General features: G+C 64.5%; 48 protein-coding genes, 2 tRNA genes, 3 rRNA genes and 2 pseudogenes (2 of these 55 running past the window's edge). 38 read left to right on the top strand and 17 right to left on the bottom strand.

Features of this window, described 5'->3' with window-relative positions; translation table 11 throughout:
• On the bottom strand, window positions 1–291 hold the 5' portion of the coding sequence (gene msuE, locus FPJ27_RS04360) for an FMN reductase (RefSeq protein ID WP_072440639.1). It extends 270 nt beyond the left edge of the window; 291 of the gene's 561 nt are visible here — the first part of the coding sequence; it begins with the start codon at window positions 289–291; its stop codon lies off the left edge, out of view.
• A 229-nt stretch (window positions 292–520) separates the two neighbouring features.
• Between msuE and FPJ27_RS04355 the strand changes: the two genes are divergently transcribed.
• The 3 genes from FPJ27_RS04355 (at window position 521) to FPJ27_RS04345 (ending at window position 3,981) form a co-directional block, all read left to right on the top strand.
• Complete coding sequence (locus FPJ27_RS04355) at window positions 521–889, top strand: hypothetical protein (protein WP_204420949.1); 369 nt, start codon at window positions 521–523, stop codon at window positions 887–889.
• Window positions 886–2,043 (top strand): sigma 54-interacting transcriptional regulator, encoded by a 1,158-nt coding sequence (locus FPJ27_RS04350; protein ID WP_204420948.1) that lies wholly within the window; start codon window positions 886–888, stop codon window positions 2,041–2,043. Before FPJ27_RS04355 ends, FPJ27_RS04350 begins: the two co-directional genes overlap by 4 nt.
• 237 nt (window positions 2,044–2,280) lie before the next feature.
• Window positions 2,281–3,981 (top strand): dihydroxyacetone kinase family protein, encoded by a 1,701-nt coding sequence (locus tag FPJ27_RS04345; protein ID WP_204420947.1) that lies wholly within the window; start codon window positions 2,281–2,283, stop codon window positions 3,979–3,981.
• Between the two features lie 87 nt (window positions 3,982–4,068).
• Here FPJ27_RS04345 and FPJ27_RS04340 read toward each other — a convergent pair whose 3' ends face one another.
• A complete protein-coding gene (locus FPJ27_RS04340; RefSeq protein WP_204420946.1) occupies window positions 4,069–4,929 on the bottom strand; it encodes a MaoC family dehydratase N-terminal domain-containing protein in 861 nt (286 codons plus the stop codon).
• Window positions 4,930–5,230: 301 nt separating this feature from the next.
• Here FPJ27_RS04340 and FPJ27_RS04335 point away from each other — a divergent pair, with 301 nt between their 5' ends.
• The 8 genes from FPJ27_RS04335 (at window position 5,231) to FPJ27_RS04300 (ending at window position 12,291) form a co-directional block, all read left to right on the top strand.
• Window positions 5,231–5,710, top strand: a complete 480-nt coding sequence (locus FPJ27_RS04335; RefSeq protein ID WP_072440365.1) for a MarR family transcriptional regulator — start codon at window positions 5,231–5,233, stop codon at window positions 5,708–5,710.
• Complete coding sequence (locus FPJ27_RS04330) at window positions 5,707–7,830, top strand: FUSC family protein (protein ID WP_204420945.1); 2,124 nt, start codon at window positions 5,707–5,709, stop codon at window positions 7,828–7,830. Before FPJ27_RS04335 ends, FPJ27_RS04330 begins: the two co-directional genes overlap by 4 nt.
• 34 nt (window positions 7,831–7,864) lie before the next feature.
• Window positions 7,865–8,077, top strand: a complete 213-nt coding sequence (locus tag FPJ27_RS04325; protein WP_204420944.1) for a DUF1656 domain-containing protein — start codon at window positions 7,865–7,867, stop codon at window positions 8,075–8,077.
• A gap of 1 nt (window position 8,078) precedes the next feature.
• A complete protein-coding gene (locus FPJ27_RS04320; RefSeq protein ID WP_204420943.1) occupies window positions 8,079–9,056 on the top strand; it encodes an HlyD family secretion protein in 978 nt (325 codons plus the stop codon).
• Window positions 9,053–10,561 carry an efflux transporter outer membrane subunit gene (locus FPJ27_RS04315; RefSeq protein WP_204420942.1) on the top strand — a complete coding sequence of 503 codons (1,509 nt, stop codon included), beginning with the start codon at window positions 9,053–9,055 and terminating at the stop codon, window positions 10,559–10,561. Before FPJ27_RS04320 ends, FPJ27_RS04315 begins: the two co-directional genes overlap by 4 nt.
• A 189-nt stretch (window positions 10,562–10,750) precedes the next feature.
• Window positions 10,751–11,176 (top strand): TOBE domain-containing protein, encoded by a 426-nt coding sequence (locus FPJ27_RS04310; protein WP_204420941.1) that lies wholly within the window; start codon window positions 10,751–10,753, stop codon window positions 11,174–11,176.
• Window positions 11,177–11,263: 87 nt separating this feature from the next.
• Entirely contained in the window at window positions 11,264–11,866 is a 603-nt protein-coding gene (locus tag FPJ27_RS04305) for a nitrogen fixation protein NifQ (RefSeq protein ID WP_204420940.1), read from the top strand.
• 59 nt (window positions 11,867–11,925) lie between these two features.
• Window positions 11,926–12,291: a bleomycin resistance protein gene (locus FPJ27_RS04300; protein ID WP_204420939.1), complete on the top strand. Its 366-nt coding sequence runs from the start codon at window positions 11,926–11,928 to the stop codon at window positions 12,289–12,291.
• Between the two features lie 132 nt (window positions 12,292–12,423).
• Here FPJ27_RS04300 and FPJ27_RS04295 read toward each other — a convergent pair whose 3' ends face one another.
• Both FPJ27_RS04295 and FPJ27_RS04290 read right to left on the bottom strand, forming a co-directional pair.
• Window positions 12,424–13,485 carry a DMT family transporter gene (locus tag FPJ27_RS04295; protein WP_204420938.1) on the bottom strand — a complete coding sequence of 354 codons (1,062 nt, stop codon included), beginning with the start codon at window positions 13,483–13,485 and terminating at the stop codon, window positions 12,424–12,426.
• A gap of 500 nt (window positions 13,486–13,985) precedes the next feature.
• Window positions 13,986–14,648 (bottom strand): ProQ/FinO family protein, encoded by a 663-nt coding sequence (locus FPJ27_RS04290; RefSeq protein WP_072440354.1) that lies wholly within the window; start codon window positions 14,646–14,648, stop codon window positions 13,986–13,988.
• 758 nt (window positions 14,649–15,406) lie between these two features.
• On the opposite strand from FPJ27_RS04290, the gene FPJ27_RS04285 reads away from it, so the two are divergent.
• Window positions 15,407–15,991 carry a DUF2889 domain-containing protein gene (locus tag FPJ27_RS04285; RefSeq protein ID WP_204420937.1) on the top strand — a complete coding sequence of 195 codons (585 nt, stop codon included), beginning with the start codon at window positions 15,407–15,409 and terminating at the stop codon, window positions 15,989–15,991.
• A gap of 99 nt (window positions 15,992–16,090) precedes the next feature.
• Here FPJ27_RS04285 and FPJ27_RS04280 read toward each other — a convergent pair whose 3' ends face one another.
• Both FPJ27_RS04280 and FPJ27_RS04275 read right to left on the bottom strand, forming a co-directional pair.
• The gene (locus FPJ27_RS04280) at window positions 16,091–16,582 is read right to left on the bottom strand and encodes an NAD(P)H-dependent oxidoreductase (RefSeq protein WP_072440351.1); all 492 of its coding nucleotides are present in this window, start codon (window positions 16,580–16,582) and stop codon (window positions 16,091–16,093) included.
• Between the two features lie 198 nt (window positions 16,583–16,780).
• Window positions 16,781–17,434, bottom strand: coding sequence for a TetR/AcrR family transcriptional regulator (locus FPJ27_RS04275; RefSeq protein WP_072440350.1), 654 nt, complete (start codon window positions 17,432–17,434; stop codon window positions 16,781–16,783).
• An 82-nt stretch (window positions 17,435–17,516) separates the two neighbouring features.
• On the opposite strand from FPJ27_RS04275, the gene FPJ27_RS04270 reads away from it, so the two are divergent.
• On the top strand, window positions 17,517–18,644 hold the full coding sequence (locus tag FPJ27_RS04270) for an MBL fold metallo-hydrolase (protein ID WP_204420936.1): 1,128 nt from the start codon (window positions 17,517–17,519) through the stop codon (window positions 18,642–18,644).
• A 461-nt stretch (window positions 18,645–19,105) separates the two neighbouring features.
• On the opposite strand, the gene FPJ27_RS04265 is transcribed toward FPJ27_RS04270, so the two are convergent.
• Complete coding sequence (locus FPJ27_RS04265) at window positions 19,106–19,321, bottom strand: hypothetical protein (protein ID WP_204420935.1); 216 nt, start codon at window positions 19,319–19,321, stop codon at window positions 19,106–19,108.
• Window positions 19,322–20,663: 1,342 nt separating this feature from the next.
• Between FPJ27_RS04265 and FPJ27_RS04260 the strand changes: the two genes are divergently transcribed.
• Window positions 20,664–21,359, top strand: coding sequence for a ParA family protein (locus tag FPJ27_RS04260; RefSeq protein WP_006759638.1), 696 nt, complete (start codon window positions 20,664–20,666; stop codon window positions 21,357–21,359).
• Complete coding sequence (locus FPJ27_RS04255; protein ID WP_204420934.1) at window positions 21,352–22,377, top strand: ParB/RepB/Spo0J family partition protein; 1,026 nt, start codon at window positions 21,352–21,354, stop codon at window positions 22,375–22,377. Before FPJ27_RS04260 ends, FPJ27_RS04255 begins: the two co-directional genes overlap by 8 nt.
• A gap of 93 nt (window positions 22,378–22,470) precedes the next feature.
• On the opposite strand, the gene FPJ27_RS04250 is transcribed toward FPJ27_RS04255, so the two are convergent.
• A complete protein-coding gene (locus FPJ27_RS04250) occupies window positions 22,471–23,787 on the bottom strand; it encodes a replication initiation protein (RefSeq protein WP_072440344.1) in 1,317 nt (438 codons plus the stop codon).
• A 1,486-nt stretch (window positions 23,788–25,273) separates the two neighbouring features.
• Here FPJ27_RS04250 and FPJ27_RS04245 point away from each other — a divergent pair.
• Both FPJ27_RS04245 and FPJ27_RS04240 read left to right on the top strand, forming a co-directional pair.
• Complete coding sequence (locus FPJ27_RS04245) at window positions 25,274–25,594, top strand: hypothetical protein (protein WP_204420933.1); 321 nt, start codon at window positions 25,274–25,276, stop codon at window positions 25,592–25,594.
• Between the two features lie 757 nt (window positions 25,595–26,351).
• Window positions 26,352–26,663, top strand: coding sequence for a DUF4148 domain-containing protein (locus FPJ27_RS04240; RefSeq protein WP_204420932.1), 312 nt, complete (start codon window positions 26,352–26,354; stop codon window positions 26,661–26,663).
• Window positions 26,664–26,842: 179 nt separating this feature from the next.
• On the opposite strand, the gene gcvA is transcribed toward FPJ27_RS04240, so the two are convergent.
• Window positions 26,843–27,748, bottom strand: a complete 906-nt coding sequence (gene gcvA / locus FPJ27_RS04235; protein WP_072440341.1) for a transcriptional regulator GcvA — start codon at window positions 27,746–27,748, stop codon at window positions 26,843–26,845.
• Window positions 27,749–27,888: 140 nt separating this feature from the next.
• Here gcvA and FPJ27_RS04230 point away from each other — a divergent pair, with 140 nt between their 5' ends.
• Both FPJ27_RS04230 and FPJ27_RS04225 read left to right on the top strand, forming a co-directional pair.
• Window positions 27,889–29,187 carry an adenylosuccinate synthase gene (locus tag FPJ27_RS04230; protein WP_204420931.1) on the top strand — a complete coding sequence of 433 codons (1,299 nt, stop codon included), beginning with the start codon at window positions 27,889–27,891 and terminating at the stop codon, window positions 29,185–29,187.
• 299 nt (window positions 29,188–29,486) lie between these two features.
• Complete coding sequence (locus tag FPJ27_RS04225; protein WP_072440337.1) at window positions 29,487–30,428, top strand: LysR family transcriptional regulator; 942 nt, start codon at window positions 29,487–29,489, stop codon at window positions 30,426–30,428.
• A 414-nt stretch (window positions 30,429–30,842) separates the two neighbouring features.
• On the opposite strand, the gene FPJ27_RS04220 is transcribed toward FPJ27_RS04225, so the two are convergent.
• From FPJ27_RS04220 to FPJ27_RS04210, 3 genes and pseudogenes are all read right to left on the bottom strand, one after another.
• Window positions 30,843–31,556, bottom strand: a complete 714-nt coding sequence (locus FPJ27_RS04220; protein ID WP_204420930.1) for a dienelactone hydrolase family protein — start codon at window positions 31,554–31,556, stop codon at window positions 30,843–30,845.
• A gap of 320 nt (window positions 31,557–31,876) precedes the next feature.
• Window positions 31,877–32,188, bottom strand: coding sequence for a DUF4148 domain-containing protein (locus tag FPJ27_RS04215; protein WP_204420929.1), 312 nt, complete (start codon window positions 32,186–32,188; stop codon window positions 31,877–31,879).
• Window positions 32,189–32,509: 321 nt separating this feature from the next.
• A pseudogene (locus tag FPJ27_RS04210) lies at window positions 32,510–32,671 on the bottom strand (helix-turn-helix domain-containing protein); the annotation flags it as partial.
• Between FPJ27_RS04210 and FPJ27_RS04205 the strand changes: the two are divergent.
• The 3 genes and pseudogenes from FPJ27_RS04205 to FPJ27_RS04195 all read left to right on the top strand — a co-directional run.
• Window positions 32,670–32,762: pseudogene (locus tag FPJ27_RS04205) on the top strand (catalase); the annotation flags it as partial. The pseudogenes FPJ27_RS04210 and FPJ27_RS04205 overlap by 2 nt on opposite strands.
• Window positions 32,763–33,086: 324 nt before the next feature.
• Entirely contained in the window at window positions 33,087–33,542 is a 456-nt protein-coding gene (locus FPJ27_RS04200) for an antitoxin Xre/MbcA/ParS toxin-binding domain-containing protein (RefSeq protein ID WP_031403156.1), read from the top strand.
• Window positions 33,539–34,018, top strand: a complete 480-nt coding sequence (locus tag FPJ27_RS04195; RefSeq protein ID WP_175963970.1) for an RES family NAD+ phosphorylase — start codon at window positions 33,539–33,541, stop codon at window positions 34,016–34,018. The genes FPJ27_RS04200 and FPJ27_RS04195 overlap by 4 nt, the downstream gene beginning before the upstream one ends.
• A 32-nt stretch (window positions 34,019–34,050) precedes the next feature.
• On the opposite strand, the gene FPJ27_RS04190 is transcribed toward FPJ27_RS04195, so the two are convergent.
• Complete coding sequence (locus FPJ27_RS04190) at window positions 34,051–34,989, bottom strand: integrase (protein WP_072440329.1); 939 nt, start codon at window positions 34,987–34,989, stop codon at window positions 34,051–34,053.
• 449 nt (window positions 34,990–35,438) lie between these two features.
• On the opposite strand from FPJ27_RS04190, the gene FPJ27_RS04185 reads away from it, so the two are divergent.
• The 10 genes from FPJ27_RS04185 to FPJ27_RS04145 all read left to right on the top strand — a co-directional run bounded on the left by FPJ27_RS04185 (window position 35,439) and on the right by FPJ27_RS04145 (window position 46,565).
• Window positions 35,439–37,424 carry a gamma-glutamyltransferase family protein gene (locus FPJ27_RS04185; protein ID WP_072440325.1) on the top strand — a complete coding sequence of 662 codons (1,986 nt, stop codon included), beginning with the start codon at window positions 35,439–35,441 and terminating at the stop codon, window positions 37,422–37,424.
• A gap of 207 nt (window positions 37,425–37,631) precedes the next feature.
• Window positions 37,632–37,871, top strand: a complete 240-nt coding sequence (locus tag FPJ27_RS04180) for a hypothetical protein (RefSeq protein WP_239483145.1) — start codon at window positions 37,632–37,634, stop codon at window positions 37,869–37,871.
• A gap of 312 nt (window positions 37,872–38,183) precedes the next feature.
• On the top strand, window positions 38,184–38,726 hold the full coding sequence (locus tag FPJ27_RS04175) for a hypothetical protein (protein ID WP_034182565.1): 543 nt from the start codon (window positions 38,184–38,186) through the stop codon (window positions 38,724–38,726).
• Window positions 38,727–39,103: 377 nt separating this feature from the next.
• Window positions 39,104–39,883 carry a hypothetical protein gene (locus FPJ27_RS04170; protein WP_204420928.1) on the top strand — a complete coding sequence of 260 codons (780 nt, stop codon included), beginning with the start codon at window positions 39,104–39,106 and terminating at the stop codon, window positions 39,881–39,883.
• A gap of 161 nt (window positions 39,884–40,044) precedes the next feature.
• Window positions 40,045–40,248, top strand: coding sequence for a hypothetical protein (locus FPJ27_RS04165; RefSeq protein ID WP_204420927.1), 204 nt, complete (start codon window positions 40,045–40,047; stop codon window positions 40,246–40,248).
• Between the two features lie 79 nt (window positions 40,249–40,327).
• On the top strand, window positions 40,328–40,444 hold the full coding sequence (locus tag FPJ27_RS36895) for a CbrC family protein (RefSeq protein ID WP_343300093.1): 117 nt from the start codon (window positions 40,328–40,330) through the stop codon (window positions 40,442–40,444).
• Window positions 40,445–40,498: 54 nt separating this feature from the next.
• Entirely contained in the window at window positions 40,499–41,749 is a 1,251-nt protein-coding gene (locus FPJ27_RS04160) for a DNA repair exonuclease (RefSeq protein ID WP_072440320.1), read from the top strand.
• Between the two features lie 3 nt (window positions 41,750–41,752).
• On the top strand, window positions 41,753–45,223 hold the full coding sequence (locus tag FPJ27_RS04155; RefSeq protein WP_204420926.1) for a YhaN family protein: 3,471 nt from the start codon (window positions 41,753–41,755) through the stop codon (window positions 45,221–45,223).
• 121 nt (window positions 45,224–45,344) lie between these two features.
• The gene (locus FPJ27_RS04150; protein ID WP_034182569.1) at window positions 45,345–45,869 is read left to right on the top strand and encodes an HD domain-containing protein; all 525 of its coding nucleotides are present in this window, start codon (window positions 45,345–45,347) and stop codon (window positions 45,867–45,869) included.
• Window positions 45,870–45,878: 9 nt separating this feature from the next.
• Window positions 45,879–46,565, top strand: a complete 687-nt coding sequence (locus FPJ27_RS04145) for a DUF429 domain-containing protein (RefSeq protein WP_204420925.1) — start codon at window positions 45,879–45,881, stop codon at window positions 46,563–46,565.
• A gap of 188 nt (window positions 46,566–46,753) precedes the next feature.
• On the opposite strand, the gene FPJ27_RS04140 is transcribed toward FPJ27_RS04145, so the two are convergent.
• On the bottom strand, window positions 46,754–47,224 hold the full coding sequence (locus tag FPJ27_RS04140; protein WP_083534151.1) for an ATPase: 471 nt from the start codon (window positions 47,222–47,224) through the stop codon (window positions 46,754–46,756).
• A 746-nt stretch (window positions 47,225–47,970) separates the two neighbouring features.
• Between FPJ27_RS04140 and FPJ27_RS04135 the strand changes: the two genes are divergently transcribed.
• The 5 genes from FPJ27_RS04135 to rrf all read left to right on the top strand — a co-directional run bounded on the left by FPJ27_RS04135 (window position 47,971) and on the right by rrf (window position 53,172).
• Window positions 47,971–49,503 (top strand): 16S ribosomal RNA (locus tag FPJ27_RS04135).
• A gap of 63 nt (window positions 49,504–49,566) precedes the next feature.
• Window positions 49,567–49,643: transfer RNA gene (locus FPJ27_RS04130), tRNA-Ile, on the top strand.
• A 41-nt stretch (window positions 49,644–49,684) separates the two neighbouring features.
• Window positions 49,685–49,760 (top strand) — tRNA-Ala (locus tag FPJ27_RS04125).
• A gap of 303 nt (window positions 49,761–50,063) precedes the next feature.
• Window positions 50,064–52,945 (top strand): 23S ribosomal RNA (locus tag FPJ27_RS04120).
• A gap of 114 nt (window positions 52,946–53,059) precedes the next feature.
• A 5S ribosomal RNA gene (rrf, locus tag FPJ27_RS04115) occupies window positions 53,060–53,172 on the top strand.
• The 16S, 23S and 5S rRNA genes sit together here with 2 tRNA genes alongside, the layout of an rRNA operon.
• A gap of 210 nt (window positions 53,173–53,382) precedes the next feature.
• On the opposite strand, the gene FPJ27_RS04110 is transcribed toward rrf, so the two are convergent.
• The 3 genes from FPJ27_RS04110 to FPJ27_RS04100 form a co-directional block, all read right to left on the bottom strand.
• Window positions 53,383–53,754, bottom strand: coding sequence for a nuclear transport factor 2 family protein (locus tag FPJ27_RS04110; RefSeq protein ID WP_204421263.1), 372 nt, complete (start codon window positions 53,752–53,754; stop codon window positions 53,383–53,385).
• Between the two features lie 102 nt (window positions 53,755–53,856).
• Complete coding sequence (locus tag FPJ27_RS04105) at window positions 53,857–54,456, bottom strand: hypothetical protein (RefSeq protein WP_204420924.1); 600 nt, start codon at window positions 54,454–54,456, stop codon at window positions 53,857–53,859.
• Between the two features lie 372 nt (window positions 54,457–54,828).
• Window positions 54,829–55,833: an AraC family transcriptional regulator gene (locus FPJ27_RS04100; RefSeq protein ID WP_204420923.1), complete on the bottom strand. Its 1,005-nt coding sequence runs from the start codon at window positions 55,831–55,833 to the stop codon at window positions 54,829–54,831.
• 144 nt (window positions 55,834–55,977) lie between these two features.
• Between FPJ27_RS04100 and FPJ27_RS04095 the strand changes: the two genes are divergently transcribed.
• Window positions 55,978–57,228: the 5' portion of an acyl-CoA synthetase gene (locus FPJ27_RS04095; RefSeq protein WP_204420922.1), read on the top strand. It continues 417 nt past the right edge of the window; 1,251 of the gene's 1,668 nt are visible here — the first part of the coding sequence; the start codon lies at window positions 55,978–55,980; the stop codon falls past the right edge of the window.

Raw genomic sequence — 57,228 nt, 5'->3', positions numbered from 1 at the left:
GTCGAACAGGTGCTTGAAGAGGCCCGTGTATGACGCGCGATACACGGGGCTCGCGACGACGAGCGCATCGGCCGTCTCGATCGCGCGAATCCGCGCTTCGAGGTCAGCGGGCACCTGCGCGCGCGTCAGTGCACCGGCCAGCCGGCCGCCGATCTCGCCGAGTTCGATCAGCCGCGTATCGATCGGCAGCGCGACGCCGAGCGCCGCGACGATCGCGTCGGTCAGCGCCAGCGTGCGCGACGGCCGTTGCAGGCCGCCCGATATCGCGACCACGTTGATGGCATTGCTCATCGGTTGCATTCCCATTGTCGAGTCGGGCGCCAACGCACCCGTCACGTCATGGGTCCGCAAGGAGCGTGCCAATGCGGAGATCGCCATGAAAAGCGATCGTCTGCATGACGAAATGCGTCGCGATCGACGGCCCGTCGCGGCATATTCGCCGATCGCCGCATGTCGATAAGCGTGCCAGCCGGCGCATCACAACCATATTCCGCAGCGAGGTGAATCACGGAAAACAGCTGTGCTGATTCGCTGCTTCCTGATCAGCAGCACGGTGTATGTCGTGGGCGTCTTTCCATTTCGGCTTGGAATCCGCAACGCACGCGGCACCCGTTCGCAGCGATCGCGCGCCGCCGCAACGCGGCACATCGCTGCAGCAGTGTCGAAACCGATGCTTTATCAACGTCCGCGCGCCACAATTCGCTTCACCGAACGACATCGCATTGCGCAACTGCGTCCAGCGCAGCAATCCGGCATTGGTTATCAGAAATCGATGTTTCCCGCGTGGCGCAAAACGTTGAACACTCTGCTGAATACGCAGCACCCGGGCAGCAATGTCCATCGTGGCCTGACCGATCCGTGCAGCGACCCGATGCCTACACAGCCATGACATCCCATTCCGTATCGCCTCGCGCGGCCGACCTGCGCGTCGTCACGCCGTCCCGCGACGAACCGGGCGCGTCTGACGCCCGGCAAACAGCCGAACGCCTCGCGCCCGTCCTCACGCTGCCCGACCGGCCTGCGCTCGCGACGTCGATCCGCACCCGCGCGCAGGTGTTCGTCGATCCGCGTTCGGTCGCGCTGCTCGAACGGATTCGCCTCGTCGCACCGAGCGACGCGAACGTGCTGATCGTCGGCGAGACGGGCACCGGCAAGGAACTGATCGCGCGCCACGTGCACAGCCTCAGCCGCCGCAACAACGGGCCGTTCATCGCCGTGAACTGCGGCGCGTTCTCCGAAACGCTGGTCGAGAGCGAACTGTTCGGCCACGAGAAAGGAGCGTTTACGGGCGCATTCAGCGCGAAACCGGGCTGGTTCGAAGCCGCGAACGGCGGCACGCTGTTTCTCGACGAGATCGGCGACCTGCCGCTGTCGATGCAGGTCAAGCTGCTGCGCGTGCTGCAGGAGCGCGAGGTCGTGCGGCTCGGTTCGCGCACGAGCACGCCGATCGACGTGCGCGTGGTCGCCGCGACCAACGTCGACCTGCAGCAGGCGGTCGCGACCGGGCATTTTCGCGGCGACCTGTTTTACCGGCTCAACGTCGTGCAGCTCGCGGTGCCGACGCTGCGCGAGCGGCCGGGCGACATCCTGCCGCTCGCGCGCCACTTCTTCGACGACTACCGCAGCCGCCTCGGCTACGGGCCGCGCAGCATCGATCCGCGCGCCGAGCGCAGGCTCGAGGCGCACGGCTGGCCCGGCAATATCCGCGAACTGGAGAACGTGATCCATCATGCGCTGCTCGTAAGCCGCCACGATTCGCTGCAGGACACCGACCTGCACATTGCATCGCCGCGCATGCCGGCGGCCGCCGCGCGCGCGCCGGATTTGTCCGCCGCCGCGCAGGACGCGCTCGAACGCGCGCTGCGCGACCTGTTCGACGACGGGCACGGCAACCTGTTCGAACGCATCGAGGACACCGTGATGCGCGTCGCGTTCGAGTTCAGCCACCGCAACCAGATCCAGGCGGCGCGGCTGCTCGGCATCAGCCGCAACGTGCTGCGCGCGCGGCTGATTCGCGCGAAGGAGATCGCGGCGGCGAAGTAGCGGCGTCCCCTGGGCGGACCATCGCTCGCCCCGGCACGGCACGATCGCGCCCGCGATCCGTGCAGCGACGTCCCGACCTGATGTATCGTGGCGCGAAGCGCGCGCCCGTCGCCGCATCCGGGCGGCGATGCCGACCCTGCCTGCGACAGGGCACCCGCACGAACATCCGCTGCACGAAAGCCGTCCGGCGCCCACGCGGCCCGACCGAGCCCCGTTCACCCGTCAGGAACCGTCGCCATGAAGAAGCTTGTGAACCGCCCGTCCGATGTCGTGCGAGAAATGCTGGAAGGCATCGCGCGGCAGTCGCCGCATCTCGCGATCCTCGGCGACGAGCTCGTGCTCGTCCGCCGGCCGCTGCCCGAGCCGGCGCAACGGCCCGTCGCGATCCTCTCCGGCGGCGGCAGCGGCCACGAGCCCGCGCATGGCGGCTACGTCGGCGAAGGGATGCTGAGCGCGGCCGTGTGCGGCGAAGTGTTCACGTCGCCGTCCACCGACGCCGTGCTCGCCGCGATCCGCGCGAGCACCGGCCCGAACGGCGCGCTGCTGATCGTGAAGAACTACACGGGCGACCGGCTCAATTTCGGGCTCGCCGCCGAACTCGCGCGGGCGGAAGGCATTCCGGTCGAGACCGTCATCGTCGCCGACGACGTGTCGCTGCGCAGCCGTATCGAGCGCGGCCAGCGGCGCGGGATCGCCGGCACCGTGCTGATCCACAAGCTCGCCGGCGCGGCCGCCGCGCGCGGGCTGCCGCTCGCCCGCGTCGCGGGAATCGCGCGCGACGCGGCGGCCGAGCTCGGCACGATGGGCGTCGCGCTCGACGGCTGCACGATCCCGGGCGCCGACAAGTCGGGCTTCAGCCTCGCCGATCACGAAATCGAGCTCGGCCTCGGCATCCACGGCGAGAAAGGCGTCGAACGCCGCGCGCCGCTGCCGGCCGACGCGCTGGTCGACACGCTGCTGTCGAGCATCGTCGCCGATCTCGTGCTCGACGGCGGCGAGCGCGTCGCGCTGTTCGTCAACGGTCTCGGCGCGACGCCGGACATGGAACTCGCGATCGTGCTGCGCGCCGCGTACGACAACCTGAGCCGGCGCGGCATCGTCGTCGCGCGCGCGTGGGCCGGCACCTTCCTGTCGGCGCTGAACATGCCCGGCTGCTCGATCTCGGTGCTGCGGCTGAACGAAGAACGCGCGGCGCTGCTCGACGCGCCGACGCAGGCGCGTGCATGGCCGGGCGGCGGTGCCGTGAATGCGCACATCCGCGTGGCTGCGGCCGACTCGCACGACGCGCCGCTGCCGCCGCTCGACGCGGCCGGCAGCGCATGGGCCGCGCGCCTGCAGCCGGCGCTGCACGCGGTCGCGCAGACCCTGATCGATCACGAGCAGACGCTGACCGACCTCGATGCGGCGGCCGGCGACGGCGATCTCGGCGCGAGCATGCTGCGTGCCGCACAGGCGATTCTCGAATTGCCCGAAGCCGTGTACGGCACGCCGGCCGGTGCGCTCGCGGCGCTTGGCGCCGCGTTGCGCCGTGCCATTGCAGGCAGTTCGGGACCGTTCTATGCGACCGCGCTGCTGCGCGCGTCGCGCCGGCTGGCCGATATCGCGGAGCCGTCGGCACGCGACTGGGCCGCGGCGTTCCGCGGTGCGGTGGATTCGATCAGCGAACTCGGCGGCGCGCACGCCGGCGACCGGACGATGCTCGATGCGCTGGTGCCGGCCGCCGATGCATTCGACCGAGCGCTCGACGGCGATCGCGATCCCGCGAGCGCCTGGGCAGCGGCCGTCGAGGCCGCCGAACACGGCGCGCAGGAAACGGCGCGCATGACGCCGCGCGCGGGGCGTGCGAGCTATCTCGGCGAGCGCGCGATCGGCACGCCGGATGGGGGGGCCGTTGCGGTGTCGTACTGGGTGCGCGCGTTGCAGCCGCACGTGCGGTAAGCGCAAACGCGCCCGGGCGCGCCGGGCGCTATCTCGTCCGCCCGGGCAACAGCGTCGCCGATGAATGGAGGGAACCCAGAGCGTGCGCTATGCAACGGTCGCCGTAGCCTGCATCGTCAGCCAGCCATCCTGATCCTTCGCCCACAGCTCGATCGTCCCGCCGTCATCCGACGGCTTGCCGCACAGCGTGAACGGCTGCCCGTCGAAGGCCGGGCGCACCGCGCGGAACGCAAAGCTCGCGAGCGTCGCGTCGGGCCGTTCGCGATGCACGAGATCGACGAGCAGCGTCGCGATCAGCGGGCCGTGCACGACGAGCCCCGGATAACCTTCCTCCTGCGTCACATAGCTGCGGTCGTAGTGGATGCGGTGACCGTTGAAGGTCAGTGCCGAATAGCGGAACAGCATCACGGCGTCGGCGGCGACGATGCGCGACCACGTTTCGCCCTCGGGCGCCGCGATCGGCTTCGGCGCGCTCGCGCCCGGCTGCGGCGCGTCGCGATAGACGATGTCGTGCTCTTCCTCGACGCACAGCTCGCCGTCGCACTCGATCCGGTGCTGCACCGTCACGAACACGAGCCGGCCGCTGCGGCCCGTCTTGTCCTCGATGTTCGCGATCGTCGATTCGCGCGTCGCGCTGCGCCCCGCGCGCAGCGGCGCGTGAAACGTCAGGCGGCCGCCGGCCCACATGCGGCGCGGCAGCGGCACGGGCGGCAGGAAGCCGCCCCGCTTCGGGTGGCCGTCGGGGCCGACTTCGGCCATCGGCGCGACCGGCAGGAAGTAGAGCCAGTGCCACAGCGGCGGTACGACATCGCCGGGCGACGGGCGGTCGAGCGTGGCGGCCAGCGCGTTCAGCGGGAATGCGGTGATGTCGTCGTCGAGCGTTTCGGTCTTGCCGAGCCACGCGTCGATCGACGCCGCGTCGGCGGGCTGGGAAGATGAGGTCGACACGTGTGAAGTCTCCGATGCGGTTGCAATGGTCCTAATATGCACGCCGCGCGCCGTTTCGCGAACCCTCGCTCCGCATTTTCCTGACGCGCAGCCCTGCCCGACGGATCTCGTCCGACTATTCGATATAGTCGCCGCACCTGCCGCACGCGCCTCCCGGACACCGACCTTACAGCTTGACCATCGCCGGCACGCTGCCTAAATTGCTTCAAACGGGCCGGCCGGGGCCACGCGCGACATGACACGCGGGTGACAACAAACCGATAGTTTGCTATCGAATGTTTTTGCCCCTATCATCTCGCCCATGACCAATCTGCACGACCTCCGCCTCGCCGTCAGCAGCCTGCTCGTGCTGTCCGCGCGCAAGTGGCGCCGTACCAGCGACGGCGTGCTGAACGCATACAACGTATCCGAAGCCTGCGCGACGCCGCTGTTGATCGCCGGCCGCCTCGGCGAAGGCGTACGGCAGGGCACGCTCGCCGAACACGTCGGCATCGAAGGGCCGTCGCTCGTGCGCCTGCTCGACCAGCTGTGCGCGGCCGGCCTCGCGCGCCGTGACGAGGATCCGCACGACCGGCGCGCGAAAACGATCTCGCTGACGGCCGCCGGCCGCGCGGTCACCGCGAAGATGGAGAAAGACCTGCGCGTGCTGCGCGCACAGGTGCTCAAGGGCGTCACGCGCGCCGACCTCGAAACGACGCTGCGCGTGCTGAACGCCTTCAACGCGTCCGACGCGACGCAGCCCGCGCCGCACCCGCCCCACGCCGCCGATTCCGCGTCATGACCTATCCGAGCCTTCGCGACTGGCTGTTCTCGGGCAAGACGTTCGCCGCGTCGATGCTGGCGCTGTACCTCGGCCTGTATTTCCAGCTGCCGCGCCCGTACTGGGCGATGGCGAGCGTCTACATCGTGTCGAACCCGTTCGTCGGCGCGACGCGCTCGAAGGCGCTGTATCGCGCGCTCGGCACCGCGCTCGGCGCGGCCGCCGCGATCTTCTTCGTGCCGCCGTTCGTCGAAACGCCGATCCTGTTCAGCATCATCGTCGCGACGTGGTGCGGCACGCTGCTCTACCTCGCGATCTCCGACCGCACCGCGCGCAGCTACGTGTTCATGCTCGCCGGTTATACGATGCCGCTGATCGCGCTGCCGACCGTGACCGATCCGTCCACGGTATTCGACGTCGCGATCGCGCGCACCGAGGAAATCGTGCTCGGCATCGTGTGCGCGAGCGTGGTCGGCAGTGCCGTGTTCCCGAACCGGCTCGCGCCGACGCTGATCGAGCGCACCGACGCATGGTTCAAGGACGCCGCGTTCTACGGTCGCGAGACGCTGTCCGGGCATATCGCCGGCAAGGCGCTGTCCGCGTGCCGGCAGCGCCTCGCGACGACGATCACCGGCCTCGAATTCCTGCTGAGCCAGTTGGGTTACGACCATGCGCATCCGAGCATCCTCGCGCGCGCGCAGGCGCTCGCGGGCCGGATGCAGTTGTTCCTGCCGCTGATGTCGTCGCTCGCCGATCCGCTGATCGCGCTGATGCGCGACCTGCACGTGCGCCCGCCCGCGCTCGACGCGCTGCTGGCCGACGCCGCGAAGTGGTTCGACGCACCGCTGCCGGCCGTGAAATCCGGCGCCGACGGCGACATGGCGCATGATCCGGTCGCGGACAACCTGCGCGAGCGCATCGCCGCGCTGCAGCCCGCCGACAGTGCGCTGACGAGCTGGGACGGTGCGCTGCTATCGAATGCGCTGTGGCGGCTGCGCCAGGTCATCGACATCTGGCAGGACTGCCGCTCGCTGCGCGCGCTGATCGCGAACGAGTCAGGCGTCTGGCAGCCGCGCTACCGGCACTGGCGGCTCGGCGGCACCGAACGCTTCTTCGATCGCGGGATGATGCTGTTCTCCACGCTGACCGTCGTGCTCGCGATCGTGTTCGCGTGCTGGATGTGGATCTCGTCCGGCTGGCACGACGGCGCGGCCGCCGTCACGCTCGTGGCCGTGTCGTGCAGCTTCTTCGCCGCGCTCGACGAGCCCGCGCCGCTGGTGTTCAAGTTCTTCCTGTCGACGGCCGCGAGCGTCGTGTTCGCGGGCCTGTACCTGTTCGTCGTGCTGCCGCACGTGCACGACTTCGCGATGCTCGTGCTGATGTTCGCGGGCCCGTTCATCCTGATCGGCACGCTGCTGCCGCGCCCGCAGTTCAACATGGTGACGATGCTCGTCGCGGTGAATACGGCCACCTTCATCAGCATCCAGAGCGCATACGAAGCCGATTTCTTCGTGTTCCTGAACAGCAATCTCGCCGGCGTTGCCGGGCTGTTGTTCGCGTACCTGTGGACACGCGCGACGCGGCCGTTCGGCGCGGAACTCGCGGTGCGGCGCCTGCTGCGCTCGGGCTGGGAGGACGTCGTGCGCTCCGCATCGACACAGCCGCTCGACGACCAGCGCAACCACGCATCGCGGATGCTCGATCGCGTCACGCAACTGCTGCCGCGTCTCGGCGCATCCGACGACCACCGCCACCCGTCGATCGAAAGCTTCCGCGACCTGCGCATCGCGCTGAACGCGCTCGACCTGCGCCGCTCGCGCCGCCGGCTGTCGGGCGACGTGCCCGACGCGATCGATCGCGTGCTCGCTGGCGTCACCGACCACTACGCGCGCTGCGCGGCCGCGAACGCGCGCCAGCCCGCGCCGCCGGCGCTGCTCGCGTCGATCGACGACGCACTGCACCGCGTGGCCGGCCGCAACCTGCCGGGCACCGCACCGGCCGACGGCGGCACGGCGCCGGCCACGCCCGCCACGCACCGCCGGCTGCGCGACACGCTGCACGCGCTCGTCGGCCTGCGCCTGTCGCTGTATCCGGCCGCGGCCGCACAAGCGCCGCAGGCACCGGGCGGAGCACGCGCATGATCCGGCTTTCCAACCTGTCCTTCCGAGCGCGACCATGATCGGCGAAATCGACATCTTCGGCGTATTCGTGCCGGCTCCGCTCGTGCCGATGCTGATCGCCTACCTGATCAACATCGTCGTGCGCGCGGTGCTCGAGCGCGTCGGCTTCTACCGCCTCGTCTGGCACCGTTCGATCTTCGACCTCGGCATCTACGTGTTCGTGTTTGCCGCCGTCGTGATCGTTTCCCACCATCTCGCGGCTACCTAACGTGAAAAAATCCTGGCTCTCGGCAGGGCAAATCCTGCTCACCCTGATCGTCGTCGTCGTGGCCGGCCTCGTGCTGTGGCGGATCATCAACTACTACATGTTCTCGCCGTGGACGCGCGACGGGCACGTGCGCGCCGACGTGATCCAGGTCGCGCCGGACGTGTCGGGCCTCATCACGTCGGTGCAGGTCGCCGACAACCAGGAGGTCAGGCGCGGCCAGGTGCTGTTCGTGATCGACCAGGCCCGCTACACGCTCGCGGAACGGCTCGCCGAAGCGACGCTCGCGCAGCGCCGCGCGACGCTTGCCCAGGCGAAGCGCGAATACGCGCGCAACCTGCAGCTCGGCAACCTCGTCGCAAGCGAGCAGGTCGAGGAAAGCCGCACGCGCGTCGAACAGGGCGAGGCCGCCGTCGCCGATGCGCAGGTGTCGCTCGACACCGCAAAACTGAACCTGCAGCGCACGACGATCGTGAGCCCGGTCGACGGCTACCTGAACGACCGCGCGCCGCGCGTCGGCGAATACGTGCCGGCCGGCCGCGCGGTGCTGTCGGTCGTCGACCGCAATTCGTTCCGCGTCGACGGCTACTTCGAGGAAACCAAGCTGCGCGGCATTCATATCGGCCAGCCGGTCGACATCGTCGTGATGGGCGAGCCGCATGCGCTGCGCGGCCACGTGCAGAGCATCGTCGCCGCGATCGAGGACCGCGACCGCACGCAGGGTGCGAACCTGCTGCCGAACGTGAACCCGGCATTCAGCTGGGTGCGGCTGGCGCAGCGCGTGCCGGTGCGCGTCGTGCTCGACGAGGTGCCCGACGACTTCCGGATGATCGCGGGCCGCACCGCGACGGTTTCGATGCGCGAAGCCGACACGCGCCGCCGCGACAACGCGAAGCCGGCTGCCGCCAGCGCGACGTCGGCAGTCGCGCCGGTATCGACGGCTTCCGGTGCGGCCGCAAGCACGGCGGGAGCATCGCGATGAAACGGCACGGTCTGCGCCTCGCGGCGGCACTCGCGCCGCTCGCGCTCGCACTCGGCGCGTGCAAGTCCGTCGGCCCCGATTACAAGCTGCCGCAGCAGGCCTATGTGAATGCACCGCTCGCGAACCATGCGCTCGACGACGCGAACGGCACGCTCGTGTCGCGCGACGCCGTGCCCGGCAACTGGTGGCAGCTATACGACGATCCCGTGCTCGACGAGCTCGTGCGCAGCGCGCTGAAGTCGAACACCGACCTGCGCGTCGCCGCGGCCAACCTCGCGCGCTCGCGCGCGGCGCTGGAAGTCGCGAACGAACAGGGCGGGTTCTCGGGCGGCGCGGAGGCGGGCGTGCAACGCGCGCAGGAATCGGCTGAACAGTACCTGCTCGAAAACAAGCTGCCGGTCGTCAACGAAGGTGCGGTCGGCATCAACGTGTCGTACGAGATCGACCTGTTCGGCAAGCTGCGGCGCGGCGTCGAAGCCGCGCGCGCGGACAGCGAAGCCGTCAGGGCGGCCGGCGACCTGGCGCGCATCACGGTCGTCGCCGACGTCGTGCGGGCGTACGTCGAATCGTGCTCGGCCGGCGACGAACTGGCGATCGCGAAACAGTCGCTCGCGCTGCAGAAGCAGCGCGTCGCGCTGTCGCAGCGGCTGCGCGATGCCGGGCGCGGCAACCAGACCGACGTGACGCGCGGCGTGACGCAGGTGCGCACGCTCGCCGCCGATATCCCGCGCTTCGAAGGCCGCCGCAAGGTCGCGCAATACCAGCTCGCCGCGCTGCTCGCGCGCTCGCCGGCCGACCTGCCGAAGGCCGTCGCCGAATGCGAACGCCTGCCCAAGCTGCGCCAGCCGATTCCGATCGGCGACGGCGCCGCGTTGCTGCGCCGCCGCCCCGACGTTCGCGAAGCCGAGCGGCAGCTTGCCGCGGCAACCGCGCGAATCGGCGTGGCGACCGCCGCGCTGTACCCGTCGATCAGCATCGGCGCGTCGGCCGGCTCGGTCGGCCTCGCCGCCGACCTGTTTTCGTCCACGACCAATCGCTGGTCGTTCGGACCACTGATCAGCTGGTCATTCCCCGTCAACGGCCAGCGTGCGCGTGTACGCGAAGCCGAGGCTGCGACGGGCGGCGCGCTCGCGCACTTCGACGGTGTCGTGCTGAACGCGCTGCGCGAAACGCAGTCGAGCCTCGCGACCTATGCCGCCGACGTGCAGCGCACCGATGCGCTGCGCACGGCCTACGAATCGGCGCGCCATTCCGCCGACGAAACGCACCGGCTCTATGCGGCCGGCCGCGAGTCGTTCCTTTCCGACCTCGACGCGACGCGCACGCTGACGAGCGTGCAGGCGCAGGTCGCGGCGGCCGAAGGGCAGGTCGCCGCCGATCAGGTGCGGCTATTCCTCGCGCTTGGCGGCGGATGGGACAGCGACAACGCGGCGACCGCGGGGGATACCCGGCCCGCCACCGCGCGTGCCGCCTCTGCCGCGTCGCCCCCCGCGACGAACGAGTAATGGCCCCAGCGTCATAGATCTCGGTATATGGCGCCGGCTTCGTGAAACGCCGTGCGCAAACGGGTTTTCCTGATTCGCGCCATGGCATCCGGAGAACGACGGACGCCCGCGTTGACGGTAAACTGCCCGATGCACTTCCATTCATCTTCCGCTGCCGCTCCGGCAGCGGCATCCCCTCGGAGAGTCATCATGCGAACCAGCGCCCGCAACCATTTCGCCGGCCAGATCAGCGCCGTCAAGCCCGGTGCCGTCAACGACGAAATCACGCTCCGCACGCAGGACGGCCTCGACATCGTCGCCGTGATCACTCACGGCAGCGCGGCTTCGCTGGGCCTCGCGGCCGGCACGCAGGCGTTCGCGCTCGTCAAGGCATCGTCGGTCATCGTGATGGTCGACGTCGACAGCAGCAAGGTGTCGGCCCGCAACTGCGTCGCGGGCACCGTATCGTCGGTCGCGAAGGGTGCGGTCAATTCGGAAGTCGTGATCCAGGCCGCGGGCGGCGCCGAAATCGTCGCGATCGTGACCAACGACAGCGTCGATCGTCTCGGCCTCGCGAGCGGCACGGCCGCGGCTGCGATCTTCAAGGCATCGAGCGTGATCGTCGGCGTCGAGTGATCGCATGACGAGCGCCGCGATCGTGATCCGGTGTGCGCCGCGCATTCGCGCGGGTCGTGTCGCCCGGCCGTCACGCGAGTGCGCACGGTGATCGCCGCACTCGATCGCACCGAACCGCCCTCGCATGAACGGGCGTTGCAGTCGCTGCTGCTCGCGGCGGCCAACGCCGACACGCCCGACGCTCGCCTGTTCGGCGCCCTCGTTGCGGCACGCGCGCGCCGCAACGAACTCGGGCTGCTCGGCCTGTCTCATGCGCAGTTGGCTGGCCTGCTTGCGCGCCGGTTTCAGCGCCTGCCTTCCCCCGATGCCGCCGCACTCGTGTCGACGGTTGCGATGGCGCTGCTGCCATCCACCCACGCGGCATTCGTCGCGACGCTGCACGCGCGGCTGATGGACGACGCGAATCCCGCCGCGACCCGCGACGACGCCGACTGCCTCGCGTCGATCATCGCGCATGCGTGCCTGCGCCCCGATCATCTGTGGCGCGACCTCGGGCTCGACGGACGCGATGCGGTATCGGCGATGCTCGATCGCTATTTCCCCGCACTCGCCGCGCGCAACGTCGCTCACCTGCGCTGGAAAAAATTCCTCGCACAGGAAGTGGCTGCATCGCTCGGCATACCACCGGGGCCCGCCCCCGGATGCCCGGGCTGCGAAGATTTCGGCTTCTGCTTTCCTCACGCGCGATAGCCGCCGTGGCGGCTGCGCTGCCCGCGCGTTTCGTCGCATCGCCAACCGGAGAAACCGCCTTGACCGACAATGCGAGCCCCAACCTGCCGTCGCGCGATTTCGAAACCACGTCCCGCTTCTACGAGAAACTGGGGTTCGTCGAAACGTGGCGCGACGACGGCTGGATGATCCTCAAACGCGGTGACCTGTTGCTGGAATTCTTTCCGCACCCCGAACTCGATCCGGCCGCGAGCTGGTTCAGTTGCTGTTTCCGGCTCGCTGATGTCGGCGCCTTCTTCGACGACATGCTCGCAGCCGGCATTCCGGAGCAACGGACCGGCTGGCCGCGTGCGCACCGGCCGACACGCGAAGCGTGGGGCGGCACGGTCGGCGCACTGATCGATCCGGACGGTTCGCTGATCCGGTTGATCCAGACGGAAGACTAGGCACGCCCCCTGTCGCTGCCGCGATCGAGCGGCGATGGAAATGCACGGGCGCACGATTCGGCGCATGCCCCATAAACGGTTACCTTGCGATGCGCATCGCATGCGTCGGGCCGTTCATTGCTTACGACGCAGTCAATGCCGATGCCGGTGATGAATGTCCGGGAAATGCGCGTGACTATGCGTGATCGGCAGATGCACATGCGGATGCGTGTGCGGCTCGTTGCCATCGTACGGAAAGTCGTGCGTATGCTGGTGATGTTCGTCGTGCCGATGCCGGTGAGTATGCTCGAGCCGCTCGTGCGCATGCGTGTGTTCGTGCCGTTCGCGCACATGCAGCCAGATGCCGAGCGCCATCAGCGCGGCGGCGATCCAGAACGTCGCGGGCGGCAGCGCGGGCCAGATCAGCAGCGACAGCACCACGCCGAACAGCGGCGCGATTGAAAAATATGCGCCCGTACGCGCGCTGCCGAGATGACGCAGCGCGACGACGAACAGCACGAGGCTGATCCCGTAGCCGCCGAGCCCCGTCAGCATCGCGGCGGCCGTGACCGGTACGGCGGGCAGCGTTGCACCGGTCGCCAGCGCGATGCCGATGTTCACGGGCCCCGCGATCAGCCCTTTCGCGCACGCGATGACCATCGCGTCGTTCGCGGCGACCTTGCGGGTCAGGTTGTTGTCGATCGCCCAGCACAGGCATGCGCCGACGATCAGCAGCGCGCCGACCGGCACGCCTGCCCGGCCCGGTATCCACGACAGCAGCGCGCCGCCAGCGACGATCGCGACCATTCCGAGGAACACCTGCACATCCACGTTCTCGCGAAACACGACCCACGCGATGACGGCCGTCAGCACGCCTTCGAGATTGAGCAGCAGCGCGCTCGTCGCAGCCGGCGTGCTCGACAGCCCGAGCATCAGCAACGCCGGGCCGGCCACGCCGCCCGCAGCGATCGCGCCGGCCAGCCACGGCAGGTCGGCGCGCTGCAGCGGCGCGGCATCCGCGGCCGATGCGCGGCGGTTGCGCAACCCGCGCAGCAGGATCCCGATGCCGAGCCCAACGCCGCTGCCGAGATAGAACAGGCCGGCGACCATGAACGGCGACATTGCGCCGATCAGCGCCTTGGCGAGCGGTGTCGCGGCGCCGAACAACGCGGCCGCGGCGAGCGCGACGAGAATCGCGGAATGTCTCTGGTTCATGATCCGATTTGAATTGACGTAAAAAAAACGGTGGCCGTGGCTTCGGGTCGGTTCGTGTCGGAGCAAGCCTCCCGCACCTTTCGAAGTGCAAGCCGCATCGCGCTGAACAACCTGCGCGTGGTGTCACGATCCAGCCGGATTATCGCTCGTCATCATGTCACGATGGCCGGACCGCGTCGTTCACATGCCGATCGACAATCCCGGTATCGCTATTTTAGGAAACCGAATTATGTGATTGAAGTGCCATCACAATCAGGCATGCGTACTATCCATGCGCAAACTTCAAAGTCGAAGCATCGCAGATGCGGCGCCGATTGACGGAATCTGTTCGTCCGGTTGCGTTGCCGGTCTGATGTCGCAGGGGGAGTGCCGGCGAGTCAACCGCCGGTGGAGGTAGTCCTGACCTGCCCCTTTCGAGGCAGGTCAGTCTGTCGTGTGATTCACAGCATGCGGCATGCATGCGGGTGAGCGCCGTACAGTCGACGGCGACGCGGTGCGGGTTACTCGTTTCCGGCCGTTTGCTGCTCGATCTGCTGCGCAACGTCGGTTTGAGCTTCCGCGTTCGCCGGTTCCGGCGCTGCTGCTGCGGCCTCGGCCTGCTGCTCGGCCTTCGGCTGCTGCTGCGCGCCCTTGGACGATTGCGCCGCACCCTTGCCGGGACGGCGTGCCTTCAGCCGACGCGCCCGTGCGGCGTCGTCATGCGTCACGCGCCCTGCTTCGTTGCCCTGCAGATCGACCCGCACCGCGTCTTCGACAAGGCACGACCAGTAGCGGTTGCCGCGGCACCACGTCGACATCGCTTCACGCAGTTCGGCTTCGTTGAGGCCCACGGCCTGAGCCTCGCGTGCGAGGTCGTCCCAGATGCCGACCTTGAGCGGTACTTTGGGGGCCGGATTCTTCGGGAACGCGCGCGGAAACTTCCGCTGCAGTTTGCCGATCGCAACGATGACCGGATCGACCGGCGCCGACGGCTTCGCCGAAGTGGGCTTCGCGCGGTGCTGCGCTTTGGCGCCGGCACCCGGTTTGGCCCCACGGGCCGGCTGGTCGCCGGACTTCGGCTTCGCGCCGGCGTCCGTCGGCGCTGCAGGTCGCTTCGCGTTGCGCTCCTGCTTGGCCTTCGCTGCGAGCTGCGCCCGTAATTCGGCAAGTTGTTCAAAACCCATAAATTCAATCCACCAGGAATATAAGGTGTGGTTCGTGCGGCCATTCCGCGCGACGCAAAAAGCTTCGCCGCCACGCGTGCGACCCGTCTGCCGCCGATGCGGAACACTACGGGGCCGCATCGCGCACGCCACTCTGTTTTCAGGCACCCGGCCACGATGCCGGACAAGGCAGGAGGGAAGTATACCGGTACGCGCGACGGCCGGCTGACTCGCCGGTCTGCATTTGCCCGATCCAGCGTGCGGAAAATGCGTCCGCGCGGCCGCGTTGCGCATTATATGTATACGTTTCCGGAAGTCACGTCGTTCACAACCGTCGTCGAAAATCGGGCCAGTTGTGAGCGAAACGGTCGGCCCGACGGCGTCCGCTGATCGACGCCCGACGCGTGGTGTTACGCGTTGCGGAGCCGAAAAAGATCGTGCCGCGCGAGCGCATCGCCGGCCACGGCGACGATTCCGGATCGCGGACGGCATCCCGTCGGCTGCATGCGAATCGGCGATCGCGACAACGGGACGCACATGACGATGGATCGACGCAGCCTGTCGTGACATCCCGGTACGCCCATCGATTGCACCGGACCCATGCACGACTCGTTGCGTCCGCATCGATCGTGTGGCGTACGAAGATGCCGGAAAATGCGTAGTATGGCCGGGTCAACGTCGTCGGCAGCGTACCTCGGCCCGTTTTGCGGCGTCCCCGGTCGGCCGGCGGCATCCCTCTTGCCTGCTAAAGAACCGGTTGTACGAAGCGGAGCGGATACATGGTTCTCCCACACGACATCCCGCACGACGGCATCACGCGCGAGGAGATTCACCATCGGCAGATCGACATGCGCGGTTATCGGCGCAGCGACGGCCTGTTCGAAGTGACGGCCTGCCTCGCGGACCGCAAGACCAGCGATTTCACGCCACCGGGCGGCACGCGAACGGTCGCTGCGCTGTCTCCGATCCACGATCTCGGCGTGACGCTGGTCTTCGACGCCGACATGGTCGTACGCGCCGTATCCACGTTCATCCGGTCGCATCCGTATGCGCAGTGTCCCGGCGGCGGCGACTCGCTGCAGGCGCTTGTCGGACTGAGCATCGGTTCCGGCTGGAACAGCGAGATCCGCAAGCGTCTGCCGTCCTGCGATACGTGCACGCATCTGAAGGAATTGCTCGGCCCGGTCGCAACCACGGCCTATCAGACGATGGTCGGCGTGCGGCGGTCGTCGCTCGACGCCCGCGACCGCGAAGGCAAGCCGCTCAAGATCGACAGTTGCCATGCGTATGGCGCGTCGCGCGATCTCGTGAAACGTCTTTGGCCCGAATACCACCGGCCTGTGCCGACGGCAAAAGGAAGCTAAGGTCCCGGCATTCGGCCGGTTCGACGTCTGCAGGATCGGTGACGCACATGGATGCGTGCGTTGTCTGCGCGGACCAGCGCCAATGCTGCCGGTCCGAAATCAGAAGACGCCCAGCGCGAGTCCGGCGGCAAGGCCCGCGCCGAGTTCGGCGCAGCGCGCACGATCATCGTCGTCGATCGTCTTCGGCGCGAGGATGCGCTCAGGCGTCTGCGCGTGCGTACAGACGATCAGGCCTGGCGCCACGTTCTTCAATCGCCATCCGGTCGCAATCCGGTCTATCTGGCGCAGCGCGTTCTGTCCGTCGCTTCCCGCGCAGATCATTGCCGCGTACGGACGGCCGTTCACGCGATCGAGCGCCGCGTAGTAGCAGCGATCGAAAAAGTCCTTCATCAGCCCGGACATCGACGCAAGATTCTCGGGCGTCGCAAACAGGTATGCGTCGGCGGCCAGCACATCGTCTGCGCTCGTCGCGTCCGCGCGCTGCAGCCTGACGTCGATGCCGGGTTGCTCGCGCGCCGCGTCGGCCGCCGCTTCGGCCATCTGTTGCGTGCCTCCGGTCATCGTGTGATAGACGATCAACAGCGTCTTCATTCGTAGTCGCTCGCGTCAGGCTTCAGGTGGGTCGGGGTATCGCCGGTTTCCGCTGGATGGACAGTCGTCGCGTGTGTGGGGGCGGTTGTGCGTTCGCTCTTGCGGATCAGTCGGTTTGCCGGCTCAGCGATGCCAAGCGTGCATCGCTCGCGTGCATGACATCGACCTCGATTCGCGCATGATCTTCCTGATGCGCGGTCAATCCGGCGCGACGCGTAATGCGTCGCCGTCGTCCGGACGCGCGTAGTACGCGAGAAACATGTCGGCGGCCGATTCCGCGACTTTCTGTTGCTCCGGCGCCGTGAGCGGCGGCTGGCCCATCGTCACCTGCGGCCAGAATGCGAATGCCTTCACGACACCATGCAACTGATGCGCGGCAAACACCGGATCGGTGACCGACAGGCGGCCGGCCAACGCTGCCGCACGCACCCAGACCGTCAGGTCTTCCTCGCGCTCGCCGAGGCGTTCGACCATGTCGCGCGCACGCTCCGGCGAATGGATGGCCGCGCCGATCGCGACGCGCGCAAGTACGAGAAACGCATCGTCGTTCAGCAGGCGCAATTTGCGCTCCAGCAAGGCGAGCAGTTGCTCGCGCAGCGGCACGTCGGTGCGATAAGTCGGTGAGCTACCGGTTTGGGTCGCATCCCACAGCTTGTGCAGGATCGCGGCGAACAACGTTTCCTTGCCGGGAAAGTGGTTGTAGACCGTACGCTTCGACACGTCCGCGCGCGCAGCGATGCGATCCATGCTGGTTGCATCGTAGCCGGCAGCGAGAAATTCCTCGATCGCCGCGTCGATGATGGCCGCACGCTTTCGATCGGTCAGGCGTTGAGGGAGAGAGCTGGTATCCATGTGGAAATTTTACACCGCTCAGTTTACTTATCCCGGAAATAAACTACACTGTTCAGTGCACTTTTTCTTCGGACGAACCAACATGGCATCGCCTCTCGTTTTGATTCACCGCATTCTGGGTTTTGCAGCCGCCAGGCGCGGCCGCGCGCTGTCCGGCGGTTCGCCGCAGCACAATGGCGAGCGCTTCAGCAATGTTGCGCCGCGTCCCGTCGAAGGTATCGGCAAGACGCTCGGGATCGCCTGGACGATGCTGTTCAACAAGCCGCGCAATACCGTGCCGGCTGGCGCGCTGCCCGTCGATTTGCTGACCCGCGCACAGCTTGACGCTGCGCCCGATCGCAGCCTGTACCGGCTCGGCCATTCGACACTGCTACTCAAGCTGCGCGGCGAATTCTGGCTGACCGATCCCGTGTTTGCCGAGCGTGCATCGCCGTTTCGGAATGTTGGCCCCAAGCGCTTCCATGCGCCGCCGATAGCGCTTGAAGATCTTCCGCCGCTACGCGGTGTGATCCTGTCGCACGATCACTACGATCACCTCGACCGCGAAACGGTGCTCGCGCTCGCGGCCACCACCGGCGTGTTCGTGACAACGCTGGGCGTCGGCGACCGCCTGATCGAATGGGGCGTCGACGCGAAGAAGGTCCGTCAGCTCGACTGGTGGCAGAGCGTCGACGTGGCCGGCCTGACGCTGACCGCAACACCCGCGCAACACTTCTCCGGGCGCAGCCTGTTCGACGGCAACAGCACGCTGTGGGCGTCGTGGGTCATCGTCGACGACGACTTGCGTGTGTTTTTCAGCGGCGACACGGGCTACTTCGACGGGTTCCGTACGATCGGCGAGCGCCTCGGGCCGTTCGACGTGACGCTGATCGAAACGGGCGCATACGATGCGCAATGGCCGTACGTGCACATGCAACCGGAAGAAACCGTTCAGGCGCATATCGATTTGCGCGGACGCTGTCTGATCCCGATCCACAACGGTACATTCGATCTCGCGATGCATCGCTGGCACGAGCCGTTCGAGCGAGTAACGGCGTTGTCGATCGTGCGCGGCATCGAGTTGTCCACGCCCAGAATGGGCGAGCGCCTTGATCTCGACGAGCCGCATCGAGGCGAGCGGTGGTGGCGCACGGTAGACGAGCACGCGAACGCGGCAGCGGCAACGAAATCGCGCAGGTGGCAATTTTGCGCGTCGCAAGCGACGAAATAGGTTCGCCTGTCGTTACGTCTTTCGTGCGGAAGCGCGGCGGTGCCGCGTTTCCGGCCATCGCGTTTTCGGGGCAGTTGTTCGTTGGCGGCTTGTCTGCCGATACGATCACCTGAATCGGAAATGATGCACGCGGCGCCGCCCAATAGCTTCATTCAACAATACGAGGCACCGGTTGACCGACCGCGACAGCAGGCTTCGGCAAACGCGGGCGGATCGCATCTGCAAATTCGCACGCAACCGGCAAGTGCCGAGCTGCTGCCCCTTTCGAATCTATGTTTCCATCGAAGGAAAGCGCCTACACATCCGATAGGCTGCATGATTGCCCACGGCTTCGGCCTCGTCATTCTGGGCAAGAATCGGCGAGTTCGAGGGTGCTGACCTTATATCGACCAGTTCAACCGCCTTCTGCTCGACAGGTCGTCACGAGTCTATGGGTTCGCACGCAAGTTTAGATAGTCGGCTCAATCTTCCATCATTACTTCCACCAGCTCACCGCCATGAGCCCGCAGAAGAATAGATGTGACCTTGCGGTTCAACCGATTTGCAACGGCAGATGAGCCGTCGGTCGCCCCCAAGAATTCCACAACTCTTTGTTGTATCGCGCGATCGGTGAAAACCGTTGTCACGTGACAACTCGCGCCGGACATCAGATCAGTGACTCGGCGAGCGATCGTCATGCACCGGACCAACACTCACTGGACGTTGTCTACGATAGCGTTCGGCGCAGGATGTATCGAAAACCACCAATTACATATCAATCACAACACAATTCACCGCCCAACTCCTGGACGACTCAGTAGCGCATGAAAAATTCATGCGCCCCCAATTCCAAGGAGGATCGGGCGTGTTTTGCGTGAAACAACATGAGGAATATTGCGCAAACCATTGCTGGATAAGGATTTCCGGCAGCGCCCCATTTTTTTTGAATGTTTCACGATTCAACTTGGTTGAACCGGTAGGCGACCTTTGGCGTGGGGATTTGTCTTCATTCCTGTGCCGACCGTTGTCGGACTGCTAACAGATATGGAATGCGGGATACGCCATTGCGCCGGTTGTAATGCTGGAAGATACAGCGAAACCTCGCACCCCTCCCCTGCCGAACTATGCGCGCACCACATCGGCGATGGCCACATCATTAAATGGGGCCATATCATGATGCGTTAATAATTGTCTGCCCTTGAGTGCGACTCACCAAGCGATCGGGGCATTCTGCCATCACGAGAATGCCGGGCATCGACGCCGCCGGTCCTGACGACCGGGACGAATGCCGCCTCAATCATCGGCAAAGACACTTGCCTCTGACGACTACGACGGCCGTCCTGCCGTTTTCTACGATGCCCGGGCTGCCTTTGTTGTCACGTGACAACTTCTCAGACAGAACATATACCAACTGAACGCTGCAACCGGAACTATCTATAAATTCGATCCGCTTTGATCCGCTTGACGTATCTAAATTTGATCGATCGTAACCGTTATCGAGAAATTAGCAACGCCGCTGCGTTACAGCCTGGTTGCTTGTCACGTGACAACTCCCCAGGCAAGCAATCGAGCCAGCCACCGGCTTACGCTTACTATCGAGCGTTGATTGACATAACCGAAATCCACATCCCATTCGAATCAAGTTCTTCCTGTCGACACGCAGCATCAACTGCGACCAATTCCTGGCGACTTGTCACGTGACAACTACGTCCCTCGACGACATCCGCGAACCGGCCAATCAGATTCGCAAGGGGTTCTGTTAGCACCAAAGGCACTGCCTTTCCATAAGTCTCTGCGATCGAGTTTCATCACCGACGCCAATGACAGTCGAATTTCCTTCAACCCTTTATGCATTCTTCGTGGCCGCAATCGACAATTTTATTTTTACTCGATCATCACTCACGATTGGTTCGTTAACCGTTCGACCTACTTGTCACGTGACAACAACAACGATCTCCAAGACATGCATCGAGTCGAACACTTTTCTGGACATTTCGATAACAACTGAATATATTACGCAAAACTCCTTGGAGGAATTTAATGGCTTTCAAGATCGCTGTCAGTAATCAAAAAGGTGGTACTGGAAAGACAACCATCTCCGTCAACATCGCGGCTGCGTTCGAGGCCGGTGGTAACAAGGTCGCGTTGATCGATGCCGACCCTCAAGGCACTTCCGTTCGGTGGGTGACGAGCGGTGAGAACACCTTGCCGATGACGGTCCTTTCGCTGGCCCCCGCCGGTCGCGGCATCGGCGGCGAGATCAAGAAGCAGGACGCAAACTTCGACGTGATCGTCGTCGACTGTCCGGGCAACCTCGAAGATCCGCGCATCGCATCCGTGCTCGAAGTCGCCGACTTCTGCCTCGTGCCGCTGTCACCGTCGCCGGCGGACCTGTACAGCACCGTCGCGATGATTCGCATGATCGAGTCGATGCGAGCCGTTCGTAACCCGAATCTTTCTTCCGCATTAATGCTGAATAGTGTTAATGGAAAAACTAAAATGCGTGAAGAAATTTTAAAAATTCTAAGGGCTGAAGAAATAGGGGAGCATTTGCTCGACAGCCAGATCGCCCAACGCGAGGTCTACCGTCAGACGTTCGCACTCGGCACCACGATCCATCATCACAATCGATACCTGAAGGGGCTGAAGGAAGCCCGTGCGGAAATCGAAAGGCTGGTCACGGAAATGGCCCAATACATCGCGTCGACGCGCGCTACCGGAGCGGCCCATGGCTAAGGACACATCGAAAGACAAGAAGCCGACCGGCAACCTGCATCTCGCGGCCGGCCTGTTGCGCGGGCTCGCGCAGGAAAACGCTGCACTGGAAACCCGCTTGCCCGAGCCGCCGGCTGCACCGAACGTCGTCGACGCGACGCCCGCCGCCGCGCCCCCGGCCGCGGTCGCCGGCACACCGGATCTTGGCGCGCCGCAGAAGGTACTGGTCAAGGACTGCATCCCGAACCCGTTCAACCCGCGCGTGTTCTATTCGGAGTCGAGCCTGCACGAGCTCGCGCTGACGTTGAAACGGGAAGGGCAGATCGAGCCGATCAAGGTCACGCGGCTCCCGGAGTTTCCCGGCAAGCTCGTCGTGATCGACGGGCAACGCCGGCTGCGCGCGACGAGCATCAACGGCGACGAAACCATCAACGCCACGTTCCGCACGGACCACACGCCCGAGCAGCTCTATACGATCGCGTATCGGGCGAACCACGATCACGAACGCCAGACGATCTTCGACGATGCGGTCGCATGGAAGCGTCTCCTCGACGAGAAGGTCTTTCAGGACCAGAACACGCTCGCGGAGAAGATCGGCAAGGACAAGGCATCGATCAGCAAGACGCTGTCGCTCAACGCACTGCCCAACACGCTGCTGGAGCGGATGGCCAGCGCGAACGACGTGGTCGGCCTGCAGGCAGCGTACTTCCTGAAGCTGATCTTCGAGCGCCTGGGCGAACCGACGGCCGACCGGCTGCTCACGGCCGTGATCGACCGGAAGAAATCGGTCCGCGATCTCGAGAATTTCCTGCGTGCGCAGAGTGACGACAACAAGAAAGCGGGGCGCACGCGCTACAGCGTTCGTCACGACTTCGCGCTCGAATCGCAAGCGATCGGCCAGTTGAAGACCTACCCGGACGGGCGTCTGGACCTGCAGCTCAAGGGCGTCGACACGTCCCGCCAGGAAGCGCTCGCCGACAGGCTCAAGACCGTTATCGACGCCTACGTCGCCGAGCTGGCAGCCGCCACGCAAAAGTAACGCGCCCAAGCAAAAGGCCTCGCATCCGCGTTGCGCCGCGCAACCGGACGATGAAGTCCGGCGCACGACGCCCGCCCGGTTGCGAGGCCTTGTTCAGTTGCTTGCGAGACTGCTTTTGAGCAGGAATTCCAGCAGGTCGTCCGAGGTCGGTTCGCCCCAGGTATCCAGCGCCAGCCATCGGAAAAAGCTGGTCTGCGCGAGCTTGCTCGCCTTCTTCTTCGGCGACAGCGTGAGATCCTTCGAGCCCGCCACCGTCTCGTTGTAGCGATCGATCAGCTTGGTCTGGTCGTCGATCTCCAACTCGCGGAAATACGCACCGGCTTCCTCGACCTTCGCCGCCAGATATTTGTCGCGAATCTGCTCCTGCTTGCTCTGCGCGGATTCCTTCGCCGGTGCGGCCGCTTCGGTTCCCTGCCCGTCGGCCAGCGTGTAGCCGTGCGTCAGCGCCTTGCGGAAATACGCGGCCACGTTGTCGACCGGCGCCGCGTTCTTCTTCGTAGTCCGATTGAGTGTATAGGCAATCGCCGCCTTGATGCGCTGCACGCCGTATTGCGTGATCAGCCGGCGGGCTTCCGAACGCGGAATGCCGAACTTCGCGACCTCCTCGACCAGCGCTTCGTTCTTGACGTCGCCGTCTTCGACCGTATCGGCACTCTGCTTGCGCGTCACCTTGAACTGAACGGCTTCCACGCTGCGGCCGGACTTGTGTTCGATCAGCTCGAGCGTGTGATCCGATACTTCGTTCACCTCCTGAATGCACGGCACCAGGACCTTGCTCTTGAACAGCTTGTATTCCTTGTACGACTGCGACGCTTTGTCCTGGCCGAGAATGAGGTCACGGAATTTCGGCAGCGGAATCTTCGCGGTGATGCCGATCCCTTCGTAGCGCACCGTGTTTTCCCACAGCGCGAGCGAGTGTGAGCGCCGGAATTCGCGGGCGATCCGCATATCGATCAGCGCGTAGATTTCCGGATTGAGCAGCTCGCTGCGAATCTGGTCGGAGAAGCTGTACTTCAACACCGATTGCTCGAGCTCCGCGCCCGCGAGCAGGCCCGACGCTTTCCAGACCGTCGAACGGTCCGCGGCCAGGTAGTCCCAGTTGACGACGGTACTGATCAGCGAGTTGACCGTGTCCTTCACGTACTTCGTGTTGTTGCTGTTCAACCCGCTCTCGTGCGAAAGCGAGGCGATCGAGATCGAGAAGCTCGTTCGACCCGGCTCGAACGCCTCCTGCCGAAGCGCGTTCTTGATCAGCGAGCTGAACATCTTGCGCTGCTGCAGACCGATCTTTCCCGACTTGGGCGCGATATGAATCGCCTGGACCGCCTTGCGCAGCAAGTCGGGAGGCTCGGGTGTCTGAAACAGTGAAACCTGTTTGTCTGAGCCTTTGCTTGCGGGCTTGCGCGGCATCGTGATGTCCGGATAAGGTGACCTTGTTGAGAGCGGACTTTATACCTTCTCACGCCGCAGAGCAACGCCCTCGCTCCAGCATCACTTGCAATATCACGGCTAACCTTCAGATGCAAAAGGGAAATTCGTGATGAAGCAATCTGCGCGGGGCCCCATATCCATCTACCTTTTGGCCAAAAAACCTCCCACAAGAAGCTACCTTTCGGGTCCGGCTACAGAAACCCGGCACGAGATTTGCCCTAGGGAAGGTACCCATCCATGGGGGCAAACGAGCGGAATCGCGATCGACGACCGGATTCGTGATGCCTTGCAACACGCGGCCGTTTTTCTCCCATAACGTGCTACCTTCATCGACTCCCATGGACGGCTACCTGTCGGCAGCCTTCGACATGGGCGATTGCGTTACTTTCGACCTCGAAGGGAGAAATCGCTCCCATAAACGGCAACCATTCGGTTATCCCATAAAAGGTTACCTGTCCGCGACATCGATCCTGTCTATGGGAGCAGCCAGCAGAGGGGTCCTGGTGAAACACGCTCGACCGGCCCGATTGACCACCCATAAACGGTTACCATCGAGAGACACCATAAACGGCTACCTGAAAAAAATCACTGTGGACGCAAGCACTTACGGATCAAAAAAAACGCCCCATAAAAGGCTACCTGCCTGCGTTCCCATAGACGACTACCCATCTTGTTTTCAGGCTGATTTCCCATAACCGGGTACGCTTGCCCCATATCCACAGCCCCCATTCCCCACAACCCGGTACCCAAAACCCCAAATCCACAGACCTGAAACCCCAAACCCTTCCACCTGTGCTCCCATAAATGGGTACCGAACACCGGTCAAACCCTTGTGGAATAAGGCTGTGAGCCGTCTAAAAGTAGTTAAAGAAGTAAACGTGGTTTACCAAAGATGTAAACACACGTGTGCCGTCACAGAAAGACAAGCCCCATAAACCGCTACCCATGGGATCTGTCCATGGTTCGTCAAGCATCCCGCTGCTTCGATTCAGGCCTGCTGGACAGAGCCTGAGGCCTTGATGGAACAAGGCCTCAGGCCCGACAAGGTTTCCCGGGGAGGTGAGTGCCCACTCACAACACCTAAAAGTAGAAACCTATGGGAGGAAATCGGGCGGAGATCGCCGGTTTCCGCATACAGGTTCCCATCTATGGGACCGAAAAGCCGGGGCCGCGACGACCCGCGCTCCTGTGATCGACAGCCAAATCGGACCAGCGACCGAACGCACGAACATTGTCAGTTTCACCCACAGCAGTTCGAAATCACCCTGGACGGCACGCGAATGGTTTTTTGTACTCATGCTTCCCGTTCTGTGGACAAGTTTTTTGCCGGTCGTCTATCGACGCTTCTCGTTACATTTAGCCTGTGGACTGTGCACAGAGGAAATAGACGCGGCTTGCTTCTCCGCCCCGAGGTCCCGCAACTTTCTACCTTTGGATCGACCGAAGAGTAACGCTGTGCTCTTGAATGGCAACGAGAGGCCAACACAGCCTCCCGGAAGCAAGAGTCGCCTCGCTTTACCAAGCCGCACAGGTCGCCGGCTTCTGGGCCGATCTCGTGAGAGTTACGAGCCAACGTGAAGATGCGGCCGCTGAAGAAGCTCGCCGCAATCGAATTCGAATAACGATCCCGAACATTCTCACCGTCAGAAACTTCCTGATCCCGGAAAAGCTCACCGGCGACGCGTCCCACAGGTATATGCAAGCCGTGCAGCCGCGGCATCCGCACGGGATACTCGACGGCCAAAATCGTCGAATGAAAAATCTGTGGCCCGCGCGCGTTGCCTGACGTGTTCACGACCAGAGTCGGGCCGGCTGACAAGCGTTGTCGCGGCATCAACACGACGCGCAACGTGTGCCGGACGGAGTATCGCAATGCTTGTGCGGCTCCCCCCGCGCATTCGTGAGGGGGTTCCGGTCAACGTCCTCACCCTATGCCGAGCGTCTACCCATTTCGCTATACACACCAGACGACGCCGCCTTCCGGTGCGGTAACACGAGACGATCGCATCGATCACCGGACGAACCGAATCGTGGTCGTTTATGGGAGAACCCGTCGCTGGAGCCTCGTCGAGCGGCAACATTGCACACGGATCGACAACTATTGCGGTGATTGCGCTTCGTGTGATGAAGATCACGGCAAGCATGAGCGTGCTGCTAACACCACCTATGAAACAGCAATCGGCATGCGAGCTAGACACGACGATACGAATGTCATCGGAATCGCAGCCTCGCATCACGCCATGTGATCGATCTTCATCACCGAAGCGTGCTGTACGTCCGACGTTTCCGCTGCCTCGACCGCGCGATCTTCACGCGCGCCGAAACGCGATGTACGTCCCTGTCTCTTCCGCGCGACGGTAGAGCAACGTCCACGTGTTCTCCCATACGTGTATCCCCAACTCCGTTTGCACGTTGGCGCCACATTTTTCACGACGCGGTTATGATGCACAGGTCCCGATCGCGACCTGACGACCGATCAGGACAGGGGCGGTATCTCGATGGTCTTTCCAACCGTGATAATCATCAGAAAAGAGAGTTCAGCGATGCGAATCCAGATCAGAAAACTCACGCTGGCTGCTACCGCAGCCGCGTTCCTGTTCGGCTCGGCAGTTCCTGCATTTGCCCAGACCGACGCCGCCAGCATGCCTCCTGCACAGGACGCCAAGGCGGCGAAGAGCCAGGCACGCAAGGCGGCCAGGGCTCAACGCAAAGCGGAGCGCAAGGCTGCGCGCGCGAAAAACACCGCCGAGCTGAAGAAACTCGAAGACGCCGGTTACAAGCCGGCGGCCAACGACCCGAACTATCCGCAGAACCTGCAGAACGCGGAGAAGAAAGCCGCCGGCGCAAGCCAGTAAGCGCCGTTCGGCGGCAAGCCGCGGTACGATCCGCGGCTTGCCCTGTGCATCGCGGTTACGCGATGCACGTCAAAAACAGAATGCCGCTCATGAACGAGCGCAAACCCGATCCGCGCATTTGTGCTATTTGATTCGGAATCCTGCATTGAATGGCGGGCACGACCGGCAGGTCGATACGGTCAGTGCTGCGCGCCCGATGCGGCTGCGTTCCCCGTCACCTTCAGCCAGTCCTTGAATGCATGCACGGCCTCGTCGTCCGCGCGCGCGGACGCCACATACGTGAAGTAGCGCCACGGCGGCAGGGCCGGTTCGCTGAACGGCTGCACGAGCCGGCCTTCGGCGATGTCGTCCGCGACGAGCGCGATCGGCCCCATCGCGACGCCGAGTCCGTCGAGTGCGCCTTGCAGCGTCAGGTAGAAATGCTCGAGCGTGAGCGAATGTCGCGGCACGAGATTCGGATGCCCGGCCGCCGCGAGCCATTCGGGCCACATGCCGGGATAGGTCGCCGCGTGCAGCAGCGTGAAGCCGGCGAGATCGGCGGGCGTATGCAACGGCCGGCCTTCCAGCAGCTTCGGCGCACACACCGGCAGCCGGACTTCGGACAGGAATTCCTCCGCGACGTAACCGTCGATGGCTTGCGGGCCGCCTCGAACGATCAGGTCGACCTTGTCGCGCAGTTTCTCGATCGGCTCGTTCGACGTCGACAGCCGTACCTCGATCGTCGGATGGGCGACCTGGAACGACGACAGCTTCGGCACGAGCCAGCGCAACGAAAACGTCGCGGGCGCGCTGACGCGCAGCACGCGCTGCTGCGCGTGGCCGAAGTGCTGCGCGGTGGCGAGCGCGATCCGGTCGAACGACGCACCGACTTCGGCGAGATACGCGCGGCCGGCGTCGGTCAGTTCGACCCGCCGGTTGTGGCGTTCGAATAGCGGCCGTCCGAGCCACGCCTCCAGTTGCTGCACGTGCCGGCTGATCGCGCCGTGCGTCACGCACAGCTCGTCGGCGGCAAGCGTGAAGCTGCCGAGTCGGGCGGCTGCTTCGAACGCGCGTAGCGAATTCAACGGAGGAAGACGTCGGGCCATTGCATCGTTTCGCGTGAAATTTACTCACGCGATAGTTCAGGTTTAATCGTTTGATCGGGCGATCCAGCTCCGCCAATATGGCACACAAACGGCCGGCTCGGCCGAACGAGTGTCTGAATTTCTCACATGGAGTGCGGAGCATGCCGAACGTGGTGGTCGTGGGTGCCCAATGGGGTGACGAGGGCAAGGGGCGCGTCGTGGACTGGCTGGCGGCTCAGGCCGACCTCGTCGCACGCTACAACGGCGGCCACAACGCGGGCCATACGCTGGTCGTTGGCGGCAAGACGTACAAGCTTGCGCTGCTGCCGAGCGGCATCGTGCGCGGCAAGCGCGGCGTGATCGGCAACGGCGTGGCGCTCGATCCGGAAGCGCTGCTCGCGGAGATCGCGCGGATGGCCGAGCTCGGGCTATCGGTGACGCCGGACAACCTGTCGATCGCCGAGAACGCGACGCTGGTGCTGCCGATTCACCGCGCGATCGACCAGGCGCAGGAGCGCCTGCGCCGCGAACCGATCGGTACCACGCTGCGCGGGATCGGGCCGGCTTACGAGGACAAGGTCGGGCGTCGCGGGCTGCGCGTCGGCGATCTCGCGGAACCCGGCCGGCTCGCCGACAAGCTCGACGTGCTCGTCGACCATCACAACGCGTGGTTCCGTGGCCTGGGGCTCGACGAGTGTTCGCGCGACGCGATGCTGGCGACGCTCGTCGATCTCGCGCCGAAGATCCTGCCGTTCGTGCGTCCCGTCTGGGCCGACCTCAACGACGCGACCGATCGCGGCGAACGCATCCTGTTTGAGGGTTCGCAGGCCGTGATGCTGGACATCGACTGGGGCACGTATCCGTTCGTGACGTCGTCGGGCACTGTCGCATCGGCGGCAGCGGCCGGCACGGGCCTCGGCGCGTCGAGGCTCGGTCACGTGCTGGGCGTGACCAAGGCGTATGCGACGCGTGTCGGCGGCGGCCCGTTCCTCACCGAGTTGACCGACGCAACGGGCGAAACACTACGCGCACGCGGGCAGGAATTCGGCGTCAACACCGGCCGGCCGCGACGCTGCGGATGGCTCGATGCCGCGCAGTTGCGCCAGGCGGTCAGGATCTCGGGCATCGATTCGCTGACGCTTACCAAGCTCGATGTACTCGACGGTTTCAAGTCGATCGAGCTGTGCGTCGGCTACGAACTCGACGGCGCGCGGGTCGACCATCTGCCCGCGAGCCTCGACGCGCAGTCGCGCGCGAAGGCGATCTACGAACGGTTCGACGGCTGGCATGGCACCGTGAAGGGCGTGCGCGAGCGTGCGGCGTTGCCGCGCGCCGCACGGGATTTCATTGCGCGCATCGAAGCGGTCGCGGGCGCGCCGGTATCGATGATCACGACCGGTGCGGAGCGCGACGACACGATCGTGTTGCGTAATCCGTTCGATGCGGCGGCCGCCGCGTAACGTGCCGTCGATGGCGTAAATCGCGGATCGGCGTCGTGGTCGCCGGGTAGTTTTTGCCGATCCGATGTAGTTTGCATGCCGGCGTGTTCGATCGCGTACACGCCCGGCCCGGATGCGGCGCGAAGGGCGGCTCCACGATACGATTCGGCGTCCGGATCACGCCGCACACGGCGAACTGGACACGCCTGCAGCGCTGCTGTACTGTTCCGCACGATTCGCGCCAGACCGGCCTGCGCCGGAGCCGCCGGCACCACGGCCGCACGGCGGCGCGCCGTGATCTCAATCCCGGGGACAGGCCGATGGACACGTTACAGATGATGCGCATTTTCGTCCGGGTCGCGGAGGAGGGCAGCTTCACGAGCGCGGCCCAGCGCCTGGACATCACGACGGCATACGCATCGCGTTCTGTCGCGCAGCTCGAAACGCATCTGCGCACGCGTCTGCTCAACCGCAGCACGCGCCGCATCGCGCTGACCGACGCCGGGCAGCGCTATCTCGATCGTTGCCAGCGCATCCTTGGTTATATCGACGAAGCGGAAGCCGAGGCGGCGGACGCACAGGCGAAGCCGTCCGGACGGCTGCACGTTCACGCGACGACGAGTTTCGGCCAGGCCTATGTGGTGCCCGCGGTCGTGCGCTACCGGCAGCGCTATCCGTCGGTCGCGGTCGAGCTGACGCTGTCGCAGCACGTGCCCGACATCATCGACGAAGGTTACGACGTGTCGCTGCAGTTGAGCACGACGGAGCTGCCCGATTCGGGGCTCGTGTCGCAGCGGCTCGGCGAGGTGCACAGTGTGCTGTGCGCGTCGCCCGCGTATCTGAAGGAGCGCGGCACGCCGCGCACGGTGCGCGAGCTCGAAGGGCATGCGTGCCTGCAGATCGTCACGCCGGTGTTCCCGCGCGATCGCTGGCATCTCGACGGCCCGGACGGTCACGAGACGTTCGACCTGCCGTTGCCCGATTTCCAGGTGAACATCGCCGATGCGCTGGGTGCCGCACTGCGCGCCGGCCTCGGGATCGGCTCGCTGCCGATGTCGTCCGCACTGCCCGCGCTCGCGAGCGGTGCGCTGGTGCGCGTGCTGCCCGAATACCGGTTACAGAAGCTGACGGTCTACACGCTGTACGCTTCGCGTCAGTATCTCGACGCGAAGATCCGCACGTTCATCGATTTCCTGCGCGAATGCGTGCCCGAAATGCTGTCCGCCGACGAGGCCGCGCTGAACGTGTCCTGCAAATCCTGAGTCGGCACTGCCGCTGTTCATATGCGCGTTTTGCTCCGGAAAATGAAATAATCCGTAGTCCTGCATTTAAGGTAGACGTCGACGATGCGATCGCGATCGACCCGGTAAACGACGCCCCCGGCAACCAGCACGTCCTTATGAAATCGCTTGCTTTCGATATCGAACATGGTTGGTTCGAGGCGCGGTTCAAACTTCCTGGAATCGGTTCGACCTGCTTCATCGCGTTCGCGCGGCGGTGCAGCCGGCCTAGTATTCGCTCAACGGCGGAACGGCAGCGCGACGTCGTCCGGAAGCGGGTACACGTACGGCCGGCCGCCACGCCGCTCGACGGTACCCGGCAAACAAAAACGCCACGGATGAAAGTCCGTGGCGTTTCTCTTTGCGTCGGCTTATCGCGAGCGCGTCGATCGCGTATTACTGCGGCTTCGCCCAGAGCGTGCGGCCGAAGAACGTAAGCGTGCGATCCCACGCGATTTGCGACCATACTGGATCGAACTGCGTGCCGGCGATGCGGCCGGTGCCGACGGCCGTTTCGTTCGCGAATCCGTGATGCGCGAGATAACGATGGAATTCGACACCGACCTTCGCATCGGTCAGCTTCTTTTCCAGCGCGTCGACCTGGTCGATCGCGAAGAATGCATCCTGTGTGGCCCAGTGGCCCATCAGCGGCACGTTGAGCTTCGCCGGATCGAGGTAGTCGAGCGGCGGGAAGCCGTACCACGTGACGCCCGCGTCCGCGTCGGCGAACTGCAGCGACAACAGCGTCAGCGCACCGCCCATGCAGAAGCCCGTCACCGCGACGCGCGGAGCCAACGTCTTCAGATATGTGACGGCGCCGGGAATGTCCTGCGATGCGGCGTCGCCGAAATCGAGGCCGGTCATCAGGTGGTGTGCCTCTTCTTCCTCGACCGTCGACTTGCCGCGATACAGGTCGGGCACGAGCGCGAAGTAGCCGCAGCGCGCGAGGCGATCCGCGACGCCGCGGATCTGGTCGTTCAGCCCCCACCATTCCTGGATGACGACGACCGCGGGCGCGCCTTCGGTCTTTTCCGGCCTGGCGAGATAACCCTGTAGTTCCTGGCCGTCCGGGCGGCGAAACGTGATCATGGAACCGGATGCTTGAGACATGAAACCGCTCCTTTTCAAAAATGCGATGAGTACGGCAGCGGGCCGGCCAGCGGGCGCGGCGACGATCGGGCATGCAGGGCGTCGTGGTTTCGCTCGCGTTCGTTTCGGCCGACACCGACCACGCGGCCATTCTATGCGCAAACGCCGGCCGCCTGCGTGAACGGCGCCGCGCGGCGCGCGATCGGCGGGGGCGTGTCGGTCGACGGTCGCGATCCGGTCACGGAGCGGATCACCGAAAAGCGAACACCCCGCGCCCGATGAACGGGAGCGGGGTGTTTCGTTTGCCGCGCGCGGATCGGAACGCGCCGTGTGCGTCGGGCTTACTGGCCGAAATACACGGAGTCGCGGCCATCCTGCTTGACCGCGATTGTGCGGCCGGCACGCACGCCGGCGGCGGCTTGTGCGCCGTAACCGGTTTCATCCGCGTTCGTTACGCGGGCCTGTGCCGTCTGCAGCGCGCGGGGGTAGTACTGATCGGAGACTTCGGGCTTGTAGCCGGCCTGTTCGAGCTGGACGAGTTCCGCGCGCACCTGGGCACGCGTCAACTGGCCCGACGGGTTCGATTGTGCGAATGCGCCATACGAGGCGGACAGGGCGGTTGCGGCGACGACAGCGTAGATGAACGACTTCATGATGACCTCCGGTTTCGTTGATTTCGCGCTTCGCTTGTTGCGTTCAGCGGTTGATTGCATCGTAGCGATCGCGTTACCGGTCGGAAATACGCGTTCCAGCGAATAATTATTGCAACTGGGTAAACGATCCGCGGGGATTGGCGTTTTTGTCTGGTGATTGCGGCATGCCGGAGGGCCTGTCGGTTCGCGCTGCATCGGGGCGTAAGGCGCAGCCGTTCGGGTCTCGATGTGATCGATCGACCAGCGGCCGCGTGACGATCAATTGAATCGCATTCCGAAGTATTTGGGCGAGATGGTCGGCGTGGCTCACGCACTTCCGCGTCACTTGGCCGGGGCCGCCTGACGCTTCCGATATTCGGCGGGCGTGACCCCGACGTGCCGGGTGAATGACCGCCTGAGCGTATCGACATTCGCGAAGCCGCATTTCGCGGCGACCTGCTTCTGCGTGTCATGCGTGTTCTCGAGCAAATGACGAGCCGCCGTATTGCAGGCGCGCCTGTTTTTCGCCGGCGATGCGCAGCGTTACCGTCTCGGCGTCAATTTCAATCAGATTCCCGTGAACGCGCCGAAGTGTCTCTTAGCGGCCACGCTTCGTCGAAGCGTGATCGAGAACGCCTCGCGAGCACCGCCGAGGGCGGAATCGCCTTAAGTCAGTAAAAAAGTTGTTACGTAACAATCACCAGATGTTTCTCTAACTTTATATACTGAATTACTGCATCGCCTCACCCAGGCGAATCTTCGATTCGCAATCGCCGGAATCTGCTGCCAGACAGCCGGCCACATCCGCTGGCTCCTTCGCCGACGCTTGACGGACAGGCCACCACGGCTCTCCCAACCCGCCCCCACAAGTCATCGGCAAAACGCCTATAATGATTGGGCAAATTGCCGGAGAGAGGTCATGAGCACCATCGCTTTTCATCCTTCGGGTGTCGCGCATCCGCGTCAGGCCGAATTCACGATTCTCGAGCAGCTATTGGCGATCCGTGTCCGATCGGGTGCCGATCTTGCCGAGCTGGCGAGCGCGCGTGTCGACGTCTCGGTGATCGACCGGCTGTCGGAGCGCGGGCTGAAATCGGACGAGCTGGCCTTCATCATCCCGCGCCGCACGCTGAGCCACCGTCGCCAGGCGCACGAACGCCTGTCGCCGGAGGAATCCGACAAGGCGATTCGCCTCGCGCGCATCGTCGCGCAGGCGACGGCCACGTTCGGCGACCAGGACAAGGCGATGGCGTGGCTGCGCAACGGGCTTCAGCGCTTCGGCGGCCGCACGTCGCTCGACATGGCGAGCACCGAGCATGGCGCGCGGCTCGTCGAAGAGGTCCTCACGCAGATCGACGAGGGGTACTTCGCTTGATGACGCTGTGGCGGATCAGCAATTACGCCGACCTGAAAGGTATCGGCGGGTTGCGCGCCGGCGGGCGCTGGCATTTTGCCGGACAGCCCGTCGTGTATCTCGCCGAGCATCCGGCACTCGCATTGCTCGAGACGCTCGTGCATTTCGAAATCGCCACCGTCGCGCAATTGCCGAGCGGATACCAGTTGCTTCGTATCGAGGTGCCGGAATCGGTGGACGTCGCCGAGATCGCGGAAGGCGACGCGCCGGACGACTGGCAAACGAACGTCGACTGGACCCGCAGCGCCGGCACCGAGTGGCTGCATACGCAGCCGAGCGCGCTGTTGCGCGTCCCGAGTGTCGTCGTGCCGCACGCGCACAACTTCCTGCTGAATCCGCTGCATCCGGCCGCGCCCGAGATCCGCGTCGCGGAAGTCATGCAATCGCCGTACGACACCCGGATTCTGCGGCTGATCGAGTCGAAGCCGGGCGAATAGAAAAAAGAACAGGGCCCGTGCCGTGAGCTGGTTCAGCGCTCGTGCGCGGCGCGATCCGCGGCCGCATCGGGCGGCAGCGTCTGCCGGATGCGCGTGATCGTTCGCGTACTGACGAGACCGAGCATGGCGCTGACATCGGCGTGCGTGTGGCCGGCGAGCAACTGGCGGCGCGCATACGTGTTGCGCAGCACGCGCGGGCTCATGTCCGCTGCGTGGAAGCCGATCGAGGTCAGCGCGTCGCGCACCACGAGCAGCAGAAACATGTCGTTCATCGCGCCACCGCCGCGCGGCGCGGGAAACAGCAGTACCGATGCCGGTGCGTCTGCCGAGCACGCACGCCATGCGGCGAGCGGCGCCAGCGCGAACGCGGCGAGTTCGATCCGGCGCGCCGGCCGCGCGCGATCGCGCGGCACGGACAGCGCCGGCGGCAGCGCGTCGAGATCGGGCGCGTCATGCGTCGTCGCGCGAATCTCGGCGGACGTGATGCCGCTCGCAAGCAGCAGCGCGACGATCGCGCGATTCCGGCAGTCGGCCGGCGTGTCGTCCGGTCGCGGCTGCACATGGCGCTGCAGCGCCGCGTCGGCGTCGGGCGGCAGGTAGCACGGCTCGGGCTCGCCGTCCGGCCACGCGAGATGGCGCGTCGTCCGGCCGGCCGGATGGATCGTCCGCACGCCGGTGTCGACCAGATGCCGACCCAGCCGGTCGATCAGCTTCGCGTAACGCACGCGGGTCGAGGTGCCGGGCGCGCACGTGCGTTCGAGCTCCGTCAGGAAGGCTGCGACGTGGTCGGGCCCGAACGTGGCCAGCGACACGCGGTGCGCGATCAGATGGCGCAGGAACCGTTCGAACATCGCGACGTGCTGCACGACCGAGCGCGGCGCGAACGGCCGGCGGCCGGCGCCGGTCGCGGTGGTTTCCTGCCATGCGCGAAAGGCGCCGACGGGATCGTGAATCCAGCGATTCGTATCCATCCACGATTTATAGCCGGACGCGGTGACGCCGGCAATCGTCCCGATGTCCATTCCAATCCGGTCGGCCCGTGCAATGCAACCGGCGCATCAGTGCGCGGCACGCGTCTCGTCGATACCGTCGTCGCGCATCCGTTCCATTGCTTCGACATCCACATTCCGAACCATTCGCCACTGACCACGGCGGCAGGAATTGCCTGCGCGAGCGGGGTGGCCAGCGCGATTTCGACAACGCGCTGACGCGGGTCGAGGACCTGCGCGCGCCGATGCAGTGCAGCAAGCGAACCCTCAAGCCGGCGCGGTGGCGCTGCACATACAACGACCGGTCGCGTCATTTCCTTATTGCGGAAAAAAATTTGTTCGTGGGACTATCGAACGCATTGCCTGTGCACCGAGGGGGTCGCAGGCAGCGCGATGTCCATCGCAACGACCTAAAAGAACATCGACAGACAATGAACAGAACAGCGATTTTCCCGTATGCGTCCGCGTTGCTCGCGGCTGCCCTGCTGACGGCATGCGGCGGCGACGTCGAGAACGAAGCGGGGCGCACGCAGGCACCTTCGACCGATACGAGCTGCCTCGCGGTCGACAACAGCGGCGCGACGGTTGTGGTGGGCTCGAACCAGCCGGGTGATCCGTCGCTGCCGGAAGCGTCGTCGGGTTATCGCACCGGGATGAAGCCCGTCTATGCGAAGACCTACCTGGTGGCGACGTCGAACGCTTACGCGAGCGCTGCCGGCTGCGCGGTGCTGAAGAAAGGCGGCACGGCCGCCGACGCGGCGGTCGCCGTGCAGGCCGTGCTCGGCCTGACGGTGCCGGAGGCGACGGGCCTCGGGTCGGGCGGCGTGCTGCTCTACTACGATGCGCGCGGCAAGACGCTGCAGGCGTACGACGGCCGGGAAACCGCTCCGGCCGCCGCGACGGAGAACTACCTGCGCTACGTCGACGACACGACCGACCATTCGGCGCCGCTGCCGAACGCGCGCGCCAGCGGCCGCTCGATCGGCACGATCGGTGTGCCGCGGCTCATCGAGACACTGCAGCAGGATCACGGCCGGTTGCCGTGGCAGAACCTGTTCGGCGATGCGATCACGCTCGCGACCAACGGCTTCCCGATCGGCGGCCGGCTCGCCGACGCGATCGCGGCAAACGCCGCGAACCTGAAGCGCGACCCCGAGGCCGCCGCGTATTTCCTGAATGCCGATGGCTCGCCGAAGACGCTCGGCACCGTACTGAAGAACCCCGCGTACGCGCACACGCTGACGCTGATGGCGCAGTCGGGTGCGAATGCACTGTACACCGGGCAGATCGCGCAGGACATCGTCGCGAAGATCGCAACGACGAAGGGCGCGGACGGCTCGACGCTCACGCCGGGCAAGACGACCGTCGCGGATCTGGCCGCGTATCAGGCGAAGCGCCGCGAACCCGTATGCACGACCTATCGCAGCTACTGGGTGTGCGGGATGCCGCCGCCGTCGTCAGGCGGCATCGCGGTCGCCGCGGCGCTCGGCATTCTCGAGAACTTCGACCTGAAGTCGCTGAAGCCGACGGCGATCGATCTCGAGGGCGGCAAGCCGACCGTCGCGGGTGTGCACCTCGTCACCGAGGCCGAACGGCTCGCGTATGCCGACCGCGACAAGTACGTGGCCGATACGGATTTCGTGCCGCTGCCGGGCGGCACGTGGGACACGCTGCTGAACAAGCCGTACCTGAAATCGCGAGCGGCGCTGATCGACACGACCAAGAGCATGGGCACCGCACAGCCCGGCAATTTCGGCGCGGTGCCGCTCGGCGTCGACACGACGCTGATCGAGCACGGCACGAACCAGTTCACGATCGTCGACGGCGACGGCAACGTGCTGAGCGCGACGACGACGGTCGAGTCGAGCATGGGCTCGTTCCACATGACCAACGGTTTCCTGCTGAACAATCAGTTGACCGACTTTTCCGCGAACCCGGTCGACAGCGCCGGCAATCCGGTGGCCAACCGCCTGCAGCCGGGCAAGCGGCCGCGCAGCTCGATGGCGCCGACGATCGTGTTCGGTCAGGCCGCCGACGGCTCGCGCGGCGATTTCGTGATGGCGACCGGTTCGCCGGGCGGCGGCACGATTCCGCAATACGTGGTCAAGACGCTGGTCGGCGCGCTCGACTGGGGGCTCGATGCGCAGCAGTCCGCGGGCCTCGTCGATTTCGGCGCGAGCAACAGCCCGACGACCACGATCGGTGGCGAGCATCCGAACGTCAACGCGGCGAACAACGGTGCGAACGATCCGCTGATCACGGGGCTGCTCGCGCTCGGGCACAAGGTGTCGACGTCCGCGCAGGCGAGCGGCGTCAACACCGTAATGCGCGTGACGGTCGGCCAGTCGCCCGCGTTGCAGGGCGGTACCGATCCGCGTCGCGAAGGCGTCGTGCTCGGCGATACGTTCCGGCCGTAACCGGGCGGAACGCGCACGGCCCCGATCTGCCTGTATCTGCCGACAGGCGATCGGGGTCGCGTTTCTTTAAGGGGCTGCGATGACGCACGCGCGTCTGCTTGAAATGGACGCAGTCCTGTCGGTGCCAGGCGTTTCGATTTCCTCGGCGGTGTCGATTGCGACAGCGCGCTGGACAGTCGCGATGCCGAGCCGTTCGATGCGCAGTGGATGGCGGCATTCGATGCGATCGACGACGATCCGGGTACGGCGATCGACAGGCCGGCAGTAGACGCATTGCGGGAAAAGGCATTCAAGCTCGCCTTCGGCGCATCGGACAACGCCGGAGCGGCGGCGTGCGTGTCCGACGATATCGAATCGATCGCGAGGCGCCGGTTGTCGCGCCGCACCGAGGTCCGGTCGACACACATACTTTGGAATACCTATAAAAACGGCTGGTTCCCCTGCTAGCCGTTTCACGTTCGTGGTTTCCCGATGCGCGGCGATCGGGTGAAGCGTGATCGCGGGGCGACCCGTGCAGCATGCCGTCGGGTTCGCGCCTGCTCGTCGGCAAGTACGCCGTCTTTCCCATCTCAAGCCCCCGATTGTCAAACAGTGTGAGTCAATCGTCAGCATTTGCAACTGAAGTAACAGTCGCCGCAAATCAATCGTTTTGCGCGTCGGCGCCGCTACATTAGCTCCACCTGCCGCACGTCGCGGCGAGGCATGCGACAAGCCGCACGAACGCGGCCCGCAGCAACAACGTCTTTGGGGAGAATGACCATGAACAAGATTCGTACGATTCTGCTGGGTGCCGCTCTGACGGCGATGGCGACGTCGGCTGCTTTCGCACAGACGGCCCAGACCGGCGCAGAGGGTTCCGCAGGCGTCGGCGCACAGGTTCAGACGCCGCTGCTCGGCGGCGGCGTGGGCGTGCAGGCTGGCGCCGGCGCGAATGCGGCAGGCTCGGGTTCGGGCGCAGGCAACCTCGTTGGCGGTGCGCTGAACGGCGTCGGCAAGACGGTCGGCGGCGTTGGCGCGGCAGCCGGCAATGCGGTGGGCGGCGCGACCCAGGCGGTGGGTTCGGCAGCGGGTACGGCGAAGGATGCCGCGGCCTCGGCCGTACACTCGACGAAGTCGCACGTGAAGCATGTCGCAGGCACCGCAAAGAGCCACGCGCAAGGCGCGGTGTCGACGGCAGGCGATGTTGCGGGCGGCGCGAAGGCGAAGGCCGGCGAAGCGCTCGAAGGCGCGACGAATTCGGTGCAGGGCGGCGCATCGGTCGGCGTGAAGGGTTCGGCTTCGGCACAAGGCGGCGCGCTGTAAGCAACACGCATCCAATCACGGCCCGGCCCGCTTCGAAGCGGGCCGGGCCGTTTTTTTTATCGGCGCACACGGCACGCCGTTCGACGTTCCTCGCAATACGGCGATGCATCGGCGTTCGCCGCGAATCCGGCGGCGCGATGGGCACGTGCGCTACCGGATGTCCCCGGCACGAGCCCGCGACAGGCGACGCGCGCGGCCCCTGCCCATTGCCCGGCCGCCATGCTTAAATAGCGGGGCTCCCGGTTGCCGGGCCGCCGCGATGGCAGCGCCGGCCGACGCGGGCAAGCATGTCCGATCGACATCGTGACGACAGACGACACCAAAACGCCGTTCCGGCCAGCCCGGCGCGGCCCGATAACATTCCGAGGCATCACGTCATGACCATCCTGTTCCGTCTTCTCGCGCTCGCCTGCGCGCTCTGGCTGGCGGCCTGCGCAGCGCCGCCTCCGCCGTCAGGCAGTATCGGCGCGTCTGCGGCTTCACCGCTGGTTCCGGACGCCAGCGAACGCCGCGGGCTCGGCACCGCGTGGGGCGAGTCGGTGCGATCCGAAACCCGCAATGTCGAATTCGAACGCGCGGATCCGGCGAAGCCGACGGATCTCGCGTCGGTCTACTACAACGACGCGCTGCCCGGACATCTTCCCGCATCCCAGGTGCGCCGGCTGCCGACCCGCGTCGCGCTCGCGAACGGCGACATCGCGCTGTCGTTTACGGACGAGAAGGGCGCGCCGCTGCGCCTCGCGCGCAGCAACGGCCGCTGGCACATGGCGGGTGTCGAGGGTTCGCGCTACATGATCGTGCTGCGCAACCAGGGGCGCCGCACGTTCGAAGTCGTGTCGACGGTCGACGGGCTCGACGTGCTGTCAGGGCGGCCGGGCAGCTATACGAACGGCGGTTACGTGCTGTATCCGGGCCGCACGCTGACGATCGAGGGCTTCCGCAAGAGCCGCGACGAAGTCGCCGCGTTCCGCTTCGCGGCGGTACCTGACAGCTATGTCGCGAACTCGAAGTACGGCGATGCCGCGAACGTCGGCGTGATCGGCGTCGCGCTGTTCGCGCAGAAGGAGAACGACGAGGAAGCGCTGCGCCGCAACGCGAATCCGTTCCCCGGCAACGACAACGGCTTTGCGCCGCCGCCGGTGCCGCGCGGCGAGTGACGGCATGCAGCGGATCGCGCCGCGTTCGTCGCGACGAACGACGCACGCGGCGCGATCCGGAAACGGTAATGCCCGGGTGGCACGCCGGCGCATATGACGAACTCCGCTGTGATCCCGCGCGATCCATGCGAATACGAAACCGCCGGACGATATCGGTTGCATTGAAGACAGCGGCGCTGGCGCTGTTGGTTTCCAAACGCCGCCGCCTGAATCGGTGCGTCCCGCCAACGGCCATGCGATCGAATGGGCGCGGCGCACCGGCCGGCAGCGATATCCGGTGGAAATATCTCGCGCACGACGGCGCAACGCATCGCGTCTATCGTTTCATGAGCGGCACGTTTGCCGAAGTCGAGGTTCCACGGTAAGACAGTCGCGCCACGGCACAATGGCTGTTCGAATTCGCATCGCGTGCTTTCTCCACCATCCAGACCGACGGAGAACCCCATGTCGTTACCCGCTTTCAGGTACCATCCCGACCCGCTGGCAACCGGCAGCGTGATCCGGTCGGACGCGCGGGGCGTGTGCTGTGGCGATGCGTGCGGCTACCAGGCTTGCGATTGACGGCCGGGCCTGCGCGAGCGGCGCCGCCCTTCGTCATGAAACAGAGGAATCTTCGTGAAGTTCATCCACGCGGCAGACATTCACCTTGACAGCCCGTTGCACGGCCTGAGCGCGTATCCCGACGCGCCGGCCGCGCAGTTGCGCAACGCGTCGCGCGAGGCGCTGCGGCAACTCGTGGATCGCGCGATCGAAGAGGAAGTGGCGTTCCTCGTGATCGCCGGCGATCTGTACGACGGCGACTGGAAGGATCACAACACGGGCATCTTCTTCGGCCAGCAGATGGGGCGCCTGCGCAAGGCCGGCATTCGCGCATTCGTCCTCGGCGGCAACCACGATGCCGAAAGCGAGATGACGAAGAAGCTGACGCTGCCCGACAACGTCACCGTGTTCGGCCATCGCAAGCCGGAAACCCACAAGCTGCCGGAATTCGACGTCGCGCTGCACGGGCAGAGCTTCAAGGACAAGGCCGTCGTCGACAATCTCGCGATCGGTTATCCGGACCCGGTGCCCGGGTACTACAACATCGGCGTGCTGCACACGGCGCTCGAAGGTTATGCGGCGCACGCGAACTATGCGCCGTGCACGCTGGCCGAACTGCACGCAAAGGGCTACGACTACTGGGCGCTCGGCCACGTGCACGAATTCCAGCAATGGACGGGGCCGTCCACCGTCGTGTTTCCGGGCAACCTGCAGGGGCGCCATATCCGCGAGACGGGGCGCCGCGGCGCGGTGCTCGTGACGGTCGAGCAAGGCCGCACGCAGGTCGAGCGCCTGTATCTCGACGTGCTTCGTTGGGAAGCCGTGTCGGTCGACGCATCCGATTGCTTCACGGTCGCCGACCTGTCGAGAAAGATCGGCCAGTCGCTGGAGGCGCTGCTGACCGTCGACGGCCACGTGCCGCGCGCGGTGCGCGTGACGGTCACGGGGCGCACGCCCGCGCATGGGCTCTTTTTCGGCCGCGCGCCGCAGTTGCGTGCGGAGGTGCTGAACCAGATCGGCATCATCGGCAACGAGCGGCTGTGGCTGGAGAAGGTCCGGCTCGCGACGTCCGCTGCCGATCATCAGCAGGGCGAGAGCGAGCAGCTTGAAGCGCTGGAGGATTTGAAGCAGATCCTGGCCGAAGCCGCGCACGATCCGGATTTCCTCGCGCTGCTCGAACGCGACCTGAAGCCGTTCGTCGGCAAGGTCCGCAGCGACGTGAAGGAGGAAGTGCCGTTGTTGACGATGGCGCGCGCGGGCGAGCTCACGGCGCTGGTCGAGCAGGTCGGTCCCGCGTTGCTCGCGCGGCTGGCAAGGGGGGAGTAAGCGATGCGCATCAGCCAGCTCGATCTGATCAAGTACGGCAAATTCACCGACGAAACACTGCGGTTCCCGTCGGCCGGCGAGGATTTTCATGTGATCGTCGGGCCGAACGAGGCCGGCAAGTCGACGATCCGCACGGCCGTGTCCGAGTTGCTGTTCGGGATGAAGCTGCAGACGCCGCTCGATTTCCTGCACAGCACGCCTGAACTGCGGATCGGCGGCGTGCTCGAGAACGGCACGGGCGAGTTCGCGTTCCACCGTGCGCGCGGACGCAGTCCGTTGCGCACGCCTGCCGACGACAAACTTCCCGACGACTATCTGGCCGCCATCCTCGACGGCGCGACGCGCGAATTCTTCGAGCAGATGTTCGGGCTCGATCACGGGCGGCTGGTCGACGGCGGCCGCAGCATTCTCGACGCGTCCGACAAGCTCGGCCAGGTGCTGTTCGAATCGGCCGCCGGTGTTGGCAGTCTCGGGCCGGTGCGCGAGGAACTCGACGCGCGTTCGGTCGAACTTTGGGCACCGCGCCGCAGCGGCAGCGCGTTTGCGCTGGCAGAAACCTCGTTCAACGAAGCCGTGACCGAACTGAAGACGGTCCAGGTGCGCACGCGCGACTGGGTCGATCGCAAGGACGCGCGCGAGGCGGTCGAACAGCAGATCGAGCACGCGCGGGTGGAGCAGCGCCGGCTCGAATCGCTGCGCTCGAAGCTCGAGCGCGTTCGGCGGTTGGCGCCGTACCTGAAGGAGCTGACGGTCAAGGATGCGGCGCTGGCAGAACTGGGCGCGGTCGTCGAGTTGCCGCCGACCGCGTATGCGGACCTGCTGAAGGCGCAGGGCGATCTCGCGGCCGAACAGAAGGTGCTCGAAGAACGGCGTGCCGACCTGCTTGCGAAACGGCAGGCGCGCGATGCGATCGATGCCGACGCCGATACGCTGGCGCTCGAAGCCGACATCGAAGCGCTCGACCGGCTGCGCGGCGCGTGTATGAATCACGCGCAGGATCTGTTGCTGCTCGGCGCCGACGTCGAGCGGCACCTGTCCGCCGCGTTTTCGGCCGCCGCGCAGCTCGGCTGGCCGACGGACGAAGCGACGCTGCGCGCGTCGCTGCCGACGGCGCTGTCGCTGAAGACCGTCGCGAACCTGCTGCGCGAACACGGCGCGCTGCACCAGGCGCTCGCCGGCGCGCGAGAATCGCTCGACGAACGCACGCGCGAGCTTGCGCAGGTGCAGGAGCAACGGGCGCGCCTGTCGACCGCCGACGTGCCGGAAGCGCTGCGCGCGGCGCTCGCCGATGCGCAAGGCTTTCGCAACAGCGGCCAGCGCGAACAGGCGCTCGAACACGAAATCGCTGCCGCCGGGCGCACGCTGTCCGGCGCGCTCGATGCGCTTGGCCAGTGGCGCATGCCGGTCGACACGCTGCGCGCGCTCGACGTGCCGTCGGCGGCGCGGCTCGGCGCGCTGCTCAAGGAGGACAGTGAGCGCGCCAGCGCGGCCGCTGCCGCGCGCGACGCGCGGGACGGCGCGCTCGAAGAGCTCGAGCGGCTCGAATTGCAGGAGAAGCATTTCGCGGAGAACCACAAGGTCGTCACGACCGCCGACGTGCTGGCGGCGCGCGCACGACGCGACGGCGCATGGGGCGACATCCGCAGCGGCGCCGTCGATCTGGCAACGGGCGCACCGGCGGTCGACGACGCGATTCGCCTGGCCGACGAACTCGTCGATGCGCAGCTCGGCGCCACGCAGGCGGCGGCGACGCTGCAGTCGCTGCGTCAGCAGGTCGAATCCGCGCGTGCCGGTGTGGCGCGCAGGCAGGCTGCGTCGGACGAACGCGAGCGCGAGTTGGCCGCGCATCGCGACGCATGGGCCGAGCTCGCGATGACGGCCGCGGTGCCCGGCATGCCGCTGGCGGCGATGGGCGACTGGCTCGCAAAGCGCGATACGGTGTTCGCGGCGCAGGCCGATCTCGATCGTCAGCGCCGCGAATTCGATACGATTCGCGCGGCGCGCGTGGGTGCCGAAGCCGCGTTGCGTTCGGCGCTGCATACGGTGTCGCGAGGCAGCGAGACGGACGGACTGGCGGCACTCGTCGCCATTGCCGAGACGTTCGTGCAGTCGGCCGAGAAAGCGATCGCGCAGAAGGACGGCCTCGACGACCGCGCGCGGGAAGCCGAACGCGGTTGCGCAACGGCGCAGTCGCGAGTCGGCCATGCGCAAGCAGCCTACGATGCGTGGCACGCGCAATGGCGCGACGCGCTGGCCGACGCGAAACTTTCCGCGAGCGCGGTGACGCTGGCAGCGGCAGAAGGCGCGCTCGGGCTCGCGAATGTGGTGACGGCCGAACTGGCCGATGCGGATGCGCCGCGCAACCGGATCGCTGCGATCCGCGCCGAGCTGGCCGCGCTCGAGGCCGGCGCGCGGCGGCTTGCCGAAGCGCTCGCGCCGGAATGGCTGGCGAGCGGCGACTGGCCGGACGTTGCACGCAGGCTGGCGATGCGTCTCGCGGCCGCAAAGGAAATCGCGCGCGCGATCGAGCGTGCCGACGAAGCCGTGCGGCAGGCCGACGGCAAGGTCACGGATGCGGCCGCCGCGGTGGCGGGCGCCGATGCGCGTATCCAGCCGCTGCTTCAATTGGCCGGCGTGGCGTCGATCGACGCGGCGCTGCCGCTGGCCGAACGCTCGGATCGACAGCGCCAGCTTCGGCAGGCGGTCGATGCCGCGCACGAGGCGCTGGTGCGCGACGGCGACGGGCTGTCCCGTTCGGCCGTCGAGGCTGAGGTTGCGGAACAGGACATCGCCGACGTGCCGGCGCGTCTGGAGGCTGTGAAGCAGTCGCTGGGCGATGTCGGCAAGCGGTTGAACGAGCTCGCGCAGCAGCAGGTCGTGGCCGACCAGGCGTTCGGCGCGATCGACGGCCAGGCGAACGCGGCCGTCGCCGAATCGAAGCGGCAGGAAGCGCTCGCGGCGATGGGCGACGCGGCCGAACAGTATCTGGAGGCGGCCACCGCAAGCCGCTTGCTGAAGTGGGCGACGGATCGCTATCGCGACCAGAAGCAGGGGCCAATGCTCAGGCGGGCGGGCGAAATCTTCGCCGGGCTTACGCTGGGCGAGTTCGCGAAGCTCACCGTCGATACCGAACGAACGCCGCCCGCGCTGTATGCACGGCGGATAAAGGGGGCGTCGGTCGAGGTCGCAGGGTTGAGCGAAGGGACGCGCGATCAGCTGTTCCTCGCGCTGCGAATCGCGGCGCTGGAGCTGCAGCTCGGCAGCAGGACCGCGCTGCCGTTCGTTGCCGACGACCTGTTCATCAACTTCGACGACGCGCGCGCGAAGGCCGGGCTCGACGCGCTGCGCGATCTGTCGACGCGAACCCAGGTGCTGTTCCTGACGCACCACGATCACCTGCTGCCGCTCGTGAAGGACGTATTCGGCGCGCGGGTCAACGTGGTCGAGCTGCAGCGCGCGCCGGCCGGCGCGTGATGCGGGGCGCGCAGGGATGCCGGCACACGGGAAGGGTCATCGCGTGCAGGTAGTATGTGCGGTTCCGAAATGCACGCGACCGGTTCTGCCGGTCGCGGGACTGGCCACACGAGGGGGGAACATGAAAAAGCTGGTAGCCGCGATCGCGTTCGCGGCGGACAAGCATCGCAATCAACGGCGCAAGGACGAAGAAGCGTCGCCGTACATCAATCATCCGATCGCGCTCGCCGACGTGCTGGCCAACGAAGCCGGCGTCGAGGACGAACGCGTGATCGTTGCGGCCGTGCTGCACGACACGGTCGAGGATACGGAGACGACCGAGCAGGAACTGCTGCGGCTGTTCGGCAAGGACGTGGCGGACATCGTGATGGAAGTCACGGACGACAAGTCGCTGCCGAAGGACGAGCGCAAGCGCCTGCAGGTCGAGCATGCGGCGACCATCAGCCGGCGCGCGAAGCTCGTCAAGCTGGCCGACAAGATCTGCAACCTGCGTGACATCGCGCGGCATCCGCCTGCGGACTGGCCGCTCGAGCGCAAGCAGGCGTACTTCGACTGGGCGAAGTCGGTTGTCGATCCGATGCGCGGCGTGCATCCCGGTCTCGAGGCGATCTTCGACGCCGCGTACGGCGCACGGCCCGCGGACTGAGGCGCCCGCATGCGTTCGGCCCGATCCGTCGGATCCGTCGCACGGCAACCGGCTGCCGTGGCGGGTGTCGACGTCGGGGGCGACAGGAAGCTGTGCGATCTCGTGATCCTGCGCGGGTCGACGGTTGTCTGCCGCGAACGGCGGATCGCGCCCGAGGCGTTGCCTGCGCTGTGCCTCGCCCATGACGTCGTGGCCGTTGGCGTCGACGCGCCGAGCCTGTGGTGGGCGGGAAGCGGGCACCGGGCGGCCGAACAGGCGCTCGCGCGCGAACGGATCTCGTGCTTTCCGACGCCGTCGCGGGAGCAGGCGGTCGCAAGCACGTCGGGCTTCTTCGACTGGATGTTCATCGGAGAGCGTGTCTACCGCGCGCTCGCGGATGCGTATCCGTTGCTGACCGGCGCGCACTATGCGGGCGGGCGCGCGAGCTTCGAAACCTATCCGTACGCGATTACCTGCGCGATGCTGGGCAAGGCGGTTGCGTCGGCAAAGCAGAAGCGCAACCAGCGCCGGCAATTGCTGGCGCGTCTGGGGATCGACGTGTCGACGCTGCTATCCGTCGATGCGCGGGACGCGACCCTGTGCGCGCTGACGGCGCAATACGTCATCGATGGAAGCGCGCATGCGTATGGCGATGCAGAGGGGGGGTATATCCGTGTGCCGATCGTGAGCGAGACGATTGTGCTCGACTCACTGTAGATGCGACGCGCGACCCCGGGCGGGCGCAGATCGCAGGATTGTCGTTGCGGAAAGGTGAGCTTTTGCGGGGTGTGTGTGGCTGGCCTGACGACGAAGGTGTCAGGCAGCGATTGTCTGTCGGCACGCATCGGGATTGCGGGTGCACACGACATGACGCCGGTGCGCCGCGCGATCCCGAGCGGCACTGCTCAATCCTCGAGGATGGATTTCGGCACGCTGGACAGATCGCAGGCTTGCGCCTGTTCGAAGTAGCCTTCCGCATCGTCGATCATCACGACCGCGACGTCGATCAGTTCGTCGAGCCGTTGCAGCAGCGATTCACGCCACTCGATGTCTTCGTCGCGCTCGGGTGTCTTGTCCATCTGCTCGATGATCGAGTCGGCCGTCTGCAGGAAAGGAATCGCTTGCTGATAGTTTTCGATCGAAACCAGCGCCGCATTGCGTGCGCCGATGAGCCGTTCGCGATGCTCGTCCGCGAGTTCGGATTCGCCGCTGATCCGCGGCAATACATCCGAGATGCGTTGCAGAAGCGGCGGGGCCTGTTCTTCGAGCAGGATGGCGCGCTCGCGCAGCGCTGCATATTCGTCGCGAAGATCGGCGTCGCCGGGTTGAGTGGTGCTATCCATCGTCGATGTGAGTACGTGGTTCGGTCGGGGCATGATACTCGACTGCGCGAGCCCCCTTGTCCGATCCTCAGGACAGGGTTGCGAAACCCATGAAGGCACGAACGCGCGACGTTGCAGCTGGGCGGCGCGGCGTTGCGTTCCAGCGGCCCGTTGATTGGCGGGGATGCGAATCCGGAGCGCGCCTGGGACGGCATGCCGTCGGCCTCGTATATATATGAGGAAAGAGAGGCTTGCCCGGTATCTATGGCGGGTGGTTCGCGTTGCGATGCACTTGGCCCGTCGAGCCCCAAGCCGCCGTGCGCGATAGCGCACGGCGGCTTTTTCAAAATAATTTCACGAAGGGGCTTGCGCGAAGGGTGCGGGGTGCATAGAATCACGCCTCTTTCGCGCTAACGGCAACGCGGCGCGGGGGAGGGGAAGCGAAGTCGGTGGTGTGCAGCAGGTTGGGCGCACGGCTGGCGCAGGAAGATGAACCCCGCGGTCGCAACGAAGCAGTTAAAAAGTTGTTGACGAGCTGCGAAACACGGTTCATAATCTCGCTTCTCTGCTGCTGAAAACGCGGCGCTGCTGAGAAACACGAAGTTTCTCGCAGAAATGCTCTTTAAAAATTAACAGCCGATAAGTGTGGGCGCTTGATGGAAGCGAGCTGATCTTCGGATCAGATAGCGAAAGTATCAAGAGTCTCACACTAAAGTAAGTCAGGTTTATGAAGTGATTCATATTCCTGTCAGCTTTGAGTGAGCGACCGGTTCGAAAGAACCGAAAACAGTAACAGGTTTAAACTGAAGAGTTTGATCCTGGCTCAGATTGAACGCTGGCGGCATGCCTTACACATGCAAGTCGAACGGCAGCACGGGTGCTTGCACCTGGTGGCGAGTGGCGAACGGGTGAGTAATACATCGGAACATGTCCTGTAGTGGGGGATAGCCCGGCGAAAGCCGGATTAATACCGCATACGATCTACGGATGAAAGCGGGGGACCTTCGGGCCTCGCGCTATAGGGTTGGCCGATGGCTGATTAGCTAGTTGGTGGGGTAAAGGCCTACCAAGGCGACGATCAGTAGCTGGTCTGAGAGGACGACCAGCCACACTGGGACTGAGACACGGCCCAGACTCCTACGGGAGGCAGCAGTGGGGAATTTTGGACAATGGGCGAAAGCCTGATCCAGCAATGCCGCGTGTGTGAAGAAGGCCTTCGGGTTGTAAAGCACTTTTGTCCGGAAAGAAATCCTTGGTTCTAATATAGCCGGGGGATGACGGTACCGGAAGAATAAGCACCGGCTAACTACGTGCCAGCAGCCGCGGTAATACGTAGGGTGCGAGCGTTAATCGGAATTACTGGGCGTAAAGCGTGCGCAGGCGGTTTGCTAAGACCGATGTGAAATCCCCGGGCTCAACCTGGGAACTGCATTGGTGACTGGCAGGCTAGAGTATGGCAGAGGGGGGTAGAATTCCACGTGTAGCAGTGAAATGCGTAGAGATGTGGAGGAATACCGATGGCGAAGGCAGCCCCCTGGGCCAATACTGACGCTCATGCACGAAAGCGTGGGGAGCAAACAGGATTAGATACCCTGGTAGTCCACGCCCTAAACGATGTCAACTAGTTGTTGGGGATTCATTTCCTTAGTAACGTAGCTAACGCGTGAAGTTGACCGCCTGGGGAGTACGGTCGCAAGATTAAAACTCAAAGGAATTGACGGGGACCCGCACAAGCGGTGGATGATGTGGATTAATTCGATGCAACGCGAAAAACCTTACCTACCCTTGACATGGTCGGAATCCTGCTGAGAGGTGGGAGTGCTCGAAAGAGAACCGGCGCACAGGTGCTGCATGGCTGTCGTCAGCTCGTGTCGTGAGATGTTGGGTTAAGTCCCGCAACGAGCGCAACCCTTGTCCTTAGTTGCTACGCAAGAGCACTCTAAGGAGACTGCCGGTGACAAACCGGAGGAAGGTGGGGATGACGTCAAGTCCTCATGGCCCTTATGGGTAGGGCTTCACACGTCATACAATGGTCGGAACAGAGGGTTGCCAACCCGCGAGGGGGAGCTAATCCCAGAAAACCGATCGTAGTCCGGATTGCACTCTGCAACTCGAGTGCATGAAGCTGGAATCGCTAGTAATCGCGGATCAGCATGCCGCGGTGAATACGTTCCCGGGTCTTGTACACACCGCCCGTCACACCATGGGAGTGGGTTTTACCAGAAGTGGCTAGTCTAACCGCAAGGAGGACGGTCACCACGGTAGGATTCATGACTGGGGTGAAGTCGTAACAAGGTAGCCGTATCGGAAGGTGCGGCTGGATCACCTCCTTTCCAGAGCTATCTCGCGAAGTTGAGCGCTCACGCTTATCGGCTGTAAATTAAAGACAGACTCAGGGGTCTGTAGCTCAGTCGGTTAGAGCACCGTCTTGATAAGGCGGGGGTCGTTGGTTCGAATCCAACCAGACCCACCATTGTCTGGCGGTATGTGGGTACCTGAGGTCTCTGTATACATGGGGGCATAGCTCAGCTGGGAGAGCACCTGCTTTGCAAGCAGGGGGTCGTCGGTTCGATCCCGTCTGCCTCCACCAATCTTCAATGGGAAGCGTTTGGATCACACGAAAGTGACGTGTGAGACGAGCATTTGCCATTGGCGATTGAGCCAGTCAGAGTGATATGAGTAACACCATATCGGCTGTCGTTCTTTAACAATCTGGAAGAAGCAAGTAATTTGGATAGCGGAAGCGTCTTGAGATGGACGTGAAAACTATCCGGGTTGTGATTGTATCGATGTATCTCAAGATGATTCGAACTTCATTGTTCGGCTCAATTGGAATACGGCACAACGCGAGAACTCAACCTGTAACGACTGTCGAGAGACAGACTCGTTATAGGGTCAAGCGAACAAGTGCATGTGGTGGATGCCTTGGCGATCACAGGCGATGAAGGACGCGGTAGCCTGCGAAAAGCTACGGGGAGCTGGCAAACGAGCTTTGATCCGTAGATGTCCGAATGGGGAAACCCACTCCTTTTGGAGTATCCATGGCTGAATACATAGGCCATGTGAAGCGAACGCGGTGAACTGAAACATCTAAGTAACCGCAGGAAAAGAAATCAACCGAGATTCCCAAAGTAGTGGCGAGCGAAATGGGATGAGCCTTGCACTCTTTATTTGTATTGTTAGCCGAACGCTCTGGAAAGTGCGGCCATAGCAGGTGATAGCCCTGTAGGCGAAAACAGTATGAAAGAACTAGGTGTGCGACAAGTAGGGCGGGACACGTGAAATCCTGTCTGAAGATGGGGGGACCATCCTCCAAGGCTAAATACTCGTGATCGACCGATAGTGAACCAGTACCGTGAGGGAAAGGCGAAAAGAACCCCGGGAGGGGAGTGAAATAGATCCTGAAACCGCATGCATACAAACAGTCGGAGCCTCGTAAGGGGTGACGGCGTACCTTTTGTATAATGGGTCAGCGACTTACGTTCAGTAGCAAGCTTAACCGTATAGGGCAGGCGTAGCGAAAGCGAGTCCGAATAGGGCGTTCAGTTGCTGGGCGTAGACCCGAAACCAAGTGATCTATCCATGGCCAGGATGAAGGTGCGGTAACACGTACTGGAGGTCCGAACCCACTAACGTTGAAAAGTTAGGGGATGAGCTGTGGATAGGGGTGAAAGGCTAAACAAACTTGGAAATAGCTGGTTCTCTCCGAAAACTATTTAGGTAGTGCCTCGTGTCTCACCTTCGGGGGTAGAGCACTGTCATGGTTGGGGGGTCTATTGCAGATTACCCCGCCATAGCAAACTCCGAATACCGAAGAGTGCAATCACGGGAGACAGACATCGGGTGCTAACGTCCGGTGTCAAGAGGGAAACAACCCAGACCGCCAGCTAAGGTCCCCAAATATAGCTAAGTGGGAAACGAAGTGGGAAGGCTAAAACAGTCAGGAGGTTGGCTTAGAAGCAGCCACCCTTTAAAGAAAGCGTAATAGCTCACTGATCGAGTCGTCCTGCGCGGAAGATGTAACGGGGCTAAGCTATATACCGAAGCTGCGGATGCGTGCTTTGCACGCATGGTAGGAGAGCGTTCCGTAAGCCTGCGAAGGTGCGTTGAAAAGCGTGCTGGAGGTATCGGAAGTGCGAATGCTGACATGAGTAGCGATAAAGGGGGTGAAAGGCCCCCTCGCCGTAAGCCCAAGGTTTCCTACGCAACGTTCATCGGCGTAGGGTGAGTCGGCCCCTAAGGCGAGGCAGAAATGCGTAGCTGATGGGAAGCAGGTCAATATTCCTGCACCATTGTTAGATGCGATGGGGGGACGGATCGCGGAAGGTTGTCCGGGTGTTGGAAGTCCCGGTCGCTGCATTGGAGAAGGCGCTTAGGCAAATCCGGGCGCAGGATTCAAGGGTGTGGCGCGAGCTCCTTAGGGAGCGAAGCAATTGGAAGTGGTTCCAAGAAAAGCCTCTAAGCTTCAGTCTAACGATGACCGTACCGCAAACCGACACAGGTGGGCGAGATGAGTATTCTAAGGCGCTTGAGAGAACTCGGGAGAAGGAACTCGGCAAATTGGTACCGTAACTTCGGGATAAGGTACGCCCTTGTAGCTTGATGCGCCTGCGCGCAGAGGGTGAAGGGGTTGCAATAAACTGGTGGCTGCGACTGTTTAATAAAAACACAGCACTCTGCAAACACGAAAGTGGACGTATAGGGTGTGACGCCTGCCCGGTGCCGGAAGATTAAATGATGGGGTGCAAGCTCTTGATTGAAGTCCCGGTAAACGGCGGCCGTAACTATAACGGTCCTAAGGTAGCGAAATTCCTTGTCGGGTAAGTTCCGACCTGCACGAATGGCGTAACGATGGCCACACTGTCTCCTCCCGAGACTCAGCGAAGTTGAAGTGTTTGTGATGATGCAATCTACCCGCGGCTAGACGGAAAGACCCCATGAACCTTTACTGTAGCTTTGCATTGGACTTTGAACCGATCTGTGTAGGATAGGTGGGAGGCTATGAAACCGGAACGCTAGTTTCGGTGGAGCCGTCCTTGAAATACCACCCTGGTTTGTTTGAGGTTCTAACCTTGGCCCGTGATCCGGGTCGGGGACAGTGCATGGTAGGCAGTTTGACTGGGGCGGTCTCCTCCCAAAGCGTAACGGAGGAGTACGAAGGTACGCTAGGTACGGTCGGAAATCGTGCTGATAGTGCAATGGCATAAGCGTGCTTAACTGCGAGACCGACAAGTCGAGCAGGTGCGAAAGCAGGTCATAGTGATCCGGTGGTTCTGTATGGAAGGGCCATCGCTCAACGGATAAAAGGTACTCTGGGGATAACAGGCTGATACCGCCCAAGAGTTCATATCGACGGCGGTGTTTGGCACCTCGATGTCGGCTCATCTCATCCTGGGGCTGTAGCCGGTCCCAAGGGTATGGCTGTTCGCCATTTAAAGAGGTACGTGAGCTGGGTTTAAAACGTCGTGAGACAGTTTGGTCCCTATCTGCCGTGGGCGTTGGATATTTGAAGGGGGCTGCTCCTAGTACGAGAGGACCGGAGTGGACGAACCTCTGGTGTACCGGTTGTCACGCCAGTGGCATCGCCGGGTAGCTATGTTCGGAAGAGATAACCGCTGAAAGCATCTAAGCGGGAAACTCGCCTTAAGATGAGATATCCCTGGAGGCTAGATCTCCTTGAAGGGTCGTTCGAGACCAGGACGTTGATAGGTCAGGTGTGTAAGCGCAGTAATGCGTTCAGCTAACTGATACTAATTGCCCGTAAGGCTTGATCCTATAACAAGTCTGTCTTACAGAACTTGTTGATTCTCGTGTGCGATACACACAACCCAAGATTACTGCTTCTTCCAAGATTGGTTGCGCTGCGAAGCAACGCAACAACCCTCTTTGCCTGATGACCATAGCGAGTCGGTCCCACCCCTTCCCATCCCGAACAGGACCGTGAAACGACTCTACGCCGATGATAGTGCGGATTCCCGTGTGAAAGTAGGTAATCGTCAGGCTCCCCTCAAGCCAGAAACCCCCGCCCGACCAGGCGGGGGTTTTTGCATTGGCGCGGCCAAAATGCCGGGCGGCCGGGCAACGGATTGCGTGCTCCGTCATCGCATCAACAGCAATCCTGCTCACGACCGTCGGTCTCGGTCGCCTCGGTTCTCTCGAGCGCGATACGGTGAGCTATTTCGCTTCCCTCTCCCTCACCCATCTGGCGATGGTTACATGATCTGCGATGCATGCCCGGCGACGACGCGCCAGCCGGTATCCGATCGACGCCACAGGCGCGTATAGGCAAACGTGCCGTCGAATGCCACGCCATCGAAACGGCCGACGAGCGTCGCCTTCGTTGTGGTCAGGATCATCTCGCCGATCTCGCATGCCCGCGTTTCGAGGAAATCGAGTTTGTCGAGACGCAGCAGCTTCGCGCGATGCGTGGACAGATCGTCCTTCTTCGAGATGACCTGGCCGGTCGGGACGGTGAACACCAGATCGTCGTCCAGCAACGCATCGAGCACATCGACATCGTTGGCGAGCATCGCGGCCCGAAGCGCGGTTTCGTAGGGTTCGATGACCGTCAGGATTGCTTTCATATCGGAGCCTCTCATACTCTTTGAAGGATTGTGGTTCCGCTCATCGGCGGTGACCTGTTGCAGCACGCAACGCGTCCCGAACACTGCGGCGACGGAAAGAGCCTACCGCGCGTTCGACAGCGATTGACGTCGAACCAGCATGACCAGGCAGATGCTGATCGACGCGATGATGTTGACGGCCGGATAGAACGCAACAGCGATGCTCCACGTGCTCAGTGCCAGCAACGCCAGCGCGTACTTGAGCACGCACAGCGCGAAATAGGCGAGGCTCTCGCTCCACGGGTCGCGGATCGTCTTGCGGACGGTCGGGCCGAGACCGGCAAGCTCGATCAGCGTGACCAGGCAGATCGAGACCGTCGGATCGTCGGTCAGCATCCAGAGCGGAATGGCCGAAAGGGCTGCGCACAGGAAAAACCAGTCGATGGCTGTCCAGCCGCGTTCGCCGCGAAAAATGCTGGCGACCAACGTCAAGAAGCTCGTGACGGCAATCGCCGCCGTGCACCATGCGGACGGCCCCGCACCCGCGACGAACTGGCCGGCGGCCGCGATCGCCGTGACGATCGACCACACGAGCCACGTGAACAGATGCGGACGAACGGTGCGCCGGTAGATCGCGAGCGCGTACGGAATCGCTGCCAGCAAAGACACGGCAGTTCCGATAACGCCAAAGAACGAAGCGGCATCCTGATCGACTCTCACCATCGACGCAACCTTGTTCGCGCAGGCTGACCAGTATGTGGCCGGAAGGGTCGGGGCGCAATGTCGCCCCGGGCAGCGCCGCGGGCAGTTACGCGGTGCATTGCACCGGAATGCCGATGCCGGCGACCGATGCGGTCAAACGCAAACGAACCCAAACAAGCGGCACCGGGACCGTGAAGCAGTTGGAGCACCCGCTGCACGACGGCCGAATGAATAGAAATAACCTTGCATCGGTACGGGAGCGGTGGTGGTTTGTCGGTCGTTTGCCGTTGGGCATCGGTCGCGGACAGCCGCCGGCGCTTCACATCGTTATCAGCGTCGCGTGACGGGGGGCTCTGTATCCGCTGCGTACGACCCGCATCATCGACACGCGATTCAAGGTTCCGGATTCGCCGCATGCACGTCTCGCCGGAACGCGCCGGGGCTCGTGCCCGTCCATTTGCGGAACGCGCGATGAAATGCGCTTGGCTCGGTGAAACCGAGCTCGGCCGCGATCTCCGCGACGCTGAGCGCGTGCCCGCGCAGCAGCGACTGGGCCAGCGCGCCGCGCAACTCGTCCTTGATCGCAGCGAAGCTCTGCCCTTCACTGCGCAAACGCCGCCGCAGCGTCGCGGGCGTCGTGCCGAGGCGCACAGCCAGCGAATCGAAGTCGGGCCACTCGGCGGCGGGCAGCGCCTTCAGGTGCGCACGCGTCTTCGCGACCCAGCCCGTGTCGTGCCGGTAGCGGACCAGCAGGTTGCCGGGCGCGCCGCGCAGGAAGGTCTTCAGCGCCTGCGCGGAGCGGATCGTCGGCAGCGCGAGATACGTGGCGTTGAATGCGAGCCGGCTGTCGGGGCGGTCGAAATGCACGGGCACGCCGAAGAACTGGTGATAGTCGCTGCGCTGGTCGGGGCTCGGGCACGCGAAATCGATGCGCTGCAGCGGGATGCGCCGGCCGGTCAGCCAGCACGCGACGCCGAGCAGGATCAGCCAGAACGTCCGGTATGCGAATGCCGGATACGGTGCGCCCGACTGCGTCAGCACGATCTGCGCCTGCCCGTCGGCCACGACGAGCTCGCCGTGCGGCTCGTCGAGCACCACGCGCAGGAACTGCAGCGCCCGCCGCAGCGCCTGGTCGAGCGTGCGGGCGTGCAGCACCGCGTGGCACAGCAGCTTGAAGCTGCCTTGCCGCATCGGGCGCGCGGCGAGCCCGAAGAATTCGTCGTCGATCGTACCGGCGATCGCGAGCCACAGGCGGCCGTACTGTTGCGGCGTGACGGGCTCGCGCACGATGGCCGGCAGGCCGGCGGCGCGCAGCACGGGCTCGGTCGCGATGCGCTGCCGGCGCAGGCAAGCGAGCGCGTCGTCGACGAAATCCGGCGAAATCATCTGCGGCCCCATTTTCCTCCGTCCTCCCGACATGGCAAAAGCGATCACGATTCTAGATTCTGTTTGTCATTGATTGCAATGTGCCGGCTGTCTACTATCGATATATCCCCGTCGTGCCGCTGGCTCGCCGGCGGTCATAACGTACAGGAGACACGCATGCCTGATGGAGCAACCGCCCGGGCGGTGCCGGCTTACGCCGACGCCGTGGCCCGGTTCAGTATCGAGACCGCCGCCGCGCATCTGCACGGCGACCTGGAGCGCGGCCTGAACGCATGTGTCGAATGCTGCGACCGGCACGCATCGGCGGACGCGATCGCGCTCGACTGGATCGCCGCGGGCGGGCAGCATCGCCGCTTCACGTTCGCGCAGATGCAGGCGCTGTCGGCACGCGTGGCGAACCTGCTGGTCGCGCAAGGCGTGAAGCCGGGCGACGTGGTGGCAGGCCTGTTGCCGCGCACGCCCGAGCTCGTCGCGACGATCCTCGGCACGTGGCGCGCGGGCGCCGTCTATCAGCCGCTGTTCACCGCGTTCGGCCCGAAGGCGATCGAGCACCGCCTGCGGATGAGCGCCGCGCGCCTGGTCGTGACCAACGTCGCGAATCGCGCCAAGCTCGACGAGATCGCCGATTGCCCGCCGGTTGCGACGGTGCGCGCGCCGGGCGAGCCGCTGCCGGAATGCGACATCGATTTCCGCGCGGCGCTCGACACGCAGCCCGACACGTTCGAGCCGGTGCTGCGCAAGGGCACGGACCTGTTCATGATGATGTCGACGTCGGGCACGACGGGCTTGCCGAAGGGCGTGCCGGTGCCGCTGCGTGCGCTGCTCGCGTTCGGCGCATACATGCGCGACGCGGTCGACCTGCGCGAAGGCGACCGGTTCTGGAACATCGCCGATCCGGGCTGGGCGTATGGCCTTTATTACGCGATCACAGGCCCGCTGTTGCTCGGCCACGCGACGACGCTCTACGAGGGCGGCTTCACGGTCGACAGCACGTACGACGTGATCGAACGGCTCGGCATCACGAGCCTCGCCGGCTCGCCGACCGCGTACCGGATGCTGATGGCGGCCGGTACGGAAGCAGCGGCGCGCGTGAAGGGCAAGCTGCGCGTGGTCAGCAGCGCGGGCGAGCCGCTGAACCCGGAAGTCGTGCGCTGGTTCGACGCGGCGCTCGGCACGCCGATCTACGATCACTACGGCCAGACCGAACTCGGGATGGTCGTGAACAATCATCACGGCCTCGCGCACGTCGTGCACGCCGGCTCGGCCGGCTTGGCGATGCCCGGCTATCGCGTCGCGGTGCTCGACGAAGCGAGCCGCGAGCTCGGCCCCGGCGAGCCCGGCAACCTCGCGATCGACATCGCGCGCTCGCCGCTGCTGTGGTTCCACGGCTACTGGCAGCAGGACACG

This window comes from Burkholderia sp. MS455, from assembly GCF_016899445.1.
Classification (GTDB): Bacteria; Pseudomonadota; Gammaproteobacteria; order Burkholderiales; family Burkholderiaceae; genus Burkholderia; species Burkholderia pyrrocinia_C.
Note: the sequence above shows the minus strand (reverse complement) of the source record. Positions and strands in the feature narration are given on the sequence as shown.

Coding starts and splice junctions, on each gene's coding strand:
- FPJ27_RS04350 (WP_204420948.1), top strand. CDS start 886: ATGACATCCCATTCCGTATCGCCTCGCGCGGCCGACCTGCGCGTCGTC.
- FPJ27_RS04345 (WP_204420947.1), top strand. CDS start 2,281: ATGAAGAAGCTTGTGAACCGCCCGTCCGATGTCGTGCGAGAAATGCTG.
- FPJ27_RS04335 (WP_072440365.1), top strand. CDS start 5,231: ATGACCAATCTGCACGACCTCCGCCTCGCCGTCAGCAGCCTGCTCGTG.
- FPJ27_RS04330 (WP_204420945.1), top strand. CDS start 5,707: ATGACCTATCCGAGCCTTCGCGACTGGCTGTTCTCGGGCAAGACGTTC.
- FPJ27_RS04325 (WP_204420944.1), top strand. CDS start 7,865: ATGATCGGCGAAATCGACATCTTCGGCGTATTCGTGCCGGCTCCGCTC.
- FPJ27_RS04315 (WP_204420942.1), top strand. CDS start 9,053: ATGAAACGGCACGGTCTGCGCCTCGCGGCGGCACTCGCGCCGCTCGCG.
- FPJ27_RS04310 (WP_204420941.1), top strand. CDS start 10,751: ATGCGAACCAGCGCCCGCAACCATTTCGCCGGCCAGATCAGCGCCGTC.
- FPJ27_RS04295 (WP_204420938.1), bottom strand. CDS start 13,485: ATGAACCAGAGACATTCCGCGATTCTCGTCGCGCTCGCCGCGGCCGCG.
- FPJ27_RS04290 (WP_072440354.1), bottom strand. CDS start 14,648: ATGGGTTTTGAACAACTTGCCGAATTACGGGCGCAGCTCGCAGCGAAG.
- FPJ27_RS04285 (WP_204420937.1), top strand. CDS start 15,407: ATGGTTCTCCCACACGACATCCCGCACGACGGCATCACGCGCGAGGAG.
- FPJ27_RS04280 (WP_072440351.1), bottom strand. CDS start 16,582: ATGAAGACGCTGTTGATCGTCTATCACACGATGACCGGAGGCACGCAA.
- FPJ27_RS04275 (WP_072440350.1), bottom strand. CDS start 17,434: ATGGATACCAGCTCTCTCCCTCAACGCCTGACCGATCGAAAGCGTGCG.
- FPJ27_RS04270 (WP_204420936.1), top strand. CDS start 17,517: ATGGCATCGCCTCTCGTTTTGATTCACCGCATTCTGGGTTTTGCAGCC.
- FPJ27_RS04265 (WP_204420935.1), bottom strand. CDS start 19,321: ATGACGATCGCTCGCCGAGTCACTGATCTGATGTCCGGCGCGAGTTGT.
- FPJ27_RS04260 (WP_006759638.1), top strand. CDS start 20,664: ATGGCTTTCAAGATCGCTGTCAGTAATCAAAAAGGTGGTACTGGAAAG.
- FPJ27_RS04255 (WP_204420934.1), top strand. CDS start 21,352: ATGGCTAAGGACACATCGAAAGACAAGAAGCCGACCGGCAACCTGCAT.
- FPJ27_RS04250 (WP_072440344.1), bottom strand. CDS start 23,787: ATGCCGCGCAAGCCCGCAAGCAAAGGCTCAGACAAACAGGTTTCACTG.
- FPJ27_RS04245 (WP_204420933.1), top strand. CDS start 25,274: ATGGCAACGAGAGGCCAACACAGCCTCCCGGAAGCAAGAGTCGCCTCG.
- FPJ27_RS04240 (WP_204420932.1), top strand. CDS start 26,352: ATGCGAATCCAGATCAGAAAACTCACGCTGGCTGCTACCGCAGCCGCG.
- gcvA (WP_072440341.1), bottom strand. CDS start 27,748: ATGGCCCGACGTCTTCCTCCGTTGAATTCGCTACGCGCGTTCGAAGCA.
- FPJ27_RS04230 (WP_204420931.1), top strand. CDS start 27,889: ATGCCGAACGTGGTGGTCGTGGGTGCCCAATGGGGTGACGAGGGCAAG.
- FPJ27_RS04225 (WP_072440337.1), top strand. CDS start 29,487: ATGGACACGTTACAGATGATGCGCATTTTCGTCCGGGTCGCGGAGGAG.
- FPJ27_RS04220 (WP_204420930.1), bottom strand. CDS start 31,556: ATGTCTCAAGCATCCGGTTCCATGATCACGTTTCGCCGCCCGGACGGC.
- FPJ27_RS04215 (WP_204420929.1), bottom strand. CDS start 32,188: ATGAAGTCGTTCATCTACGCTGTCGTCGCCGCAACCGCCCTGTCCGCC.
- FPJ27_RS04200 (WP_031403156.1), top strand. CDS start 33,087: ATGAGCACCATCGCTTTTCATCCTTCGGGTGTCGCGCATCCGCGTCAG.
- FPJ27_RS04190 (WP_072440329.1), bottom strand. CDS start 34,989: ATGGATACGAATCGCTGGATTCACGATCCCGTCGGCGCCTTTCGCGCA.
- FPJ27_RS04185 (WP_072440325.1), top strand. CDS start 35,439: ATGAACAGAACAGCGATTTTCCCGTATGCGTCCGCGTTGCTCGCGGCT.
- FPJ27_RS04180 (WP_239483145.1), top strand. CDS start 37,632: ATGGCGGCATTCGATGCGATCGACGACGATCCGGGTACGGCGATCGAC.
- FPJ27_RS04175 (WP_034182565.1), top strand. CDS start 38,184: ATGAACAAGATTCGTACGATTCTGCTGGGTGCCGCTCTGACGGCGATG.
- FPJ27_RS04170 (WP_204420928.1), top strand. CDS start 39,104: ATGACCATCCTGTTCCGTCTTCTCGCGCTCGCCTGCGCGCTCTGGCTG.
- FPJ27_RS36895 (WP_343300093.1), top strand. CDS start 40,328: ATGTCGTTACCCGCTTTCAGGTACCATCCCGACCCGCTGGCAACCGGC.
- FPJ27_RS04155 (WP_204420926.1), top strand. CDS start 41,753: ATGCGCATCAGCCAGCTCGATCTGATCAAGTACGGCAAATTCACCGAC.
- FPJ27_RS04150 (WP_034182569.1), top strand. CDS start 45,345: ATGAAAAAGCTGGTAGCCGCGATCGCGTTCGCGGCGGACAAGCATCGC.
- FPJ27_RS04145 (WP_204420925.1), top strand. CDS start 45,879: ATGCGTTCGGCCCGATCCGTCGGATCCGTCGCACGGCAACCGGCTGCC.
- FPJ27_RS04140 (WP_083534151.1), bottom strand. CDS start 47,224: ATGCCCCGACCGAACCACGTACTCACATCGACGATGGATAGCACCACT.
- FPJ27_RS04110 (WP_204421263.1), bottom strand. CDS start 53,754: ATGAAAGCAATCCTGACGGTCATCGAACCCTACGAAACCGCGCTTCGG.
- FPJ27_RS04105 (WP_204420924.1), bottom strand. CDS start 54,456: ATGGTGAGAGTCGATCAGGATGCCGCTTCGTTCTTTGGCGTTATCGGA.
- FPJ27_RS04100 (WP_204420923.1), bottom strand. CDS start 55,833: ATGGGGCCGCAGATGATTTCGCCGGATTTCGTCGACGACGCGCTCGCT.